A 52,618-nucleotide genomic window follows, 5' to 3' on the forward strand; every position below is an offset into this window, starting at 1 on the left:
CGTCGATGCGGTTGACGGTGACGCCATCCCCGTACCAGTCTTCACCGATCACTCCGTAAACGGTGATGGTGTCGGAGGTGGTCTCCACGGCGGCCCGGAGCGCCGGATTCCATTTTTCGAGCGCGCGAGGGCTCAGCTCGCAGCGGAAGCTGCCAGCCTTGACGTTCAGTTGCATGGATTACTCCTTGGGAGGTTCCGGCTGGTTGAGCCAGTTCTGCAGAGCAGCCCTTGCGGCTTGCCCATCGGTGCTTTGGCCAAGTTGGTCAATCGGCGAAAGGTTGGTTTGGACAGTCAGCACGTCGGCGTTGCCGCCGCGGCGCGGCAGGTTTTCCCTGATGCGGCAATCGTCCCGGGTATAGATACCGTTTTGGACCATCTGCGAGTAAAAGGCCGATCTCGCCGCGCTATCCGCCCGGAGCAGGCCCTCGATGGCGAACTCCGGGTAGATCAGGCGCCTATCGCTGGCAGACAGCAGGCTGCGGCTAATACCCTCTTCAATGCGGCGCATGTAGGAACGCAAGGTGAAGGTGAGGAAGCGCAACAGCTTCTGTTCGAGCCCGGTGCCCCAGTTGGATGCCTTGTCGCTGTATCCGACCAGCGTCGGGTCGACCATGAAAAACCGGCAGATGTCCTCCGCGCTGTATTCGCGTGACTCGAGCAGTTGCGCGTCGACAGGGTTGATGCCGATGGTCTTGGCGCTGACGCCCTTTTCGAGAACCGGCGACACACCCGCGTTCATGGCCCCCGAGATGCGTTGCACGTAATCCCGGAACTCATCGCGCTGCTGTTTGTTCAACGTGGCATCCACCTCGAATGCCACGGTCTGGTGCATGCCATTCTTGAAGGTTGCCCCGGCGACGTCCTCGGCCGACATCGCTGAACCAAAGACATCGGAGCCGTATGCGATGGGAGACAGACCCACCTGCCCATCCAGCGAGAACGCCGGAATGTGCATCATGTTCGTCCGGGCGATTTGCCTTCTTTCGCCCTTGGGTGGCCGGTACCAATAGAGCAGATTGCCTTTGTCGTCCGCGTCCAGCTCAACCCGATGCGGCATGAGAAAGTCAAGTGCAACGATACGGGCACCCATGCGTTGAATCTCAACGAACGCATTGCCACGAAGCAGCATCGACGCAACCACTGCCTCCCAGAACTGCACTGCGGTCATGCGGCTATTCGGGCTGTTTCGCAACAACCAATGTAGGTCGTTCCCACTTTCGGTCTGGCGGCCTCCGTCTTCCATCTTTCGATAGAGACCCAGGGGTAAAGTGGCAATGGTTTCGGATATCAGCCGCACGCACGCCCAGCAGGCCGTAAGGCGCATCGCCTTGTTTACTGTTACGGACTTGCCGCTGGCCGAAGTGCCGAAGTACTGCCCCCAAAACCCTCCGTCAGTCATGCGGATCGTTTTCCCAACCCATTCGGTGAGGGATGCGCGTGGCGCGGTGATGGCTGAGTTCACGACGGAGGTTAGAGATTTACGCATCACTCAGACCTCTTCGAAGGAACGCGGCCGTCACGAAACAACACGTGGCGCCCGCTATGCATGCCCAGCCCAGCCCGGCCAATAAATAAACGCCCGTAACCAGCAAGATGAAGCCGAGTAGCGCACATACGAGGTAAATAATCGTGGGGGCATTCATTGATAAATAGGGTCTCGAATGGCGGCCATGAGCTGGTCAACTCCGCGCTGACCGCCGGGATTTAGTGAGATCAGGGATACGGCGTTGAACAGCGCCATGAGCGGATCGATCTTTGCCGAGCCGCTGGCCTGCTTGGTGATCAGAATCGAGTTCGCGCGGGGCTCGACCCGGGCGTTACCGCAGCACCAAGCCATCATTGGCTGGCCACCGTGGATCATCTCGCCCTCGGCGAGGCGCCGTTCGGCCGTTTTGATCGCCCCGCCCAACTTCCAGCCCTGGGAGATACCCACTATCTTGTCTTCTGGGATGCCGGACTCTTCCAGCGCATCGCGTATCGCGCCGATACCTGCAGGGTCAACACCTATCTGATCGAGCAGGCCTGATTCCTCGACCGAGAACGCCAGCTTGGCAACATCGTCGATGTCGTCGCCAATATGCTCGACCAAAGTGAGGTGGCCATCTCTTGCGAAATCCCTGAAGCGCGGCGCTTCTGCCTTACGACGTTCCAGCACCGATGGGTGCGCCCACGCATGTGTCCAAACCAGCCACCGGCGAGTACCGGACTCACGACCGACGGCCGCAACACCCAGCAAGTCATCCAGGCCGCCGCCATCGATGCCGAGGTCAATCACCTCACAGCGCTTGATCAGATCTTCCAGAGCGGCGCAGAAGCCCACTGCTTGCCGCTCCCAGAATTCAGCGCCCGCCCAACGATCCGACATCAGCGCCAGGCCGATCTCAACGTTCAGGTGTTTGGCGAGGAAGCCGCGGAACGACTCCTCACCATCCAATTGAGCTTGGCTGTATCCCCGCTCTATGAACGCCTCATCCACCGATATGCCCAAGTTCGGGTTGGTGATGTAGGCGTTCGAGGCGTCGCGGTGCAAGCCTGCGTCAAGCATGTGCTTCGGAAACTCATAGAGCACCGGCAAGAATGATTTGTCATCGATCTTGCCGTCACGGACCTGGCGAGCGTACAGGAGCTTCTGCCGAAAGACCCCAGCCGGCGGCGCATCGGACTGGGTAGTTGCCCAGATAATGAAGCCCTCAGGCCGGGATGCCAGCCCGCCAGTAGCTTCGCGCAGCATTGCTTCGGCGTTCGCGCGCTTGCCGAAGACCCAAAGCTCATCGATGAACACACCGATGGCCTTCTTGCCTGACACGGTATCACTGTCGGCCGCTACGACTTTCAGTGTGGCGCCAGTCTGGTAGTGGGTGACGGTGCGAAGGTGATCCTGAACTTTCAGCAGTGCGGATAGCTCTTCATCTGCCCTAACCATGTCCCGAATCGGGATGTAGGAGTTGTCGGCAATTTCCTTGGTTGGCGCCAGAATGATGAATTCGCCAGAGGTGCGCCAATTCAAGACCAAGGCGGTAAGCATGATGCCGGCAGCGATGGTGGATTTCCCGTTTTTCTTGCTGATTAGCAGCATGAACTCGCTGATCAGACGGCGGCCGGTATCGGGATCGTAGGCGCCGAAGATGGCGGCGACGAATTCGTTGACCCAAGGCCGCACCGTCTCGCACATCAGCGGGCTGCCGGTGGCATCCACCATGCGAAGCGCACCGAACACCTCCAGCGCTTCTGCAGCTTGATCCGGGAAGAGCGGCGCGAAGGGGATCAAACTCTGGCGAGCGACAATCCTATGCTCCCAATCGAGGCAAGCCGTCGACCACTTCAAGGTTTACCGCCCGACACGGCTTTCAGATTGGGCGGCTGCCGGGGGCCGAATCTGCCCTGCCCGACCTGCGCTGCTTTCTCCTTCGCCTGCTCCTTCTTGCCGCCCTCCCCTTTGCGCTGGTGTACGAATGGCATCAGCGCTTTGGCGGCATCAACCCGCAGCTTTGGCTCAGTGCCAAGGTCATTCATTACAGCGAGGAGGAAGTCTTTCGGATCGCGGTGTGAGAGCGCCGCGTCCAGATCAAAACCGGCAGGTTCCGCGTCTTCAGGCGCGCTGTCGGTACGATCCTCCGCTTTAACACCCTTAACATCGCTGTTAACAGGCTGTAGGGCGTTCAATTTATGCAGTTCGGCAACCACGTCGGGATCTTTCGCAAGCCGCGAACCGGCTGCAGAAGCCGATTTCTCGGGGCATCCAGCTGCTATGGCTGCGTCTTTGTTGGATGCACCTTCCCTCACCGCCTTGATGAAAGCGCGTTTTTTGGGTGTTAAAGCCATTAACAAAAACCTGTGGAGGGGAAAAAATCTGCGAATGCGGTCGGGCGCGGTGTCCGAGCCAAAAGGCCTTAAGGTTTCAACCCGCCCCCGCCCATGCCGCGCCATCCTGGTGCGATTCCGACGAGCGGTATGAATTTGACGTGCTACAAGGCGGCTCGCCTAACTGCGGCCCTCTACGGACTCCTGAGCAGTCTTGGCCTTGTGGCAAGGGACACATAGCGATTGCAGGTTGGCATCATCATCGCTGCCGCCTTGCGCGACGTTGACTATGTGGTCGACCTCAAGGTCTTGGGTGATCTGTCCGCAGCCTTGGCAGGTGTACTGATCACGAAGTAGGATTCTCTCGCGTATCCGGCGCCATGGGCGGCCGCCACGGCCTGAACCCCACTCAGAGGGCTTACTCACCTTCACCTTGGAGGTGTCGAGCATCTTGATCCTGGGCTTCAGCATCTTGAGCTTGGCCATCAGCGCCGGCCCACCACAGGCGTTCCATCCAGGTAGGTTGTGGGCTCTTGGTCATCACCCTCTCCCTGCTGGTCAGCCAGATAGTCGATCATGTCCCGGTTGCTCTGGGCCAATTCGCTTACCGCCTGGGTCAGCGCCTGCATCGCCTGGGTCTGCTGGTGCAGGGCCGCCAACAATTGTTCGTGCTCGCTCATGGCGACGTCGCCGCGTACTGCCGCGCATCATCAACCAACGTGGTCACGTCGATCTCGACCACTTCGGCATTAGCCACTACTGGCTGGATGATCTGGGGCAGCACGCTGATGGTCGCTTCCCACACACCACCGGCTGCCGCCTTCAGGCTCACAGCAGTAACACCGGCCAACTCACTCCCGTCGCTCAAGATCACCTTGGTTCCCATGGCCAACTGAACGCTGCCGGGGTGCTGGTTGGGCGGCGGCAGTATCGTCACCACCTGCAATGATTTTGCTTGCTCGCTCATATGCGATTCGACTCCACTTGGCCGCCCACTCTCTGGTTCGGGCGCAGGTTGAACAGGCCATCACCAACCTCCGGCTATCTTGGTTCCGATGGCTACTCCGGCCAGGAACACGAACCACACAAGCATCAAACCCATGATTGGGGCGTGATCACCAGTGAACGTTCGCATTGACGGTGGTACTGATGGCGGCTGCCGCCCAGGCGGACGGCCTCGCCATTTGTTCTTTCACTCAATTGTGCAGGTCGGCCACTTGCAGCGCGCGAATGCCAGCGCACCTGCATGGTCGTGGTCGTCCTGCATGATCATGGGGAATGGTGGATAGCCCGGCACTGTGACGAGCCAGGACCTTTTGATTTGATAATTCGCCTGCACCCCAGTCCGAACATACATCTTAAAGCCGGCCCGTCGTCTACGCTTATGTCGTCGCCAATATATTCACTACGACTGGCTCAAGCACTTCTTGGGGGGCCGCCAAATCGCAAGGTGAGGCATCAGATGCGAGCGTCATAAACCACTGCATACACCTGAGGGATCCAACATGAAAAATGACCAACTCGATCAGCTTTCCCAGGACTTCAAATTACTTTCGCGCAAGCTTGCTGAGATGGAGCCAGGCACGGACACAAAGGATCCTGTCCTTAGAAGTGCGCTGCTGGATCTAGCTGAGGCTGCCCGTATTTTAAAAAACAAGCTGGAAGAATTTACACGTGCTCAAGCTGGCCAAAGCTCTTCGACGCAGAAGAAGGCCAGTCTTCGATCAGTAAAACGGAATGACTGACTCACCAGGTCATTTGCTCTTGCTCCGCTGGTCTGAGCATCGACCTGATCAGCGCATGTATCGAGCAGTTGACCGGGGAAGTTTTGCGAAGCTCTTCGAATCGTTCCCGATGCCCGCGGATCTGGAATACCACGACTATACAAAAATGATCGTGCCAGACCCAATTGAAACTCCAGAAGGCGAAAGGCAGCTAGTGGAAGGAACGGAGTTCTTCCGGGCCTCCATCAATTGGCTTGTTGCTAGTGGCTACATAGTTCAGGGCAACCAAAACCTCAATTCCAACACAATCCGGGAATGCGTGCTCACCGCCAAGGCGCTTGCCGTCCTTAAAGCCACTCCAGACAGTCTGTCAGGTGAGAGCATCGGATCTAGACTTCAGGATGCTGCAAAGGGCGGGATGCTAGATGCTGTGAAGTCCCTTACTGGAAAAGCCCTTGGAATCGGAGCGACCATGGGGTACTCAGCAGCCGCGACCTGGATCAACTTTTGATCAAAGCCAGCCCCCCGCATAATGGACGCTCAAGGATACGATGTGCAGTTACGCCGCTTTCTTCGCCAACGCCACCAGATGCTCCCACTCGGCCTCAATGTCGTGGCCCAGGGTGATCAGCAGAGCCTTCAGCTTGTCGGTGTCGATCGCCGTGGTTTCAACAACGGCTGCGGTTTCGGGGACGGCTGTGGTAGATGCGGTATCGGCCATGGTTGGCTCCTCAGTGGTTTTGGTAAAAAACGATTTGATCTTGGTCAGAATGCTCATGAGCAGGCCTTCTCCAGCCACGCGTTGATGATGCTTTGCAATACGGGCTCGGTCAGGACGGAGCTGGGCTTCTGGCCCCGTATTACCGCTTGCAGGAGCAACACCGGGATGACATGCACCCCATCTGCGGCTTCGAGTGCCACGTGCGGCGTGTGATCTGCGAACTCTGTGACATTGCTCATGGGTATCCCTCCAATGGCTCGCGATCCCCACCCCACTGCTCAGGCAGCGCGCAGCGGGTCACCTGCAGGGCATAGAGCTTTTCCGGCAGCGTTCCAGCCAGGGCCTCATAGCCGGGGGCGGCGACGTAGACCCGCACCTCATCGTTCTGACACAGGTAGGTCCGGCCCACATAGCCGATGCCGTTGCCCGTGAGGAATATGATCAGCCCACCGACTGCCCAGCGGGCCAGGCCCTTGGCATATCTCATTCGACCGGCCTCCGAACGCGGCGCTCGGTTCCATCGTCTTCAGCGCGGCGGAATTGTTTGCGCCGCTCACGTCCGTTGATCAACGCACCGATGCGTCGGAAGAAGTAACCAGCGTTGAAAATGGTAAAGCCCACGAAAATGGTGCTGGCCGGCGTGTTTGCCGTCAGCTTCCAGGGTTCGTACATCCATAGGCACACGAACGACATCACGTAGCAGAACGAGGCGGCCATGATGAACGCGACCTCGCAGCTATCGGCTTGACGGTGGTGCCCGGCCTGGACCGCGAACACCGCGCCATGGATGAACACCATCAGGAAGCTGATCAAGGCCAGGATGGACACGATAAGCATCACGGCGGACCTCTTGGGTTGTAGTTCTCAACCCAGCCCTTCACCTTGACTTCGAGTACTGCCAGGACCGGATAGGCGAAAAAGCCGAGCAACATCACGTAGCCAGACTTGTAGGTGTTGGCGTCGGGGATGAATTCGCCGGCCACCTTCCCGACGAAGAACGCCAGGACCAGCTTCGAAATGAACATGCGCGCAGTGAAGCGCGGATCAGTGGAGCCGCTGTAGAAGTAGCTGGCAATGCCGCCAACCACGCCCAGGACGCCGAACTGGGTCCAGGCGATAGGCTGGATCAGGTAATCGGGCACTGGTCGATCCTCTACTTCGCCTCCTAAAGGGGCCGGGCTTGATACGGGGGTTAGGCGGATCGGCCCAGCGCGCCACGGAGTAAAGCCAGGCCGCGTTGCAGATCATTCGATGCAAAACCTTTGGTGTCTTGATCGCACGCCGAGTGGGAACCGACCACTTGGAGCAATTCCTGGGCATGGTTGGATAACTGGCGGATCAAATCTTCGATCCGGGCGTCATGCTCTTTCCTGGCCTCAGCCACTGCTTGCTGGACGTCGGCCAGTTCCAGGCCGGTACCCGAAGCATGTGGATCTTTGGTGAGCCACTGTGCGCCTGTGTACACAATCGCGTAGACCCGCCCATCCCGGTGAAAGAACTCCAGCGGGGTGGAGTAAAATTGCAGGCCAACGGTGCATATTGGCCGGGGCTCCGTAGCCGTACTCAACGCGCTTGCCACCTTTACGAAGGCGTCAGGATCGACGGCGGCCAGTTCCAGCAGCGTCCGCTTCAGACCTTCGGCGTTCCCGCTCACAACGACCTGATTAACGCGCTCAACAGCCTGCTCATAGGCATCGGACATGATGGCTCCGCAAATGATAAAGGCCCGCCGGAATGGCGAGCCTCTGAATTTGTGCTGTCTTCCCAGCTGCCCACCAAATCAACCCCAGGAGTCTTGAGAGCAAGGGCCTTCGGCTGCCGACGTTTTACGCAATCGCCGCACTGATCGGCTAGCGGCGTCCTGGCTCTCCCCGAAGGGTCCACCCAGGCAGTGGCACACCACAAAGTAAAAACCCCGCACTTGGCGGGGTCGGCCTGCATCACTGATACAGGGGCTGTACGTCATCCGTTGATCAACCTGAATGCGCTGCCAAAGCAGGACGTTACATGAAAATGAGGAAAGTTGGGATTGAAGAAACCGTCCCAGGGGATCAGTTAACGATCATCAGCCAGCAAGCATCGATGAATCAATCCTCCAGCCGCACCTCCAAGCAGAGGGACGACCCAGAACACCCAGAGCTGCGAGAGCGCCCAACCTCCCTGAAAAATGGCTACCCCTGTACTGCGGGCTGGGTTTACTGACGTATTAGTCACGGGAATACTGATCAAGTGAATCAAGGTTAGCGCAAGACCGATAGCGAGCGGGGCAAAGCCTGGTGGCGCCTTTTTATCGGTAACCCCGAGGATGACCAACAGGAAAAAAGCCGTCAGGACAAACTCTGTGACGACCGCCGACAGCAGGGAAAATCCACCCGGAGAATGCTCTCCGTAGCCATTGGTAGCAAACCCAGCAGTGACGTCAAAGCCAGCCTTGCCACTGGCAATCAAGTACAGGACAGCACCCGCAGCAATAGCACCAACAACCTGACTCACGACATAGGGAACAACATCTTTGACATTGATCCGCCCACCCGCAAGAAGGCCGATGGTGACCGCTGGATTAAAGTGCCCCCCGGATATATGGCCGACAGCATAAGCCATGGTTAGTACGGTCAAGCCAAATGCTAAAGCGACCCCCACAAAACCAATACCAAGCTCTGGAAATGCTGCAGCAAGAACGGCGCTACCACAACCACCTAACACGAGCCAAAAGGTGCCGAAAAACTCGGCAGCCAAACGCTTAGCCATCACCAATCTCCTTAGATTAATACCAAGGAGAGAAGACTAGCATTGCTTATTGATTGATGGGGTTTTTTACTATGCGGACTGACATAGACGCCCAGTCCTCGACTCGCACCGCTTTATGCCCGCAGAGCAAGGAGCCGGGGCTTTCGCCTTGATTCGCAGAGCGAACCCTTGCTGTATCTGCCGCATGCGTAACTGGTTGCAAGAGATAGATTCGAACCACCGACCTCCGGGTTATGAGCCCGGCGAGGTGACCACTGCGCTACCATGCAATGAAACAAAAAGCCCAGCGCTATGGCTGGGCTCTTATGTCCGGCCGTGTACCTTCTCACGCACCGAACCGCAGGTTAGAAGTTATCGCGGTCACTCGGTCACTGTCAAGCCGCTTCGCTCAAACGTAGGCCATGCTCCGTAAGAATCCCCTCCACCGCCAGGTGGGCCGCGTTTACTTGATCATCGAGCCACCGCTTGGTGATCGCGCGCCAGCGCCGCAGCGTCCGGTCGGGCGTACCGTCTACGTCCCAAGTGTGGATCTCGTAGAACGCTGGCGGTAAGCGATTCCGCCGCTCAGGAACGATCCACGCCATCACACACTTCGTTCGGAACAGGAAATGCGCCGGTGTGACAACGCGGGGCGTCAGGTAGGCCGCAGCATCCCGAACCTCATTGTCGTTGATGCTGAACTTCGCCACCAGCACCTGCCATTGTACCTCGGGCAACAGGCGCTTGAGCATCGCCCGGGTCATCGCGTCCTGGGTGGTGCGTTCCTCGGGTGACATACCGTCGTCGACGACATCCCGATCAAGCTCCGCGAACCCGGCCTTGTACTTGCGCTGCCAAGGCGCCTTGGCGGTACCGTCGTGCATCTCGATCGACATTATCCGCCCAATGCAGTGTCCTGCATCCTTGTAGATGGTCATGCGGCCCTCCGAATGCGCCGGGGTGGTGGGTTGTCGTCAAGACCGAGCATGGAACGCAGCAGCTCCTCAGCCGCCCTGTTCTTGCAATTGCCCTCTGTGACCCAGCGCTTGCAATACTCACCGAACTCAATATCACCGCGGAAGCCGTGCCAACTGGCGACCATATCCAGCAACGCGGCCATGGCCTGAGCGCCGCCGGCGGGCTCACCGATCAAGCCCTCACCAGCACGCTTCAGGAATTGGCGCTCATGCGGCAGCATGTCCTTTCGTGGTACAGCAGATCTAACCTTGCTCATGGCTTCGCACTCCAAACCGTCAAAACTAAATCCTTGGGCAGTCGCTTTCGGGCCTGCACCGATATCGCAGCTAGCCAGGACCAGTAAGCGTTTTCAGGGGTATGCCCGAATCCGCGCCACGGGAGCTGCGCTGACTCGCAGAAATAGCAGCCCTCGAACCGAGTGATTCGTGGCTTCGCTGGCCGGCCGCTGAACCCGACCTTGCTCCGCGCCAGCCAGCCCTCGACGGCCGGCCAGATGATGGCCTGCTCGGGCTTGCTGAATTCGCTCTTGCCGCCATTGGCCCAGACCTCCTTGAGCCCATAGTCTTGATTTGCCACCCACAGCACAAAGCCGGTGGGGAAGTGCTTCAGCTCGTACCCCTTGTGATGCCAGCCCCAGTCCTCTGGGAAGTCCCTGAGGCTATTGGCAATGCGCTCGGCTTCTGGGTAGCGCGGGTCCAGCGGGGCCTTTGGCGGGTCGCTCGGCATCTGCACAGGTGGGTGGCCGCTATTCACGTTCAGGTATTCGCGCTCGGTGGCTGGTGCACGCCGGCGCCAGCTTTTGAGGAAATTCGGCTGCCAGCTCATTTTGAAGCCTCCGCAGTAACAATTTCGCCTACAGCTTCGCATCCCACGGCAGACGCGGCCTGCAAAGGATTTTGCGAATCTTCGTATTGGGTGTATGTCAGGTCGCCAAACGGATTCTTCGAGGCCATTAGGCGTGCCCCATCCTGTGATACTTCGCCGAAAATGGACGACCCATTTCGACTTCTTCGTCGCTGGGCACCGCGCCTTTGAAGTCTACGAACCGGCCGTACTGCCCCTCCTGCTGGAGCAGGCAATCGCCAACCTTCGCGTGCCGGCACTTAGTCATCAGGATCTGCGTGACGCCGTTTTGGCCTTCCTCGGTGTCCATGTCGCGGTGCACCATCAAGATGCAGCTGGCGTCCGCCTCGATCTCGCCGGAGTCGCGCAGGTCGCTGGACTGAGGCTTCTTGCCCACGCGCTTGGTTGAATCGCGGTTGAGTTGCGCCAGCTCGGTCACCGGGATATCCAGCTCTTTGGCCAGCCGGAGCATGGCCTTGCTGATCTGGCCAACCTCTTCGGAGCGGCTGCGGCCGCGGGCGTCACCCTTGACCAGGCCCAGGTAGTCCACGACCACGCCGGCCAGGCCGTGTTCGCGCTGGCACTTGCGAGCTATGGAGCGAATCCGGGAAGGTGTGAGCCCTGGATCGTCGCTGATGTACAGGGGCGCCTCACTTACCCGCGTAGCAACCGCCGTCATGCGCGCCCAGTCGTCATCCGCCAGTTTGGCCGGGTTGTCCAGGCGGCGCAGGTGCACACCGCCAAGCGACGCGATGGTACGCACACCAAGTTCTTCTCCGGGCATTTCCAGGCTGAACACCAACCACGGTTTCCCGGCCTGGACCGCATTGTGCTGGGCGATCTGCAGGCCCAAGGTGGTCTTGCCGCTCCCTGGCAGCCCGGCAATGACCGTCACTTTTTTCGGGCGCAGGCCCTGCATCAACTGATCAAGGTCCGATAGGCCAGTGGTCTGCCACACCGGCGCGCGACCCTCGCGCTTGGCGTCGATGTTGTTCACCGCCGCCAGCACGTAGTGGCTCACCGGCTGGTAGTCCGGCATCTCGCCGTCCAGGTCGCGCAGATCGGCGGTGGCCTGCTGGGCCATGGCAATGATCTCGGCCACCGGCCGGTCATCGTGCGCGCTGTCGCGGATGACGTCGGCGACCGCCACCACCCTGCGCAGCGCCGAGCGCTCGAGCACAACGCGCACGAAGGCGTCAATGTTCGCCGCGCTGGGCGTGTTCTTCGCGATGTCGCCGGCGTAGGCCAGCATGCTGTCGCCATTAGGCAGCGTCGGGTGTTCAATACCGACCGTCACCGCATCCACAGCCAACCCTGCGGCATGAGTCGCCAGAATGGCGTTGTACAGCGCCGCATTCGCCAGGTCGTGAAAGTCACGGGTCTGCACCATGGCCAGCACATCGTCGACGTGCTGCGGGTACTGCATCACCACACCAAGCACCGCGTATTCAGCATCGATGCTGTAAAGCTCGCGACTCATTCGCCACCCCGCTTGGACTCACCGCGCAGCAGCCCGACAATGCCGCCACGATCACGCAGACGGTCGACGGCACGGTCACCCATACACTGGCGAAGGTCGACGACGCCGAGGTTGCTCACAACGATCGTAGGCAGGACACGCTCATAGCGCCCGTTGATCACCTCGAACAGCACCTGCCGCTCGAAGTCCGTGCCGTGCTGGGCGCCAATCTCGTCGATTACCAACAGGGTGGGTTCCATCAGGCCGGAATACACCTGCGCCTCGGTTTTGCCCTGGCCACCGAATGTTTCCTTGATCGACCGGATTACATCGCCGGCCGAAATGTACAGGCCGGTGGCGCCCTGGGCGGCGAAATTGCGAATAACCGCCTGCAGGATCCCGCAGGCCAGGTGCGTTTTTCCGGTGCCGACGGTGCCCAAGAGCATCACGCCGCGGCCGGCTTCGAAGTTCTCGGCGAAAGTCTCGACGTAACCGGAGGCCATGCTCCAGGTCTGGGCCTTAGCAACATCACTGTATGCATGCCAGGTATCCAGAGACTCGAGCTGAAAGCGTAGCGGGATCTGAGCATCAAGCAGCCGCTCGTTCAGCAGCCGCTGGCTATGATCCAAAGCGCCAGCAGAGCGGACCGTAATGTCCGCAGCGTGGCGGCGGTCGAAGTGGCAGCGCGGGCAGCCGTACCAGGCTGGTGCTGCGCCGAATTGCTCTACCAGCGCATCACCGTATTGGCCATGATCAGCGCAATCGCCGGCGCGGGCTTCGATTGTGTAGCGTGGTCGTGTGGTCATTGGCCAGCCCCTGCTATCCGGTAATTGCCATCGGCGCCCAGCTCAAGGCCGGCGGTATGGTCTATCAGGTGCAAGTCTGTATGCCGGGATGGCTTGTCAGTCCCAGCGCCAGCAGGAGGCCCCACGTCATCGTTCCACTTCTCACCATTGAGCCAGGTCGACGCCAGCGGCACGTATTGGCCATCGCTCTTGGTCCAGTCGTGCTGGAGGCGTTGTCTGCCGAGAGCAGTTATCAGGGTTTGGCGTAACTCTGCGTCCGGCTTCAGCTTCGCCCAGGCCTTCTTGGCGTCTTTGAGCGATCGCTTTTTCGGGTACAGCTTCCAGAACTGATCGAACCCTTCCATGGGGTCTGGTTTGCACAAAGGTGTAGGTTCATTGACTGGTTCAAAAGAGTGACTGGTTCTGGGGGCAGCTGCCGCCCTACCCCCTGGGTTTTCTGACGCCCCAGGTGGGTTTTCTGACGCCCCACCCCGGGCATCTGCCGCCCCATTCTCAAGGGTCAGATGAAAGACGTTTGATTGGTTCAGCTCACCGTTGCGACGAAACTCACGACGTAGCAACCCGGCCTTTTCCAACTCTCGAATATGAACCTTCACTGTCGAGCGGCTTATCTCGCATTGGTCGGCAATGTGCTGGTATGACGGCCAGCACTCGCCCTGGTCGCTGGCATTGTCTGCAAGCTTGATCAGCACCAACTTGCGCAGCGGATTGCCGACTTGTGTTTTCATAGCCTTGACCATCAATTCCATACTCATTGCAGCGTCACCCCACGGGCATTCACACGGCGCACCGCCTTCAACTGCGGGCGCTTGGCTGGCGCTTCGTCAGGCACGGCAAAACTGGCGCCGGTGAGGATCATCAACCGGCGTATTGCCAAATCCAGCCGGCGCTTGGCGCTGTAGCGCCGTTGCTTGGCCTTGCAGAGCCGTCCATAGGCTTCGTCGGTGAACGCCACGACACCGGCATAGCGCTCGTCGTGCGGCTTGATGCCGCGGAACCCCGGCTCCACCTCTCCGTGAATGGCGAAGTAACGCTCGTACTCGTGATTCAGCTCGCCACGGCGGCGTTTCACCACCAGGTGGGCTTGGGCGTGCAGGATGGAAAGCTCAATGATCAGCGACTGGAGCTGGGCCTTGATGTGCCTCGGTTTCATAGCGAACGCTCCAGACGCTGAATCAGCGTGCGCATCTTGCGTTTGGTATTGGTGGTCAGATAGCGGGCTGCCAACCAGCGGCTAAACGCAGCATCCGTGAAGCGCAGAACGCCACTGAACGCGGGGTCTTCCGGGTCGATGCGTTTGCGTGGCTCCTCGGGGTACGGGCGCCCGTATGCGGCGAAGTAAGTCGCGTACAGGGCATTCAATTCGCGGCGCAGGGAGTTGCGCTGAGTCTCAGCCTGCTGATATTTCACAGCGGCTTCGGCGATCTGCCCCATGATTTCTTCGTGGGTAAATTTCTTGCTCATAGGGGCGTCTCCGGATTGAATTTTTCGTAAAAGAACTGACCGTCCCAGGTCTTTTTCATGGGCAGTTTTTCGGCGATGTAGAGGTCAAAAAGCTTCTTGGTGCCTTCCTCAAGCATCACTGGGGCGTACTTAATGAAGGATTTGATTCCCTCGCCACTCACCGTGACCGGCTTCTCTGTGAGCCAATGCTTTTCGCGCGCGATGTAGTACACGCGATACTTGATTGATCGCTCAGGGTCGCGCTCAGCGTTGAAAATCCATTTGTTCTCAAGCAGGAAGGTGAGCATCAGTTGGGAGTTGACGCCGTTCAGACGTTTGGCGAACTGAGGAACCGTCTCGCCAGGCATGAACAGGTGCTCAAGCGCCTCGATCTTCTTGGCCTGCTGTTGGTTCTCCAGCGCCAGCGCAGCCTTCTGCTCGGCAAGATCGGCGGCGAGGCGGAGCGCACCGGGGAGGTCTTCGGGCAACATGACGCGGGGGCGGCCTTCCAGTTCTTGCCAGCGGTCGACCAGCGCGCCGGTGAACTCTGGACTGAGCTGAGCGACCACGACGAAGCTATCGCGCTTGCCCTTTTCGCCTGAGAAAACGTACTGCTCTACCGTCTGACCAAGGTGGTTTTTAACTTCCACCAATGGTGGGAGTTGAATCGCACCTTTCTCGGACAGTCGCTCAATGGTCCTCTTAACGCTGTCGTGACGAGCGTTAACCAGATCGGCGATTTCCTGCGACGACATCGTCAGGGCTTTGGTGGTGATCAAGTTCATCGGCCACCTCCGACGAGTACTGCGTTGTGTGCAGCACCTGAGTGACGGTGTGGCCAAAGGAAGTTACGGCTGGCAAAGGTGACCGCTTCCAAACGGCTTTCGATTTCCGTAGCCATCGGGTTGGTCCAGCCGCCAAGCGCGGGAACGACCTGAGACAGTAGGATCGATCGCAGTTCGTTAAACACAGATCGGGCCTCGTTCATGCGAGCCATTTCTTCGGTGCTAACGACTACATCGCTGAGAATTTCGCCCTCGATGATTTCGTGCGCGCCACGATTCGATGACATCGCATTTCGCGGCGCGCGCTTTCCTTGAATTACTGCAGGAGACAGATTCATGCGAAGGCCCTCGACCGGGTGTCGCGGCGATAAACGCGGCGGCGGGTACGGGCACGCTCAACCAATCCCGCGGCTACGCCGGGGCCGACGTATGCCAGATGCGCGTTTGTCATGAGCATGCTTTTGGGCACCCATGCGTACTGGCCAGCGGGCAATGCGCGAGGCGCGCGACGGGTACGCGGGATGTGCAGGTCCAGCAGTGCCATGGATTCGGCTGCTTCTTCCTGAAGCCGTTTGCCGTTCTCGCAAAGCGGGACCGGCTCGCCTGGACGGATCTGATTCCAAGCAAAACGATCTGCCAGGATCTCGTTGACGAAAGAGAGGACCCGATAACACTTGTCGTGAACTTCCGGGTCCTTAATGGCCCACAAGTCGAAACCGAAGTGGTTGTCGACCTTGTGTCCAATCTCGTGCTGAACGATGAATGGATAGATTTCATCGTCGCGGAGCTGGGACCAGTCGATCTCTGGACGCTGGACAGCGCGGAGCCGGCCTGCATCTACACTGGCCGCGAGTTGGATGACTATCCTCTCCTGCAGGTGTGGCGTATCGACAGAGGCGTCTTCGTGCACGGCAAGGCCGAAGGGGTTAAACATTCCCCAAGCGCCGCCTAATTGTTCGAAGGTCGAAAGGCCAAGACAGCAGCCCGCCTGCTTAGCGAGTTCAGCGAGTTGACGGTATTGAATGCGGCCCAGCCGCAGGGTGGTGTCGGTCCTCATTGCGCCGACTCCTTTTTAAAGCTGTGTTGCATCCGGCGTGAACCGGTGGTATTTTCTGGCTGCGACATTATTTCGTCCTCCTAAGACGAATGCAGTGCTAAGCTCTTGCTCTAACAAGTGCTATTGAAAACCCGCCCCTATAGCGGGTTTTCTGCTTTCTGGGATTCAGAAAGTCAGAATGGGGGTGGTCGCGCTAAGGCGGTCCTGTGATTCGAATGTTCGTGCAGTTATCGATATTCAAAATTTCATCCTTTCAAAAACACTGTTCGTGCAGCCAGTGGTTTAAAGATATCTGTAGTATCACAGCAAACGTGCGCCAGAGAGCGACCAGCCCTACCGAAACACCCTAGCGGCCAGGAAACTTGCTTAATTCCACGGCTTTAACTGAACCGTCTTCCGCCTGTTCCACAAAAATGGTCCTACCCGCTCTCAGCGCATTCGCCAGCGCCGGGCCAGTGCATCCCATCAGCTTCGCAGTGGGAAGGCGGCCGTTCTCGGCTATGAATTCCGAAAGCGGGAATACGCGCACCGGCGGCATAGTCATCACACCCCTCCAGAAACACTGGATGCCTAAACAGCGGAACCAACCACCTGAACTGATCGTGATGATCGGCGTATCGTTTGATTCATGGTCGCAGCGAGCTGCGCCGACTCCCTCGGCTTCTGCTTCCTGGAAACGCTCCACGGAAGGTCAGGACGAACGTCAAACCGAGTTACGGCTCCGCCGGTCGCCTCCTCAATCGCCAGCGCTCGTTCCGCAGTTATTGATCGATCACCAGCGAGTAGCCGCGACAGATACGACGCGCTGATCCCCAGTTGAATGGCTAAACGCTTTCTGCCACCTCGGGGAAGCTCGTCTACGTAGTTCGAGAGCTCCATTGATGTTTACCTATTGGAATACTTGGTACGTAGATTAACCAGTTTACTTACCAAATCAAGGTAATTTCCCTCATGGGAAACAAAAGGTATAGTTTTGGTATGGACATCAAAGAAATACGCAAGCTACGGCTCAAACAGCTGATCAACCTGAAATTCGGCGGGGTCATGGCTCGCCTCGCTGAGGCGATCGGGCGGCAGTCGTCATATGTCGCGAGGATTCTTTCGGACAATCCCGATCACGGTAGGAATATCGGGGAAAAGCTTGCTCGCCAGATTGAAGAAGCTTGTGATTTGCCCTACAGATATCTCGATGCGCCTTTTGACGCTGAATTCTTTCCTGACGGAAATGGGTGGTCGGTGACGGGCGCGACGGACCAAAACACCCACGCACATCTCGATACGAATACCCCCGAGGCTGCCGATGCATCGCTCCTAATCCCTAAGATGGATGTCAGGATGGACATGAGCGAGTGGGAGCAGCGGCCCAATTTCGACAGGATGATCAGTTCAATTGGCCTTCATAAGAACTGGATTCGGATGAATCTGCAGGTTTCGGACCCAGGAAACCTCCGGGTAATAACGGCTACAGGCAATAGCATGGAGCCCATGATCATGCACGGGGATCTCCTCCTCATTGATATCGGGGTTCGGTCGTTCAAGCAGGACGGCGTCTACGTGCTGGGCATCGACGGGCAGAGAATGGTGAAGCGGGTTCAAAAGGTGCTGGACGGCTTGCGCATCCTTTCTGACAACCGCATCTATCCGGAAATGATTATTCCAGAGGGTCGTCGGGACGAGATTGAGTTCTATGGCCGGGCTGTTTACACATGGACCGGAACGAACCTTTAGCAGTCCTGATTACTTTCCTGACAAAAATCCCGCTTCGGCGGTTTTTTTTTGCGTGGCACTTTTCCAAAAGGTATTGACGTAAGTTTTCCATTTGGTACTCTCTGCTCCATCGCATTCACGCATGGAGCTTCAAGCATGAACCTCACCACCATCACCGCAGGCGCCTGGACTGGGTTTCTCGGGAAAGGTCTTGCCCCTCGCGAACTGGAGGCTACTGCCTACGCAGCCAGCGATCTAACCGCAAAGGAAATCGCACGCCTGATGGGGATCACTCCGAAATCAGTTTCGAAGCGACTGGATGATGCGCGTTTCAAACTCGGCGCCCGAACTGTTCGTGGCTTGGTCATGGAAGCCTTCAAGAGCGGACTTATAGCGGCGGTTTCCTGCGCGGCGCCAGCAGATCCTGACCCACAACAGGACCGTGATCAGGACCATCAGGGCGTGTTCCTCGCCTGAATGCCAAGGCAGCGGCGAGCCCTTTCGCGGAGAGGGTTGTCCGGTGCTAAGCACCATAGGGCCAGGATTGGTTGGGCGGGGCCAGGCTGGGTTCGGCCAGGCAAGGCAAGGGCTGTTTACAGCGGTCTGCCCGTTCGATGAGCCGGCTTTCCGGTGGCGATAGCTGCCATGAGGCGGGTCGAGGTCCGGCTGGGCTTGGCGTGGCGGGACAAGGCGAGGCGTGGCAAGGGCTGTAATCAGCGTTCAGCCACTTCTCGCGAGGTGGTTGAGCGGTGCGGAAGCACTACGCGGCAGTGTCCGGCGCGGTCGGCTAGGGCTCGGCGCGGTAGGGCATGGTGTGGCACGGCAGTGTTTGGCCGGGCAAGGGCTGATATCAGCGTAATGCCCCTTCGCAGAGGGGGTATTGCGGTGCGAAAGCAACATCCCGACGAGTCTCGGCAAGGCTGGGCGTGGTTCGGCAAGCGGGGTATGGCCGGGTCCGGCGTGCCAAGGGCTGCAAAGCAGCGTTGAGCCGCTTCTCTGAGGCGGTTCAGCGGTGACAGCGGTCATCATTGGGCTAGGTGAGGCGGGGCTTGGCACGGCAAGGCATGGGCTACAGCGTAGCGGCCAGCACCTTCGTAGAGGGTGCTTTCCGGTACTGAGTACCTTGGCGCGCAGAGGCGAGCAGAGGCTAGGCAAGGCGGTGCCAGGTTAGGCAAGGGCTGAAACAGCGTAATGCTCATTCCCAGAGTGGGCATTACGGTGCGAAGGCGCCATTTCGAGAGGCTATGTTGGGCTCGGTAGTGCTCGGCCAGGCAAGGCAAGGCAAGGCAAGGCAAGGTTAGGCAAGGGCTGGATGTTCCAGCGCACTGTCCACCAATCCGTGGGCAGTGCAGTAAAACAACCATCAGTGGAGACATCGCAGTGCAAACCATCAAACTGAAACTCATTGGGCAATCGCCCCTTCTGATGCACTCTGATCGCTTCAGCAATCCGCTGGATAAAGCGACCAAGGAACACAAGGTTCTCACCAGCAAGCGCAAAAAACTTGATGAAGACCACGAACTGATTGCCAAGTCAGAATGGATGGGTTCGCTGTATCACGATGCCGAACTGGGTCCTTTCGTGCCCGGCCAGAACATCAAGTCCGCCTTGGTCGGTGCTGCCAAAATCCAACGGCTCGGTGCAAGTTTCAAGCGCGCGGTACTGGTGCTCGACGACCGTTGCAAGTTGGATTACTTTGGCCCCAAAGATCCCGAAGGAATGTTCGCTAATCCTCGGTTCGTGGACTCACGCAGTGTAGTGGTGGGCACTTCTCGATTGATCCGCTATCGCCCTAAGTTCCAAGACTGGTCGACAACCGTCGATGTGATGTTTTCGCCTGAAATGATCGAGCGCGACGATGTTATCCGGGCCGCCGAGAACGCAGGTCTGTTCGTGGGGCTTTGCGATTATCGTCCCGAGAAAGGCGGCTCCTTTGGCCGCTTCAGCGTCGAGGTGATCGAATGAGCCGTCCTACCCTACTGCCGGAGTGGCGCCAGGCCGCCAACGATATTGCCGAGGGCTTCAAGTACGGCGATCTGATCACGCTCGATTGGTTGCGGGAAGCCTTCCACCTGGATGAGCCGAAGACGATCGAAGGGTTTCGCGCATTCCAGTTTGCGTTCCTCAGCAACATGGATTCTCTGCGCCAGGAACTGCTTCAAGAACACCGCCTGCTATTGACCAGTGTTCGCGGCGTTGGATATGAGCTGATCGAGCCGAACGAACAAGTTGAAACAGCCTGGCAATCAACCTTCGTCAAAGTGAAGCGGGAACTTACCAAACTGGCCGGCGCCATTCGCCATATTCGTTATGACGAACTGAGCGATGACAAGCGACGCGAACATGCAGATGCACAAGCAAAACTTTCGGGCATTCATGCTTTTGTTCAGCGCGAAGGCAAACGCAAGCAGAGCCTACTGAAAATTAGCTGATGTAGTAACCAAATTTATTGGACTGCCAAGTTATCCGGCCGGGCGGAGCCTTGCCTAAAGGATGGAGGTGTACATGCTTCTTTTAACACGTCGCCCAGGCGAGAAAGTTGTTATCGGTGGTGAAATCACCGTAGTCGTGGCCGGGGTGAATGGGCATCAAGTACGACTGGGTATCCAGGCGCCGGCGGGAGCGACCGTCGACCGTGAAGAGATTCATCTGCGCCGCACGGCCTCATTGGTTCCGCTTGAACCGGTGCCAGCCAGCCAGGCCGAAGACTTCGATATCGACGAGCACATACGCCTTGCTGCCGATGCCCGCCGGTACCGCTGGCTTCGTGACGTGGCCTGGGATACCACTCGCCAGGATCTGGCGCTGCGCGACCGGCATCAAAACATGCTGATCGAGGATGAACTCGACGCCGAGATCGACCGCGCAATGGCGGCCTACCCTGGCGAATCCGTGGGGGTGGCGAATGCCTAACAGCACCTATAACTCCCGCTCGGCGGACAAATTTGTCGTTCGGCTACCAGACGGCTTGCGTGAGCAAGTCGAGCATCTGGCGCGCGAGGATGCCACCAGCATGAACACGCTGTTCATCCAGGCCACCAAGCTGCTGGTCAGCGGGCGAGCACGCCAGGCCCTACTGCTTGACGCACTCGAGCAAGCGGTCATGTCCGGCAAAGATCCCGTCAAGGCGTATATCCAAGCCAATCCAGAAGGCTACCCGGCAGAACTTCTAGCCCGGGGCCGCGGCACCTTCGTGGATGAAGGTGTGCGGGCATCGTATCTGGTGTTCTTAAGCGGTTTCCGGGCAGCCCAGGGGATCGAGCCATGACCCTCGCCCAACGCCTGCTTGCCCTATGGGCCGCCCTGCAACGCCGGGAAACGACCTTCACCCAGGTCATGGCCATGGCGGCCGAATGTGGCATCGATGGCCGGCAGGTGCTGGTCGACCACTTCCTGCGCCAGCCTGATCTTTCGCTGGCCGGTCTGGAGGCCTGACCCATGTCCATCATCTTCCCGCAGGGCGCCACCATCATGCTCAAAAAAACCGACGTCGAAATCCTGGACGAGCGCTTCGTAGAGCTTGGCCAGGCCCTGCAATCGAATGCCACCATCGGCGAACTGACGAAGCTGGCCATGGCCTGCGGCCTTCGCCTGCAAGTGCGTATCGTGCCAGAAGGAGGCGCCGATGATGAGCAAGAATAATTCCGTGACGCCCAGCCGTGACACCAAACCGAGCGGCATGGTCGTGCTGCCATTGGCCCTAGTCGTGCGCTGGCGCGCCGGAAATTTGACCGCCACCGACAGCGCCGTGATCGGCAAGGCGATTGATGATCCGCTTGCTCCCCTGCCCCTCATGTCCGACCTGAACGTCGAGCTCGAGGAGGAAGTGGAGCGGCTGCATCAAGACCTTGGCCGACTGCGCGAGCAGGCAACGAATCTGGACGCGGTACCCGCCCATCTGGCCCTGTATGCCCAGGACATGTTCGACCTGCTTCGCCTGATCAACGTCAAGTGCGGCGGGCTGGCTGCTGTCGTCTCCCACGGCGGCGAACCCTCAGACCAAATGTGGGCTGAGCATGACGATGCCCTGGATGCGATCTGGCCTTTGATGGCGAAGGTGCGCAAGGCCGAGAAGGCCGCCGGCGGGAGCGTACGGCCATGAGCGACGACAAAGCCCACTTTGCCGGCCCCTGGTTTTGGATCTGCGTGCGCGAGTCCATCGAGGCCGGGCTCATTCAGGAATGGCTGCGCTTGACCGGGCACCGCCTGGCGCGCAGCGATATCGAGCGCATGGTCGATGAAGCCACCGGCTACGCCGATGATGTGGCCCGCGAATACTTGGCGCACGTAAAGCAGGTGATTTACGACATCGTGCCGCATCCGGCGGCGCCAGGGGTGACGCCATGAAAACGCACACTGCCCACACCAACATCACGACCTACACCGCCACGGTGTCCGAAGCGGATGTCACGCGCGCCTTGTGCGGCCTGCTGGCCCAACTGCACGGGTTGAACTTGGACGAGCCAGGCGTGCGTATCCGTGGCTATCACAGCTCGGAAGATACCTCGACTGGCTACAAGCACTTCTGGAAGATCGAGGTGATCGTGGACCATTCTCTGGAGGCACGCCCACATGCAGATGAAGCCTAAGCATGCCGAACGGTTGCAAGAGATCGCTGCGCTTCCCCACTTGAGCCCACGAAGCCAACTGATCATTGCTCGGCGGATGGCCAGGGTGTACGTGGCCGAAACAGAGTGGGGCAGCAGCCTGCTTAACGCCGCCCTGAGGAAGGCAAAAGCTGGGTTGCCATTCACCGAGAAGCGAGTGGCGCACCTCAAAGAAATGCGCGAAGAGCTGCGTGACGACTATGGGAGCAGCATGGTCGACCTGGCCGACTGGCTGTATTCGGTCGACCGCGACATCACAGCCCTTTATGGTTTCGATGGGATATGCGACCTATTGGAGGTGAACCCTGTACACCGGGCGGAAGTGCTCGAGTACGCCGAGGACAAATCCAGGGCGATATCGGCGATTGCCTTCGTTTCCGGCCTTGAGGAAAGCGCCAGCAGGCAGTCGGGCCGTCATCCCGCTGATTGGAAGGATGGCCCACTGTTCAACCTCTTCATGCGCAAATTCCAGCAACTGATGCTGGATGAGACCAACGCGCTCCCCGACCCATTCGCGCCCGGCGGGCCGTTCTACGGCGTGCCGACCTATCACCAGCACCCGGACGGCACCATGGTACGCGCTACGCCAGCACTGACAGTGCATGACGGTGCCGACAGCAAGGTGGTGGCCAGCAGGTCGGGGCGGCGAAGCAAGTCAGAATCGGGCGCTGGCGCGACAGTTTCTAGCATCAACCACAACCTGACGCGTCAGGACTGAGGTTCACCATGGCAAAAGTGATCGCCGAAATTACCATGCGCCTACCTCGGCTGATGGAGGTCAGCGAGTACCGCAAGCTCCGGTACGCCGGCGGAAAGCCCAGTGTTCAGCAGATCAAGAAGTGGATTGATGAAGGCGAGCTGGTTGGCGAGGTCCGGGGCGGGATGTACTTTGTTGATCTTCACGCGGCCTGCCTCGGCTCCAACGACCCACTACTGGCCCAGATGCTGGATATAGGTTGATATGTCACCGCGCCCACGCAAACCGACCAATCGGAAGCTGCCGCCGAACCTGTACCCGAACGGCAAGTATTTCCGGTACAAGAACCCCATCACGGGGAAGATGACGAGCATCAACGAGTCGCTGGACCGCGCCATTCACTTGGCCAAGGCCGCCAACGCCAAGCTGGCCCCACTAATGACTGACAACGGGGCCATGCTGGAGACGATCACGGGCGACCGCCTGCCGAACATGAAGCTACTTATTGACCGGTTCGAGGTTGAATGGCTGCCTGAGCGGGGTTATGCGAAGGGCACGCTCGGTGAGATCGGCTACAAGATCGAGCGGTATCGCAAGGACCTGGGCGACCGGCTAGTGGGCCAGATCGATGTAATGGAGGTGGCCAAGTATCTGGATCAGTTCAGCAACAACGCCTACACCAAGCATCGCGGCTTGCTGGTGAACGTCTTCGCCTTCGCGGTAGCAAAAGGTATGGCCGAGCGGAACGTGGCCGAGCTTACCTTAGTGAAGAAGGAAGGCGAGAAGAAGCGCCAGCGGCACACCATGGAGGGGGTTCAAAAGATCCTCGATGCCGAAACCACGCCCGAATGGCTCAAGCGCGCGATCAAGCTGGGTCTGACCAGCCTCCAGCGCCGTGAAGATATCGTGACCTGGAAGAAGTCTGCGGTGGATCTGGAGGCGAACACTATCAAGGTGTCGCCCGGGAAGACTGAAGCCTACGGAAACCCCGTACACCTAAAGATCACCATGGGTAAGGCGCTGCGCGAAGTAGTGATGGAGTGCATGAAGTCTCCGATCCTGTCGCCCTACCTGATCCACTATCGGCCCCGGGCGCGGCGGAAGGAACAGGTGGACGCGAAAGAGCACTGGACGGCTGTCACCCCCGACTATCTATCGAAAGGCTTCCGAAAAGCCAGGGATGAGGCACATGCCTACGACTACCTGCCAGCCCACGAACGACCAACTTTTCACGAGATACGGGCGTTGGGTTCCTGGCTCTATGAGCAGCAGAAATTCTCTACCGACTATGTTCAGGCGCTCATGGGGCACGCAACTCCCGAAATGACCGAGAGGTACCAGGACGGGCACGTAGTGAAGGAAATCCGGTACGTCGAGGTGAAGGCAGATCTGGCAATCTGACGGGCGGTAGGAGACGCGTTGACAGCGTCTGCGCGGTGGGGGTTTTGCAAAAGTTTTGCAAAAGTTTTGCAAAAACAAAAGGGCGACCAGTTGGGATCGCCCTTCAATCGCCCGGAAACCGGGGCTTTAAGCTGGTAGGCACAATTGGACTCGAACCAACGACCCCCACCATGTCAAGGTGGTGCTCTAACCAACTGAGCTATGTGCCTGCTGTGGCGCGGCATTCTACGGCTTTTTCGGGCGCTGTCAACGAGCAGTTGCGCCAGGGGGCTATTGGGTGTGCTGGGCGTTCAGTGAACTGAACAACACCTCGCCCCCTTCGCTGCTGTAACCGGTGTTGTCCTGGGTATACACACCAGCCTTGAAGTACAGCGCTTCACTTTTCCAAGTTGAATTAAGGCGCGTACGGTAGGCCTCGCCATGTGCTCCCACAGACAAATCGCCGGCAGTGCCGAGGTGGATCATGTACTGGAAACGGCTGTTCATCGGTACGTCGTCAGCGACGGTAATTACCTGCGCTTCCGACTGGCTGGGCGAGCGCCGCAGTTTGGCGACGACTTTGCCGGTCTGGCGGCTGTCGCTGTATTGGTACTCGAGCTTTAGCAGCGGCTTGGTGCTTTCATAACAGTGGATTTGCCCGATCACCACCCTGCCCGAAGACGGCACTTTACTCACTTTCACGGTGGCGCGTAGCAGGTTGTTGGCCTGAGTGAATTTCCAGTTGCGCAGGGAGCCATCTTCGAAGGTTTCGCGTAATTCGGTGCGCGGGTATATGGCATTGGCCGTTTTGCTCCCAGTGACGGGTGCCCAGAAAAACAGTTTGCCTTCTTTCGAGTTGAAGTATTTATCGCTGTAACCCGACACCAACCGGGACGTGGCGATCGTTTTCGGAGGGCTGCCAACTGGGATGCTGAGGTTCCAAACCGCGAGGTCGATCATGGGTGAGCGATGCCTTGTATAAGAGCTGTATAAGGTATCCCTTTAAAATGGGGGCGGTCATCCAGATCAAACGAGACAGGTTTTATAGAAGCTGGGCTCAAAATTTAAAAACTATTTTTCATCTCCGAGTAAAAGCCTTTTGCCACCCTGGCAAAAGGCTTTTACGCTCCAGGCCTCTGGCCATCGCGCTTTGCTGGGCAAATACCGTTCGTCGGCAATGCGGTGAGGTTTTCTGAACGGGCACACACATGCCGGGCTAGAGCGCTTTTTTGCGAAGCGTTCACCCCTGCGCCGGGCCACGTATACAGGCCAAGCCGGTAATGAACAGCGATACCAGGCGGTGGGCGCAACTGAGTCGCAGCCATTGGGCAGGCCATAGCCGTGGCGAGGTTGCCCCCGGGGCGTCAGCCGAAAAGCCAATACCCCACAAGGGTGAACACCAGCACGGCCAGCACCGGGCGGGCGATGCGATACCCCTTGGGGTACTTGCGCTTGAACTGCTTGACATGGCCGCTGATGCGGTCGCTGGAGCGCTTGCTCCAAGCGTAGGCCTGGTTGATGCCACCCACGCGCTCGTCGTCGAGGTTCTGCGGGGCCGTGGCACGGCCAAGAAACGCGCTGACGCGGCGGTTGAGGCGGGTTATCAGGCGGTTCGACAACGGCCGCTCGATGTCACAGAACAAAATCACGCGGGTGTGCTCGGTTTCGTTCTTTACCCAATGCACGAACGTCTCGTCGAACATGACGTCTTCACCGTCGCGCCAGGCATAGGCCTGGCCGTCCACATAGATACGGCAGGCATCTGAGTTCGGTGTGCTCAGGCCCAGGTGGTAGCGCAACGAACCGGCGAATGGGTCGCGATGTGGGTTCAGGTGGCTGCCACCGGGCAACAAGGCGAACATCGCGCCCTTCACATTGGGAATCGAGTTCACCAGCTCGACGGTTTTCGGGCATAGGGCCTCGGCGGAAGGCAGCGCCTTGTCATACCACTTCAGGTAAAAACGCTTCCATCCCTTCTTGAAAAACGAACCGAAACCAGCATCGTTGTTTTTTTCCGCGGCGCGAATATAGCCTTCGTCGAACAAATGCATGGCTTCTTCACGAATCACTTGCCAGTTGTTCTTGAGCACGTCGAGTTCGGGAAAGCGCGCGCGGTCCAGGTAAGGCTTGGATGGCACCCCGGAAAACACATACATCAGGGTGTTATAAGGCGCGAACAACGCCGAATGGTTGACGAATTGACGCAAAACCGGCAAGCGTGCCTTACCGCGCAAGTGCACGTACAGGATGCTGCCGACGAACAGCAACAGCACCAGGGCCTTGGCGGCGAACGAGAGGGTCATGCGGGGCTCCTCCAAATGGGCAGTGCGGCATCATAAACCTGAAACGCCCTCGCCAAAACCTGCCATTGAGCACTGCAATTGCTCCAGCTCATGGTTTTTCCTCTTCTTGGTCCAAAGCCGCGCCCCCTGGCCCGCCAAGGTACCAGCCCAGCACTGCCCAAAGGGCGGCGCACCCAGCACCGATCAATGCCACCAGCCAGGCGCCCTCGCCAAGCGAGTCGAGTAGCGTCTTGGCCCAACCGCTGAGCGCATCGCCGGCGCGGTATACCACGGTATCGATGAAGTTCTTGGCCTTGTATTTGGTCTGTGCATTCAACGGCGCGAAGAGCATTTCCCGCCCCGGGCGGATGAACGCATACTCGCCGATGCGGCGCACGATCATCAAGCCGGCCAGCATGCCGAACGTGGGCAGCAGCGCAAGGCCGATAAAACCTACGCACATCACCACGGGCACCCCTGCCAGCAATATCCGCGGCCCCAGCCGCTGGGCGAGGCGGCCAGTGAGGAACAACTGCGAGAGCAGCGCACCGGCCTGCACGATCACATCGAGCACACCGAACACACGCACTTGTTGGTCACGGCTGGCGAAGCGCTCGGCGACCACCCTGGCCTGCTCGAAATACAAGAACGTGCTTACGCTGGCCAGCAACACCACGAACGCGCACATCGCCAGCAAATACGGCGAAGCCAACACGGTGGCCACACCACTGAACGGGTTGCCTGCCACCGGCTGCCGGGGGCTCTGCGCCGGCGCAGCGCCAGGCCGCCCTGCCCCGCCGGTTTCGCGCCAGCGCATCAGATACTGTTTAAGCCACAACGCCAACCCCAATAGCACGGCACTGCCCAGCGCCAGCCCGCTGGCATCGAGCAGGCCCACCAGCGCTGTGCTCAAGGCCGGCCCGCACAAACCGCCCACACTGGCGCCGGCGGCGATGAAGGCAAACAACCGGCGGGCCTGGGCGGCGTCGAACACATCGGCCATCAAGCTCCAGGCCACCGACACCACGAACAGGTTGTACACCGAAACCCATACGTAAAATGTGCGCGCCAACGTCACATCGCCGCCACGCCAGGCGAATAGGGCGGCGAACCCCACCAGGTTCAGGCAGAAGAACCCGTAGGCCCAGTCGATGAAGCGCAAGCGCGGCACCACCGAATTGAGCCAAGCGAACAGCGGCACCGCCACCAGCATGGCGACGAAAGTGGCGGTGAACAGCCACTGCAGGTTCTGCACCCCCGCCTGCACGCCCATGGCCTCGCGAACCGGGCGCAGCATGAAGTACCCGCTGAACAGGCAGAAAAACAACGTGAAGCCGGCCAGTGCCGGGGTGAGCTCTTCGCTGCGGGCGCCCATCGCACGCGCCAGGCGAGTAGCAATAACCGCCATGGCCGGGCCCCTCAGGCGAACACCTGGACGATGCGCGCACGCTGGGCGGCATCGGGCAACGCCCCCTGCCCAGCCAGCAGGTTGTCGAGCATGTAGCGAGGGTTCGAAGTGGCCGGAATCACTACCGTCACCGCCGGGTTAGCCAGCACGAACTTAAGCATCAACTGGGCCCACGAACTGGCTTGCAGCTCAACCTGGGCCCACGCGGGCACCGGCTGGCCCTGCACCTTAGGGAACAGGCGCCCGGCGCCGAACGGGCGGTTGGCGAGCACGGCGATGCCTTTGTCGGCGCACAACGGCAACAGGCGCTTCTCGGCATTGCGCTCGCTCACCGAGTAATTGAACTGCACGAAATCCACCGGCTCCTGGCGCAGCAGCTCGGCCAGCCTGTCCTGGGCCGACTCCAGGTAATGGGTGACGCCGATGTATCGGACCCGCCCCGCGGCCTTCAACGCACGCAAGGTCGCCAGGTGGGTTGCCGTATCGACAAGGTTGTGCACTTGGACCAGGTCGATGCGCTCGGTTTGCAGCGCCTCGAAGCTAGCCTCGATTTGCCTCGCGCCAGCCTCCTGCCCACTGGCGGACACTTTGGTCGCTAGGAATACCCGGTCGCGCAGCCCAGCGCTGTGCACCAATTCGCCGCTGGCCGCTTCGGCCTGGCCGTAGCTGGGGGCGGTGTCGATCAGCCGCGCGCCACCACCGACGAAGGCTTGCATCACCTCCCGCAGCGGTGCCATGGCCGGGCCATCGTTGGGGTTCACATCGAAGGTTCGCGAAGTACCCAGGCCGATGATCGGCAGGCGCTCGCCGCTGGTCGGTATCGGCCGCTGGATCAATTCGGCCCCCCAAGCCGCGCGCGATAACAAAGGGTGGAGGGCGGCCGTGGCGGTAGCCATCTGGATAAGCTGGCGGCGGGTGGGCATCACGGGCCTCGCGGGGTCAATTCAGGGCTGAAGCTCCTGCTCGGTGAACAGGTCGGCGAATAGCATACTGCTCAGGTAACGCTCGCCGGAATCCGGCAGGATCACCACCAGGGTCTTGCCCTGCATCTCAGGTTTTTCCGCCAGGCGCACCGCGGCGGCCATGGCCGCGCCGCAGGAGATGCCGCATAGAATGCCCTCTTCGCGCATCAACCGCAGGGCCATGCTCTTCGCATCCTCATCAGTCACTTGCTCGACACGGTCGACCAGCGACAAGTCGAGGTTTTTCGGTACGAAGCCGGCCCCGATGCCCTGGATTTTATGTGGGGCGGGCTTGACCTCAAGCCCCGCCAAGGTTTGGCTGATCACCGGCGAGCCCACCGGTTCCACCGCCACCGACACGATCGACTTGCCGCAGGTGTGCTTGATATAGCGCGACACCCCAGTGATCGTGCCGCCGGTGCCGACACCGGCGACCAGCACATCCACCGCGCCGTCGGTGTCCCGCCAGATTTCCGGGCCCGTGGTTTTCTCGTGGATGGCCGGGTTGGCCGGGTTGTCGAATTGGCCCGGCAAGAAGTACCGCTCGCTGTCACGGGCCAACTCCTCGGCCTTTTCGATCGCGCCCTTCATGCCCTTGGCAGGCTCGGTCAGCACCAACTCCGCACCCAACGCCTTGAGCACCTGGCGCCGCTCCAGGCTCATCGAAGCGGGCATGGTCAGCACCAGTTTATAACCACGGGCGGCAGCTACGAACGCCAAGCCAATGCCGGTGTTGCCCGAAGTGGGCTCGACGATGGTCATGCCAGGCTTGAGGCGGCCGCTGCTTTCGGCGTCCCAGATCATGTTCGCGCCGATCCGGCACTTGACCGAATACCCAGGGTTACGCCCCTCTATCTTGGCCAGAATGGTGACGCCACGTGGCGCGATGCGGTTGATCTGCACCAATGGGGTATTGCCGATGGAGTGGGCGTTGTCGGCATAGATGCGGCTCATGAAGAGGTCCTTGTGCGTTGTGCGGTTCGTTGCAAAAGGGTAAGCCCGCGCCGAGCCGGGCGTCCAGTGGTCGAACGTCTGACACGCCGCGTAGTCCATCTATCCATATAACCTGGAAGCTCGCCGATGAAACGTCGCTATAGCTGGCCGTTGTGGACCCTCGCCCTGATCGTCGTGTTACTGGTCGTGCTGCACCTGACATTGCCTATACTGGTGCGTAACTATCTCAACGATAAACTCGCCGACATGGGCGCCTACTCCGGCCATGTCACCGACGTAGACCTCGCGCTGTGGCGTGGGGCCTACCGCATCAATGGGCTGAAGATCGTCAAGCGCGACGGCCAGGTACCCGTGCCGCTGCTCGATGTGCCGATGATCGACCTTTCGGTAAGCTGGCACTCGCTGTGGTACGACCATGCCGTGGTGGCGGAAGTCACCTTCGCCAGCCCGGTGCTGAATTTCGTCGACGGCGGCAAGAACAACGAAAAGGACAGCCAAACCGGTGAAGGCACCGACTGGCGGGCGCAGATGGACAAGCTGGTGCCCTTTACCCTCAACGAGGTTCGGGTGAACAACGGCACCATCGCCTTTCGTAACTTTCACTCCAAACCGCCGGTGGACCTGAAAGCCACCGAGATCAACGCCAGCCTGTTCAACCTGACCAACGTGGAGAACCCCAAAGGCTCGCGCGATGCGCGCTTCGAAGGCAACGCGAAGTTGTTCGGGCCCGCAGCCTTGGATGCCCGCGCCACCTTCGACCCGATGAATAATTTCGAAGACTTCGACTTCCGCCTGCGTGTCACCGGTGTCGAGTTGCGCCGGCTCAACGATTTCGCCAGCGCCTATGGCAAATTCGACTTCAACGCAGGCTCCGGCGATGTGGTGGTCGAAGCCCAGGCGCGCAAGGGCATGCTCACCGGTTACATCAAGCCCCTGTTGCACGATGTGGACGTATTCAACTGGCAGCAAGACGTCGAGGACCGTGACAAAAGCTGGTTCCGCTCGGTTTGGGAAGCGTTGGTCGGCGGCTCGGAAACCCTGCTGAAAAACCAGCGCAAAAACCAGTTCGCCACCCGCGTAGACCTGTCTGGCAGCGTGCACCAGCAAAACATCAGTGCGTTCGAAGCGGTTCTACAAATATTGCGCAATGGTTTTGTCCAAGCCTTCAATGCACGCTACGAGCAGGCACCGCCGCAACCGTGACGGGCGTGCAGCTTGGCCAGGCCACCAGGCGGCGCTGAAATCCCCCCCGGCAGGGGTTATCATCGCAGCCATTACCGGTACCGCATGAGGACGAGCAATGAAATTCGAAGGCACCCCAGCCTACGTCGCCACCGATGATCTGAAGCTTGCGGTAAACGCGGCCATCACTTTGCAACGGCCGCTGTTGGTCAAGGGTGAACCGGGCACCGGCAAAACCCTGTTGGCCGAGCAGTTGGCCCAGGCCCTTGGCACCCGGCTGATCACATGGCACATCAAATCAACCACTAAGGCCCACCAGGGCCTGTACGAGTACGACGCGGTAAGCCGCCTGCGTGACTCGCAGCTGGGCATAGAGCGCGTGCACGACGTGCGCAACTACCTCAAAAAAGGCAAGCTGTGGGAAGCATTCGAAGCCCCAGAGCGCGTGGTGCTGTTGATCGATGAGATCGACAAGGCCGATATCGAATTCCCCAACGACCTGTTGCAGGAGCTCGACCGCATGGAGTTCTACGTCTACGAAACCGACGAGACCGTGCGCGCGCGCCACCGGCCGATCATCATCATTACCTCGAACAACGAGAAGGAACTACCGGACGCATTCCTGCGCCGGTGTTTTTTCCATTACATCGCGTTCCCCGACCGCAGCACCCTGCAAAAAATCGTCGACGTGCATTTTCCGGGCATCAAGGCCACGCTGGTCAGCGAGGCGCTGGACGTATTCTTTGACGTGCGCAAGGTGCCGGGGCTCAAGAAAAAGCCTTCCACCTCCGAACTGGTGGATTGGCTCAAGCTGCTGATGGCCGATGACATCGGCGAGGCCGTGTTGCGCGAACGCGACCCAACCAAAGCCATTCCCCCGCTGGCAGGTGCCCTGGTGAAGAACGAGCAGGATGTACAGTTGCTCGAACGCTTGGCCTTCATGAGCCGGCGTGGCAACCGCTGAGGGTGTGCCCATGTTGCTGACCCTGTTCAACGAAATGCGCGTGGCCAAGGTGCCCGTATCCCTGCGCGAGCTGCTCGATTTGGTCGAAGCCCTGCAGCAGCATGTAACATTCGCCGACATGGACGAATTCTACTACCTGGCCCGGGCCATTCTGGTCAAGGACGAGCGCCACTTCGACAAGTTCGACCGCGCCTTCGGCGCCTACTTCGACGGCCTCGAACAACTCGATGAGCACCTCCAGGCGCTGATCCCCGAAGACTGGCTACGCCAGGAGTTCGAACGTGCCCTCAGCGCTGAAGAGCGGGCACGCATTCAAACCCTCGGTGGCCTCGAGGCACTTATCGACGTGTTCAAACAACGCCTGCAAGAGCAAAAAGGCCGCCATGCCGGTGGCAACAAGTGGATTGGCACCGGCGGCACCAGCCCATTCGGCTCCGGCGGCTTCAACCCAGAAGGCATGCGCCTGGGCGATGCCGGTAAACGCCAGGGCAAGGCCGTGAAGGTGTGGGAGCAACGCGACTACAAGAACCTTGACGATCACGTTGAGCTGGGCACGCGCAACATGAAAATCGCCTTGCGTCGCCTGCGCAAGTTCGCCCGCCAAGGGGCAGCCGACGAGTTCGACATCGACGGCACCATCGACCACACCGCCCGTGATGGGGGCCTGCTTAATATCCAAATGCGCCCCGAGCGGCGCAACCGGGTCAAATTGCTGCTATTGCTCGATATCGGCGGCTCGATGGACGCCCACGTAAAAGTCTGTGAGGAATTGTTCTCGGCGTGCAAAACCGAGTTCAAGCACCTGGAATACTTTTACTTTCACAATTTCATCTATGAGTCGGTGTGGACCAACAATTTACGCCGCAGCACTGAGCGCACGGCGACCTTCGACGTGCTGCGCACCTATGGCGATGACTACAAGGTGGTATTCGTCGGCGACGCGGCCATGGCGCCTTACGAAATCACCCACCCCGGCGGCAGCGTCGAACACTGGAACGAGGAATCCGGCTACGTGTGGATGCAGCGCTTCATGGGCAAGTTCCGCAAGCTTATCTGGATCAACCCCTACCCCAAGGACGCCTGGCACTATACGGCGTCTACCGGGTTGGTCAGGGAATTGGTGGGTAACAACATGTACCCGCTCAGCGTGGCCGGGCTTGAGGAAGGGATGAAGTACCTGGCGCGGGCGTAACGGCCCAGCCGCACCGGGCTGGGCTTCGAGCTACGGTGAGGCTGGCGGTCAGTCCTCGCCGAGTTCGTCCCCTTCCCCGCCCTGGCGGCTCATGCCATATTTGCGCATTTTTTCCACCAAGGTGGTGCGGCGGATGCGCAAGCGTTCGGCGGCGCGGGCCACCACGCCATTGGCATCGTCCAACGCCTGTTGGATCAAGCCTTGTTCCAGGCCGCCCAGGTAATCTTTGAGGTCCAGCCCCTCGGGCGGCAACATTGCGCTGGAGGCGAAATCTGGCGCATGGCCGTTGATCGCCACGCGCTCTTCCAGGTCGCTGCGCAGGCTGTCGACCAGTTGCTCGTCTTCGTCGTCTACATAGCGGAATTTCTTCGGCAACTCCGACACGCCAATCACCCCATAGGGGTGCATGATCGCCATACGCTCAACCAGGTTGGCCAGCTCACGCACGTTGCCGGGCCAGCCGTGGCGACACAGGGACATGATCGCCGCGGAGTTGAAGCGGATCGAACCGCGCTTCTCGTGCTCCATCCTCGAGATGAGTTCGTTCATCAGCAGGGGGATGTCTTCGACGCGTTCGCGCAGCGGCGCCATCTCGATGGGGAACACATTCAAGCGATAGTAGAGGTCTTCGCGAAAGGTCCCGACTTCGATCATGCTTTCAAGGTTTTTGTGGGTCGCGGCGATGATGCGCACATCGATGCTCTGGGTTTTGTTGCTACCCACCCGCTCGAAGGTACGCTCCTGCAGCACACGCAGCAATTTGACCTGCATCGGCAACGGCATGTCGCCGATTTCATCGAGAAACAGGGTGCCGCCATTGGCCAGTTCGAAACGCCCGGCACGGCTGGTGATCGCCCCGGTGAAGGCGCCTTTCTCATGGCCGAACAGCTCGCTTTCGAGCAATTCGGCAGGTATCGCCCCGCAGTTGACCGGCACGAACGGTGCCTCGCGGCGCTTGGAATGATAATGCAGATTACGCGCGACCACCTCTTTGCCGGTACCGGATTCACCCAGAATCAGCACGCTGGCGTCGGTGTCGGCCACCTGTTGCATCATCTGCCGTATATGCTGGATGGCGCGGCTGGTGCCGACCAGGCTGCGGAACAGGTTGGGCTCACGTTGGCGGCCCCGCTCCCGGGCTTGGTCGTACATTTCGCGGTACACCTGGGCACGGTGCAACGAATCGAGCAGCTTGCTATAGCTGGGCGGCATCTCAAGGTTCGACAATACACGCCGGCGCAAGTCGTCAGGCAGGTCAGGCAGGCTGGTATCACCCAACAGCAGCACCGGCAGGTATTGATCCCAGGCCGACAAGGTTTTCAGCAAACCCAGCAGATGGCCTGGTGTGTTCACAGTGCCGACCAACACGCAAAGGACTTCACGGCTGGAGGCCAGCGAATCGACCACGGCCTGCCAATCGGCGCTGGCACAGGGTAGGTTGTCCTCACCGAGGAAATTCAGGATGACCGCCAAGTCACGGCGGCGCACGCTATCGTCATCGATCAGCAGAATCTTGGTTTCACGCCACATGCAATAGCAACTTCCCTAGTCAACCAGATGCCCTTCGGGCGCGTGAGAGATGAAGTGGTATTGTATCGCCATCCCTGCGCCGAATGTGAACTTCGTCACTAGTAAAGTCAAAAATACCGCTACAGTCAAATTTATGGCGCAACATTTCTATCACCGCTTGCAGCTTCGGCCGTTAGCGGAAAAGCCGGTAAACCTTGGCGGCGTTGCTGGCTTGTTTGACGTGGCGGATCTCGCTGGCGGTGTCGTCGCGCACCTGGCGGGTGGCGCTGAGCAACTGCCGGTAAACACCCATCAGCGCTTCAAGGTTTTCGCGCAGGCCGGCGTGGTCGGCGCTGGTCTCAACGAGTACCGACTCGACGCAGGCGCGGCATTCCAGGTCGAGCCGGCCGATGGCGTCCCAGTCTTGCAAGGCCAACGCATCCACCAGCGCATAGCGTGTGGCTTCGATTTTCTGCAATGCGCTCATGGTGCCCTCCACGGGCGGCGATACGGGCGAATGGTACATGGCGACCTCGTTGGAAAACGTTATGGCGTCTTGGCCAGGGCTTGGGCGGCCAACTGCGGATCGATGCTGTCCCAACCTTGCTTGAGGGTGCCGAGCAAGCGGCTGGTTTCATCAAGGATGCGCACATCGTTGCTACGGTTGGCTTCGACCAGGCGGCGGCTGATGTAGTCGTACAGCCGGGCGTAGTTCTGCGCGATATCACCGCCCCGCTGGAAATCCAACCCTTCGCGCAGCCCACTGATGATCGCCACGGCCTTGCCGATCAGCACACCCTTGTCAGCCAACTCCCCACGCTCCATCTTGCCGCGGGCCTGGGCGATACGGTTGAGGCCACCGTCCATCAGCATTTGAATCAAACGGTGGGGCGATGCATCCTCAAGGGCTGCTTGGGTGTTCACGTTTCGGTATTGGCGAAGCGCGGCCATGCGATTCATCGAAGGCTTTCCTCATCAGTGGTCAGCGGCTGCTGTTACCTTTATATCGGCGCGCAGCGCTGTTCCTTTAACGCCCCGCGCACCGGCGCAGGTCAATCGTCCGAGCTGTTGTTGAGGGCGTCGAGCGTCGTCAATACGCTGCTGCTGGTCGCGTTCAACTGTGCCACCAAGGTATCCATCGCGTTGTATTTGGCATACAAGGTGGTTTCCAGTTTATCCATACGCCGGTCAAGGGTGTCTTGCTGGTCCGAGAGGCTCGACAAGGTATCGTTGAGCGTATCTTCGCGCTGGTCGAGCAGGCCGTTGGTTTGGGTATAGATGTCCATCGAATCGGACATGCGGGTAAGCAAGCTGCCGGTACCGGTGAAAAAGCCGGCCACCGATGAGGCATTGGTTTCCAAGGCCGTCGTAAGCTTGTCATCATCGACCGCCAAGGTGCCGTCGCTCTGGGTAGACACACCCAATTGGGACAGAATGGAGATCGTGCCACCATTGGTGGACGAACTCACCAGTTGGTTGCGCAGCGTCGACAGAATCGTGCGGGTGGTGGCATCACTGGTCAACGCCGCAGCCGTGGTCGTGGTGGCACCGTCATCATCGGTGCTGCTGGTAACCGAGGTCAGCGATTTGATTGATGTAACCAACGTGTTGTAGGCGTCGACGAAGCTTTGCACCGAAGTTTTCAGGCCGTCGGTGTTGGTATCGACGGTCAGGGTCGATTTGCCCGTATCGACCAGCGTAAACGAAACGCCTTCGATCGCGCTGTCGATGGTATTGCTGGCACTGCTCATGGTCAGGCCGTCGATCGTGTAGGACGCATTGGCCGACTGGATAACGTAACCACCCGTGGTGGACGTGGCCGCGGCGCTCGGGTCGATGCTGAGCTTGGCCAGGTCCGAATCCGTCAGCGACGAACCGCTGTTGCCGTCGCTGTCGGTCACCGTCATGGTGATGTCGTTGCCCGAGCCGGTGGTGGTCGACGACAGCACCAGGCGCTGGCCGGAGTCGTCCGAGATGATCGAGGCCGTGACGCCGCTGTCTTTGAGCGCGGTATTGAGGCTGTCCTTGATGGTCGACAGGCTGGCGCCGGCCGCCACGCTAACGCTCACCGGCGTGCCGCTGCCCACGCTGACCTTCAACGTGCTGGCCGAAAACGTGGTGCCGGAGGTGATGTACGCCGAAGACACTTTGGAGGCAGCCGCCAGGCTGGTGGTGTTGATCGTATAGGTGCCACTGGTCGCACCGGTGCCCAGCGTGGTGGTGAGTTTGGTCGTGTCCGACGAACTGGCGGCCAAGCCGGTGAAAGAATCGCTGGTATTGAGGTCGGCCAGGGCAGTTTGGAACGTATCCAGCGCGCTTTTGAGGGTACCGATGGCCGAGAGCTTGGTGGTCGCCTCGGTCTTGGCGGTATCAATTTGGTTTTGCTTTGGCGTTTTCGAGGCCGAAACCATGGAAGACACGATTGAGTCGATGTCGATGCCCGACCCGACGCCATTAACCGATGTAGACATGCAGTGTCACTCCCACAAAATTCTGGCGCGGTGCGCCACCCAATGGCGAATGCGGACCTTACTTGCAACGTCCGCGCCATCAATTAGGCCCAATCGTTGAATAGCAAGCTGTCGCCGTCTTTCAGGCTTTGGGCAAGCTTCAGCGCCACTTCCGACGGCATCTGCCGAACCACTTCGCCGGTTTGCGTGGCGATCACCTTGACCACCGTTTCACCGGTGCCCTCGTCGACCGAGAACTCAAGGTTGCGTTGGTTGGCGGCCACATAAGCCTGCAGGCTACCGATCGCTTCATCCAGGGAAGGGTCACGGCTGTCGTTATCGGCCTTTTTCCGGGCCGACAGCTCGGAGGTCACCGCCTGCTGGGTAACGGTCGTGCCTGCCGTGCTGGCCTGGGCCGTGGCGACGGCGGCTTGCATCACATTGAGATTGATATCCATCGTTCAAACCTCTTTTGCGAACGCAAGAAAGGGCGCGGGGCGCCCTTTCTTTACGGTAGGCCGTCAGGCCCCTCTTATTGCAGCAGCTTCAGTACAGCCGAAGGCAACTGGTTGGCTTGGGCCAGTACAGCAGTGGCCGCCGATTGCAGGGTTTGCTGCTTGGTCATCTCGGCCGTTTCCGCCGCGAAGTCCACATCCTGAATGGTCGAACGTGCCGCGGTGGCGCTTTCGGAAACGTTCTGCAGGTTCGAGATGGTGCTGTCCAGACGGTTCTGGATGGCGCCGAGCGACGAGCGCTGAGTATCGATTTGCTTGAGCGCGGCATCGATAACCTGGGTGGCCTTCTGTGCAGACGTGGCGTCGGAGACGTTCAGGTCTTGAACGGTGAAGGAAGAGCTGACTATGACGGTCGAATCCGCACCGCCGGACAGATCACCCGTACCGGTAACGGCTTTTATGTCGCTGCCGGACGTCAGCACGATACCAGTGCCTGCACTGTTCAGGGTAGCCGTTACACCGCTTACTTGGGTGTTGATCGCGCTGACCATGTCAGAAGCGGTAGAACCTGAAGCCAGGGTGATAGTGGTACCGGCGATCGTCAGGCTCGACGAAGCCAGAGCAGCACCGGCACTTGCGCCGCCGGTGCTAATGCTGACACTGGCCAAACCTGCCGTACCCTTGAGCGCGGTAGCGCCCATGTCGCTGAGGCTGAAGCTCACGGTTTCGTTGGCGTTTGCACCCACTTGGAAGGTCAGGGTGCCCTTGTTGCCAGCGGTGCCGTCGAGCAACTTGATACCCGAAGTACCACCACCGAAGGTGGTGGTATCGGAGATACGGGTCAGTTCGGCGGTCAGCGATTTGAATTCTTGGTTCAGCGAGCTCTGGTCTTCAGAGCTGTTGCTACCGTTGGCCGACTGCAGGGACAGTTCACGCATACGCTGCAGGATGTTGGTGGACTCTTGCAGCGCGCCTTCAGCGGCGGTCGCGATGGAGTTGGCATCCTGGGCGTTCTTCACAGCCACATCCAAGCCGTTGACCTGACTGGTCAGGCGGTTGGAGATCTGCGAGCCGGCGGCGTCATCTTTGGCGCTGTTGATACGCAGGCCAGTCGACAGGCGAGTCATCGAGGTGGTGAGCGCGTCGGAAGATTTCGTCAGGTTCTTTTGAACCGACAGGGAGGCGATGTTGGTGTTGACGGTAAGAGCCATGACAAGATCCTTGCATTAGGGCTAGACGGTGTAGTGGGTTCTGCGGCCCAGCGTGGCGGCTTTAGTGGCCGTGCAGAACCGTCATAAGGGTTATCGTCGCAGGGCGCTTCCGCTTGAATTTTTTTTCGAATATTTTTCATGCGCCTTGGCATTGTGAGGCCGCGTGGCTGGGCGATGGCCCTCTTCTTGCACCCTGGCAGTACATCGTCAATTCGACGTCACTCTTTAACGGACGTGCTTCATGCATAAGCAGAGCCCTCAGGTTGACATCCAGCGGATCGCCACAGCGCTAGCGCAAGCTGAAAAAACCGGAAACACCGAGGCGCAGATTCGCCTGTATGAAAAGCTCACCGCGTTGGTACCCGACACGGCGTTAGCCCACGCTCAGCTCGCTCACTTGTACTTTGACCAGAACGACGTGGCCAATGCCGGCGGCCACGCCCGCCAGGCGCTGGCCTTGCCGCAAGAGGACAAGGTCGACGCCTTGCTGTTCGATCACTTGTGCACGGTGCCAGCATTCATCGACGACCTCGCCCAAGCCCGCCAATGGTACCGGCAGGCGCCGAACCTATGGCGCTTCAAGCTGCTGCACGAGGCCCTGGAAAAAGTCGAAGCGTACGATGAAATGGAAAGTACCCTGCATAGCCTGCTTGGGACCACTTCCCAACGAGATTACCGCTCACAGTTGCTGACCGTACTGGCCCAGGTGTATTACGCCATGGGGCGCTTTCATGATGCGATTGCCTGCTACCAGTTAGGGTTGGAAATCACCCCGCAGGATCGTAAACAACTGTTCAATATTGGCGCCGCGCTCGAGCACGTAGGCCGCTACCAAGACGCTTATGGCTACTATCAGCGGGTGTTAGAGGTAGACCCCCAGCACGCGGGGGTCCATAACAATATTGCATTGCTCATGTTGCGCCTCGGTGAGTTCGAAAGCGGCTGGCAGCATTACGAGTGGCGCTGGCAAGCCACACAGAAAGAACACGAGCAGCATTTCAATATCCCACGTTGGTCAGGCGACCCGCTGGCCGGGCGAACATTGCTGGTGTGGGGCGAGCAAGGGATCGGCGACCACATCATGTTCGCCAGCCAACTGAATGAACTGATGGCGCTTGACGGCGCACTCCATTACGAAATCTACGCGCGCCTCGACCGTCTGTTCGAGCGCAGCTTTCCAGCCGTGAGCTTCATTCGACGCGAACAAAGCGGTGCAGTCGCAAGCCCTGAGGACGTGGTATTCAAACAAACTTGGCCGCAGGCCGACGTGCAGATTCCGGCTGGTAGCCTGCCGGCTTTGTTACGCAAAAGCCGAGAAGCGTTCGGCGCCGGCGCCGCCTATTTGAAGGCAGATGCAAACGCGGTAGCGGCTTACCGAACAAAATATCGTGAACAGTTCCCGGGCAAGAAACTGATTGGCCTGTCTTGGCGGGGCGGTGCCAGCATTCGCACCGAACGCCAAAGCCGGCGCCTGTCGCAAGCCGACCTGCTACACCTGCGCGCCTTGCAAAACGTGCAATTCATAGACCTTCAATACAACAGCACGCCTGAAGAATTAGCGGAATTACGTGCCAAAGGCCTGGATATTTTCCATGACGATAGCGTGAATGCGATGGAAGACATGGACCCTTTGGCCACCCAACTGTGTGCGTTGGATGCCGTGCTGAGTGTCGATAACACCAATGTCCACCTGGCCGGCGCGCTCGGCGTTCGCACCTATGCGCTCATTCAGCTCAACCCTAATTGGCGCTGGGGCCTGAATGAAGGGCCCAGCTATTGGTACAACAGCGTCCGGCTATTTCGTAACCGCGAACTGAGTGACTGGAAGGTAGTGTTGGAGCGGGTCATGGCCGCCATGAAAGACGATGGCGTCGCCTAGTCAAAACCATTGAAAATATCAACGCGCTAGGGAACTCATGTGAACATCAACATCGCCCACATCGGCAACAACGACTGGTTCGACTTCAAGGCCGATATTCTCTATGGCCTGTACCATACGCTCACGGCGTTGGGCCATCACGTCAGCATGAGCCACAACCAGTTTTTCAGCGGTTATCACAACCTGGTGGTCGGCGCCGATTGGCTGGTGGAGGAAGCGCACCTGCAGCACATCAAAACCACCCATATCGAATATTCCATCTTTGATGTAGAGAGTTTCGACGGCAAGACGATCAACCAACGCGCAGGCTTCAAGATAGACAACTATCTAGAGCTGCTGAACCGCAGCACGATGATCATCACCCCTTACAAGTACAACTTCAGGGCCTATGCCAACTGCGGCCTAGCGGAGAAGGCCGTGTATGCGCCTTGGGGGTACTTTGAGCAATTGGTCGACCCGAACATCAACCGCCAGGCCGCTACGCACTTCGACGCGGTCTTCTTCGGGCTCGTCAAAGGCGTGCGCAAGCAAAAGATCGACCAGCTTGCCGATATCGCGGGAATGCGCTTGAAAACGGTCAGCACGCAAGACCCACACCTGAGCCGTGCCTATTACCTGTCAGCCAGCCGCTTTGGTTTGTCGCTGGGCGCAGGCCCCGAAGAACAGTTCGTCAACCCGTTCCGCATCTACCTGATGACCGCCAACGGTATTCCGGTATTGGCCGATAACGCTAACGATGAAGACGGTTATCTCAAATACACCGCACGCGGCAGCCTGGACGACATTCACGCGTTTTTCAGCGACCCTCATGCTGAGTTCACCCTGAGCGGCGCATTAGCGGATGGCCACCGGCTAACGGCCAGTTTTGCTTCCGTGTTCTGAATGCAGAGGGCCGCACGCGGCCTATGGGTTCGAAGGCGCACGCCCTTATAGCAGCACGCTCATGCTCGCTCGATCAACGCTGAACCCCACGATAACCCTACCCCGAACCCACTGATCGCCACCCGCTTCCACTTCGGGTCGTTCAGGTGTTTTTCCAGCAGCAGCGGCACGCTGGAAGACACCGTATTGCCGGTTTCGAGCATGTCTTTGACGAACTTGTGCGCCGAGGCGCCCTCTTCGAAACGCCGTGCCACGGCGTCGACGATGGCGGCGCTACCTTGGTGGATGCAGAAGGCATCGACCTCGGCCGTGGTCAGGCCGGCATCCTCGAGCAACTCGTTCAGGTGCGCCGGCACCTTGACCAAAGCGAAGTTGAACACCTGGCGGCCATTCATGAAAAAGCTACCGTTGGTGACCTTCAGGTGCTCGGCACCGGCACCGTCGGTGCCGAACTTGGCCTTGCCCAACTGCCACAAGGGGCCCTCGCCCATCCAGGTGGCGGTGGCCGCATCGCCGAACAACATGGTGGTGTTACGGTCTTGCGGGTCGACGATCTTCGAGTAAGGGTCAGCGGTGATCAACAAGCCGTTCTTCAGCCCCGCCGCTTCCATGAAGCCCTTGATGGCATACAGGCCATACACGTAGCCTGAGCAACCCAGCGACACGTCGAACGCGGCCACGTGAGTGCCCAGCCCAAGCTTGTGCTGCACAATGGCAGCAGTGTGCGGCAGGCCTTCTTCGTCGCCGTTCTGGGTCACGACGATCAGGGCATCGATGTGCCCACGTTGCAACTCTGGGTGGGCGCCGAACAGCGCGTTGGCCGCTTCTACGCACAGGTCGGAGGTTTCCTGGGTATCGGCCTTGCGAGGCAAAAAGGCCGAACCGATCTTGCCGAGGATGAAGTTTTCGTCTTTACCGAAGCGGGCGCCTTGGGCGTAGTTGTCGACGCCGGCGCTAGGCACGTAGCTGGCGATGCTTTTGATGCCAATCATTCTGGCTTCCCAATCTGTATACGCTTTGAACGGGCTGCGCCGTGCAGGCCAGGGCGGCGGAGCGCCTCAGGCGCCATTGTGGCCCGTTATGACAATAGAATGAAGATGCGCGTTTCGACCCAGAGGTCACATTAAGACTGCAAGCAGGCAAAAAAACCAGCGTGGTGTTTCACAGGTTGGCTGCACACTATTGGCGGTGCCTTTGGCCACCTAACGCCAGTCATCCAGCACCCAGCATTCCGGCCTGTCGTAACTGCCGCTGCCGCGGTGCAGCGTGATGCCGAGTATTCGAATGGCAAAACCCCGGTTCAGTAACCGTGCATACGCCGGCTGGCGGGCGGTATTCACCCCAAGCATCAGGCGCCGTTGCCCCGTTGTGCGGGCCACGCCTTCACAGGCTTCGATCAGCCGGTCGAAACGGACCTCTACCCCTTCACCACCGCGTACCGCCCCGAACTTCACGTAACACACCTCGGCGCCTGCTTCGCTACGGGGGCCGAAATGGCACGCGGCAAAACTATCAAGCTGGCCGCCTTCGCCATAGAGCAGCAGGTTACTGCCCAGGCCGAGCACCTCCACGGCTTGTAGTTCACCACGAACGTCCAGCCCCTCGGCCAGCCCGCCGGTGAGCACGGCACAGTCTGCCAATGCTTGCTCGCTCAAGGCGGGCAGGCCATGTGGTTCATCGAGGGGCGCCGAGCCAGGCACCACCTCACGGTCCAACACGGCGGTCAGCGCCCGAGGCCAGAAACCAAAGCGTTGGTACAAGCCTATATGGCGTGGGCTGTCCGGGAAGGTGAACAACCCGGCGTGGCGCACCCCCCAGGCATCGAGCTGGGCAACGATGCGGCCCATCAATGCTTTGGCCAGTTTACGGTCCCAATACGCCGGAAGCACCGCCACAGGCCCTACCACGGCATGGCTGCCCCAGCGCGCAACGCCGGCAACCGCGGCAATACGCCCCTGTTGAACAATCTTGAACCAGGCGGTATGCGGCGCTCGCCAGCGGCCCTCCACGTAGTCGCGGTCTGCCCAGAACTCGCCTGGCGCCGGTACGCCCATAAAAGTGGCGAAGGCAATGCGTACCACTTCGCGGGCTTCGGGCAGGTCCGCCTCGCCTAGGTCTTCGATGGGAAATTCCAGCATTTACGTTCTCCTTAACCCGGATAGGACCGCAACGTGACCGCCGACGGCGGCTCCGGAGGCGAGTGTGTGTGGTGTTTCAGAAGTTGGCTGCACCATTTTAACGGTGCCTTTTACTGCTGCTGGGCGGCGTTGCCGCTCCTCGCCATAGCCGTCTGTGACAGGTCACGGCGCCGTGCCGAACTACAACATTCACGCGTCCATTGCTGTGCGAACTTCTGAAACACCACACTAGGCTTCCCGCCCGCTCAAGCAAAGGGCCCTTACGGTTATTGCAGCAAACGCCTACTGCTGGAGATCAAGGGGACGTTTGCGGGTGGGTGTGATGAAAAAAGCCCGGCACAAAGCCGGGCGCTAAAAGTAAAGCGACCTACCCGTCAAATTTTGTCGAACAGGCTCAATTGCGAGATTTTCGCGAACGCCAACTGCGATGCTTCCAGCATGGTTTGTTGCAAGGTCAACTGCGCCGTGGCGCTGGCCAGGTCCGTATCGCCAATGGCCGACTGGGTCGCATCGTTGGCCAGGCTCAAGCTGCTGTTCTCCGACGACTGCACGTCGATGGCGTTTTCACGCGCACCGATGGAGCCCCGTGTGGTGTCGATCTGCTGCATGGACGAATCGATGTTGCCGATGGCCGAAGCCACGGCATTTTTCACGTTCACCGAAGTTTCGGTGTCGGTGACCGGCGTGTTCAGTGCGGTACGAAGGTCCGCCAAGGTTTGCAGGATGTTCTGCGAGTTATTGGTGTTGCTGCTGACACTGAACTGGTCACCGGCCTCTGGGCTACCGGAGATGTCGAAGGTGACCCCCGCGGCGGTGAGGGTGCTGCCGCTGAGCGTGCCGCTGGCGATAGCCTTGCTGGTCGAACTGTAAGGCTGTGCGTACACCTGATACTCAGTGGCACTGGTGAACGTGATCAGCGCCCCAGTGCTGGGGAAGGTGCTGGTGTAGGCCGTGCTGTCGCTGATGCTGGCGGAGGTGATCTGCGCCGTGGAGGTATTCGACGCGGTACGCGAGGTGCTGATGCTGTCTGGCTTGGACGACAGCGTGAAGCTGTGGCCGGCCACCAGCGCATCGGCGTCGCTGCTTTCGTCGTCGCTCACGCTTACGTCGACGTTGAACGCCACGCCGTACAAGCTGATCGATGAGCTGTCGTCGTCGCTGGTGTCGATGGTGCCGTTGCCAGCGCTCTGCGCGGTCACGTCGTTGCCGTCCTTGTCGGTGAGGGTGTATTGCGTGCTGCTGGTGAAGGTCAGCGTATAGGGTTCGCCGGCGGTGAAACTTTTGTTGTACGACGTCGATGAGGTCATCTCGCCGCTGGACACATACACCCGACCATCGTCGGTCGCGGGCGAGATCAGCGTGCTCTGGGTACGGCTGACGTTGGCAGCCGAGTCGAAAATGCTGTAGCCGGTATCATTGCTAGCCAGGCTAAGGGTGTCGGACACCTGCAGGCTCAGCTGGGTCTGGTCACCCTGGTAGGTGTAGGAACCGTCGCTGTTGCGCACATAGGGCTGCACGTCGCTCTTGGCTCCGGCGAAGATGTAATTGCCGCTGGAGTCTTTGGAGTTCATCAAGCCATACACGGTGTCTTCGATTTCACCCAGTTCACTGGCAATGGATTGCCGGTCGGCGTCGCTCAACCCGCCGTTACCGGCCTCGATGGTCAGCTCGCGGGCACGTTGCAAGGAATCGTTCACGCTCGAAAGAATGCTTTCTTCGTTATTGAGCGAGTTGGTGATGCTGGTCATGTTGTTGCTGTACTGGGTCAGCAACGATTTCTGCTGATCGAGCTTGAGCAGCTTAGAGGCGCCGACGGGGTCATCGGCGGCAGTTTGGATGCGTTCGCCGGAGCTGATTTGCTCTTGGGTCTTGGCGGTATCGGCAAAGCCCTTGGCGTACGTCGACACACTATTGGCGTAGTATTGGCTAGTGGAAATACGCATGGTCAAAGGCTCCTTTTACAGCGCGTTGAGCAGGGCGGAAAACACTTCCTGCGCTGTTTTGATGATCTGCGAAGAGGCTGTGTAGTACTGCTGGAACTTGACCAGATCGGCGGCTTCTTCATCCAGGTTTACACCGGCCACCGAGTCACGGCTGGTGGTGGCCGAATCCAGCACCGTGGCGGTGGCAGTCGCATCGCTGGAGGCTTGCGCGGCGGTAGCGCCCACCCCTTCCACCAATTTGGCATAGGCGTCGGTCAGGCTGATGCCGTTACCACTGCTGCTACCGACCGTTTTCGCGGTCTGCAGGGTGAGCAGGCTGCTGGCATTTCGGTTGTCGGTCGCGCCATCGCTGTTGAAGGCTACCGACAGGGTGTCGTTGGCCTGCGGCGAGCCGCTGACGGACATTTCGAACGTCGCGTTCATGGCGTTACCGTCAGCGTCGTACAGGGCCGCGCCGTCGCTGTCGAGCATCGGCACGCTGATGCTCAGGGTATTTTCCTGCCCGGGCACGATGGTGCCGGTGCCGATGCTGTTGCCCTGGGCACCGTAAACGGTGTAACCCTGACTACCGCTGCTGGCCGAGCCGAATACCAGCTTGACCGGCATGGCGTTCTCGATGCCTTCCTGGCTGGTGGCAAGGTCGCTGCCACTGTAAATATCCAGTTCGCTGGTCAGGGTGGCCTGGGAGCTGATACTCAGGGTGCCGCTATTGCTTGAGCCGAGCGTACCGGTCAATGCGCCGGCAAATGCCAACTTGTCGACGTCGGTCAGCGTGGTGCTGATCGCCTGCGCGCCGTTGCGGGTGGGCGTGATGGTAAACGAATCGCCGGCGGCCACGGCGTTACCGTCGAGCGACAGGCTAAAGCCGTCGAAACTGGTGGCCGGGTCGTCGCTGAGCTTGGCACTGCCCAACACCGTGCCGTCGGAGCGGGTGACGGTGTAAGTGTCGGCGTCGGTAAACTTGACCGTGTAGTTGTAAGTGGTCAGGGCATTGGCGTCGTCGATGGTCACATCGAGGTTGCCAGAGCCGTCACTGTTGCGCGACGACGCCAAGCTGCGCGAGGCGATCGCACTGTCGCTGTTGATGCTGGAGAACAGATTGCTGCCAAAATCGCCGTTAGCGTCCAGGCCCTGGCCCAATTGGCTGTTGATGCTGTCACTGACCACCATGGCCATGCGCCCCAGCTCGTTCTCTGCCGGCTGTAGCACGTCGGTGCGATAGCTGAGCAGGCCACCGATCTGGCCACCGGTCACCACCGAGGTGACATCGGTGCTGTAGTTCGCATAGTTGACCGTGAGGCTGTACTGGGTGGGGTCGGTGCCGCTCGGTTGCGCACTCAGGGTGTTGGCGTTATTGCCGGTCACCAATGCCTGGCCGCTACCGAGGTACACATCATAGTTGCCGTCACGCTCTTGCACCGTCACGCCCACCAAGCCGTTAAGCTCGACCACAGCTTGGTCGCGGGCGTCGAGCAGGCTGTTGGGCGAGGTGCCGTTGGCGCTGAGGGCTACGATCTGCTGGTTGAGGCTGGCGATCGACTGGCTCAGGGTGTTGACCTGGTCAGACAACGATGACAACTCGCTGTTGATGTCGCTGTTTTGTTGGTCCATCTGGGAATAGATGGAGTTGAAGCGGCTGCTCAGGGTTTGCGCGCTGGTCACCAACAGTTGCCGCGCCGAGGTGTCGTCCGGCGACGCGGCGGACGTCTGCAGTGCCGAGAAAAAGTCCGAGAGCACCGTGGTAACCCCCGTGGTGCTGTCTGACAACAGCGAATCGAGCGAGGCCACCTGGTCGGAATAGGTGCTGGCCTGAGAATCGAGCGCGGTGCTGCTGCTCACTTGGTTTTGCAGGTATGAGCTGTAGATACGGCGCACCTCAGCCAGCGTGGTCCCGGTACCCACATACCCTGCCCCGCCGATGCTCTGCAAGGCCCCGGCGTTGCTGATGGTCGACTGGCGCGAGTAGCCGGCGGTGGATACGTTGGTGATGTTGTTACTGGTCGTAGCCAACGCAGTCTGGGTGGCAGCCAGCCCGGACAGCCCGATGTTGATCAGATTCGCCATGGTTCAAACCTTACAAAGTCGAAGTGGTGGCACTGCTGGCCGCGTAGTTCTGGTAGTTTTGCAGTTGCTTGGCGATCGCCGTGATCTTGCTGGCGTAGTTCGGATCGGTCGCGTACCCAGCCTTTTGCAACTCTTTTACAAACTGTTCAGGGTTATCGGCCGACTTGAGCACACCTTGATAACGATCGTTGTTTTGCAGCAGGTTGACCAAGTCGTGGAAGCTGTCGGCGTAGGAACCGTAAGCGCGGAACTGCGCCGTTTCCTTGACCATCTGGCCTCCTTCGTACTCGCTGGTGACCGCCCGTGCCGATTGGCCTTGCCAACTGCCACTGGCCTTGATGTTGAACAGGTTGAAGCTGCTCGAACCGTCGTCCTGGCGCAGGATCGATTTACCCCAGCCGGTTTCCAGCGCGGCCTGGGCCACCAACACGCTTGGGCTAACGCCAATGCGTGCAGCGGCATCCTGGGCCATGGGCAGCATGGTCGCGACGAACTCATCCGGCGAGCTGAACGCTGCCTTGTTCGGCGCCAGTGGCACCTGCGAATAGCTACGGCCAGCCTGTTGCGCCTCGCCGGTGCTGCCGAAGCCTTCGGTCCAGTCGCCGTAGCTGCCGTCGCTGCCCGGCGTGGCTTGGCCTTGGGCAGTGGCACTCGCCACCGCGGCGGCTACTCCCGATGGTGCGCTGCCAGGGACGCTGATGCGGTGGCCGGCGGTGCTGGGGTGCAACTGGGTGTATTGGGCAACGGTGGTGCCGTCACGGGCGAGCTTGGACGCATCGGCAGCGGGCACGATGCCGGCCAGCAGGCGGTCGGCCGCCTTACTGGGCAGCGAAAGCCGGCGCTGGTTGAGTTTGGCCATGTCGTTGTGCGCGAGGGTACCGTCGCTGTCGGCGGCGGCGTTGCGCTGTGCGCCCAGGGCGTGCTGGCCAGTGTCAACGCTGCGGTTGAACGGGTTATGGCCATCGCCCACGCTGTGGCCGGCGGTTTTCGAAAGCTGGCGCATCAGTACACTTTGCAGGCCAATGCCGTTGCCTTGGTGCGACAGGCTCACGGCCAACTGCTGGTCGTACATGTCTTGGTATTGCTTGACCGTCGAGCTGTTCATGGGGTCGTCCTTGCCCAGCACGTCGTTGGCCGAGCGCATGGACTTAAGCATTTCGCCGACGAACACCGACTCGAACTCTTGGGCTACCTTGCGCAGGTTGGCCTCGCTGTCGCGATCACCGTACTTCAGCGAGCTCAAGCGGTTAAGGTCGGTGTAGGCACCGGAGTCGGTGCCGGATGAAACGCCGCCGTTAGGCATGTCCATGCTGCTGCCCCTTTAGATAACGATCAGGTCGGCTTGCAACGCGCCAGCCTGTTTCAAAGCTTCAAGGATGGCCATCAGGTCACTGGGCGCGGCCCCCACTTGGTTGACCGCACGCACAATCTCATCAAGCGTGGTTCCCGGGCCAAACTTGAACATCGGCTTGGCTTCCTGCTCGGCGTTGACCTTCGACCGCGGCACCACGGCTGTCTGCCCATTGGAGAATGGGCCGGGTTGGCTGACGATCGGGTCTTCGGTGATGGTCACCGTCAGGCTGCCGTGGGTGACCGCCGCGGGCGACACCTTGACGTTCTGGCCGATCACGATGGTGCCGGTGCGAGAGTTGATAATGACCTTGGCGATGGCTTGGCCAGGGTCTACCTCAAGGTTTTCCAGGATCGACAGGTAGTCGACGCGCTGGTTCGGGTCCAACGGCGCGGTAACGCGCACCGAGCCGCCGTCCAAGGCCATCGCAACACCTGGGCCAAGCAGTTCGTTCACTTTGTCCACGATGTGCTTGGCGGTAGTGAAGTCCGGCCGGTTGAGGTTCAGCGTCAGGTAATTGCCTTGGTCGAAGCCACTGGGCACCGAACGCTCGACCGTCGCGCCGCCGGGAATGCGCCCAGCCGATGGTACGTTGACGGTGATCTTCGAACCATCACGGCCTTCGGCGTCAAAACCACCCACCACCAGGTTACCCTGGGCAATCGCATACACGTTGCCGTCGATACCCTTGAGCGGAGTCATCAGCAAGCTGCCGCCGCGCAAGCTCTTGGAGTTACCGATCGACGACACGGTGATATCGATGGTCTGGCCCGGCTTGGAGAACGGGGGCAAATCCGCATGGATCGACACCGCCGCCACGTTCTTGAGCTGGGTGGTACTGGTGCTGGCCGGCACCTTTATGCCGAACTGCGCCAACATGTTGTTGAAGGTTTGCAGGGTGAACGGCGTCTGGGTGGTCTGGTCGCCCGTGCCGTCCAACCCCACCACCAGGCCGTACCCGATCAATTGGTTGCTACGTACGCCCTGGACGCTGGCGATGTCCTTAAGGCGCTCGGCCTGGGCTACCCCGCCTACCCCCATGAACAAGCAAGCCGCGACCATCAACTGTTTGAATTTCGACATGTTCGTGCGCACTCAGAAGGGGTAGTACGGGCTGGAGAAGAACCGATCCAACCAGCCGGGCTGGCTTGCCTCGGCGAACGACCCGGTACCGGAGTAGGTAATCCGAGCGTCGGCCACACGGGTCGACGACACGGTATTGTCGGTTGCGATGTCATCGGCACGGATCAGGCCGGCGATGCGCACCAGTTCCTCGCCGGTATTAAGGGTCATCCACTTCTCGCCACGCACGGCGATGATGCCGTTGGGTAGCACATCGGCTACGGTGACGGTGATCGACCCCGTTAAACTGTTGGCTTGGTCACCTTTTGCCTGGCCGTCGGTGGCGCGATTACCGGTGTACCCCACACCCAAGCTCGCCTTGCCACCGGTGATCGGGTTGGTGCCCGACACGCCGCCGCCGAACAGCGAGGTCAGCCCCATGCTGTTGCTGCTGTCTTTGCTGACCTTGGAGTTAGCACTCTTGGATGCCGACATTTTCTCGTTGAGGGTCACGGTGATGATGTCGCCTACACGGAATGCCTTGCGGTCGGTGTACAGGTTCTGGTCGAAGCCGGCCTGGTAGATTGACCCGTTGGTGGCCGCGGCAGGCAGCGGGGTACGCGGCAGCACCGGCGAATAATACGGGTCGTTGGGCTTGGGCGGCGGCGCCATGCAGCCCCCCAGAACGGTGGCCGCGGCCAGCGACAGTGCGATAGGCAGACGTTTCATCACAGCTTCGACCTCACGGAGTAACTGATCCTTCAGCCAATTGAAAACAGGGTTAAAGGTTTTGCGTCACAAAGCCCAACATCGCGTCGGCGGTGGAGATGACCTTGGAGTTCATCTCGTAGGCGCGCTGGGTGGTGATCATGTTCACCAGCTCTTCCACAGTGCTGACGTTGGAGTTTTCCAGGGTGTTCTGCAGCACCGTGCCAAAGCCGTTCAGGCCCGGCGTACCCACGTTCGGCGCACCGCTGGCGGCGGTTTCCAGAAACAGGTTGCTGCCGATCGCCTGCAACCCGGTCGAGTTCACGAAGTCGGCGGTCTGGATGTTGCCGATCACTTGAGAAGCGGCGTTGCCCGCGGTAGTGATCGACACGGTGCCGTCAGTGCCCACGGTGAACGTCTGGGCTTCGGCCGGCACCACAATCGCGGGCTGCAGCGCCAAGCCTTGGCTGGTCACGATCTGGCCGTCGGAGTTCAGGTGGAAAGTCCCGTCACGGGTATAGGCGATGGTGCCGTCCGGCTGGGTGATCTGAAAGAAACCATGGCCATTGACCGCCATGTCGAGCGGCTGGTCGGTGGTCTGCAGGCTACCTTCGGTGAAATTCTTTTGGGTGCCGACGATACGCACACCGGTACCGAGCTGCAGGCCCGACGGCAATTGGCTGTCCTGGGTCGACTGCGCACCGGGCTGGCGACGGGTTTGGTACAGCAGGTCCTGGAATTCGGCGCGGTCTTTTTTGAAACCGGTGGTCGAGACGTTGGCCAGGTTGTTCGAAATGGTGGTCAGGTTCATGTCCTGAGCCGCCAGGCCGGTTTTACTGACCCAAAGAGCTGGAAGCATCGTGTTCTCCTAGGCCGCCGCATGCGGCGCCCATACTGTCAATAAAGCGGTGGTTTATCAGCTCATTTGCAGGACGCGTGCCATCGACTCATCGTCTTCCTTGGCAGTGGTCATCATCTTGATCTGCATTTCGAACTGCTTGGAAAGCGCCATCACGTCGGTCATCTCTTCAACGGCATTGACGTTGCTGCCCTGCAAGAACCCGGAGGTGACTTGCACATTGGCATCCGCCGCCGCGGGCTGGCCGCTCTTGGTGTGGATCAGCCCGTCGCTGCCCTTGGTCAAGTCGGTATCCTTGGCGCTCACCAACTTCAACCGGTCGACCACCGCCATCACCGCTGGGCTCTGGCCCAACGAGCGAATGGTGACGGTGCCGTCCTGGCCGATTTCGATTTTTTCATCCGGCGGCACGGCAATTTGCCCGCCAT

The 52,618-nt window shown here is 59.6% G+C and carries 67 protein-coding genes, 1 tRNA gene and 1 pseudogene (1 of these 69 cut by a window edge); 21 read left to right on the forward strand and 48 right to left on the reverse strand.

Annotation, left to right across the window (positions count from 1 at the left end):
- Nucleotides 1-178: 178 nt before the first annotated feature.
- The 6 genes from HAQ05_RS07675 to HAQ05_RS07700 all read right to left on the reverse strand — a co-directional run bounded on the left by HAQ05_RS07675 (nt 179) and on the right by HAQ05_RS07700 (nt 4,768).
- The gene (locus tag HAQ05_RS07675) at nt 179-1,486 is read right to left on the reverse strand and encodes a phage portal protein (RefSeq protein ID WP_190419068.1); all 1,308 of its coding nucleotides are present in this window, start codon (nt 1,484-1,486) and stop codon (nt 179-181) included.
- Between the two features lie 153 nt (nt 1,487-1,639).
- On the reverse strand, nt 1,640-3,325 hold the full coding sequence (locus HAQ05_RS07680; protein WP_190419070.1) for a terminase large subunit: 1,686 nt from the start codon (nt 3,323-3,325) through the stop codon (nt 1,640-1,642).
- Nucleotides 3,322-3,822, reverse strand: a complete 501-nt coding sequence (locus tag HAQ05_RS07685; protein ID WP_190419072.1) for a terminase small subunit — start codon at nt 3,820-3,822, stop codon at nt 3,322-3,324. Before HAQ05_RS07685 ends, HAQ05_RS07680 begins: the two co-directional genes overlap by 4 nt.
- A 159-nt stretch (nt 3,823-3,981) precedes the next feature.
- Nucleotides 3,982-4,287: an HNH endonuclease gene (locus HAQ05_RS07690; RefSeq protein WP_190419074.1), complete on the reverse strand. Its 306-nt coding sequence runs from the start codon at nt 4,285-4,287 to the stop codon at nt 3,982-3,984.
- Nucleotides 4,287-4,481 (reverse strand): hypothetical protein, encoded by a 195-nt coding sequence (locus HAQ05_RS07695; RefSeq protein ID WP_190419076.1) that lies wholly within the window; start codon nt 4,479-4,481, stop codon nt 4,287-4,289. The genes HAQ05_RS07690 and HAQ05_RS07695 overlap by 1 nt, the downstream gene beginning before the upstream one ends.
- The gene (locus HAQ05_RS07700) at nt 4,478-4,768 is read right to left on the reverse strand and encodes a hypothetical protein (protein ID WP_190419078.1); all 291 of its coding nucleotides are present in this window, start codon (nt 4,766-4,768) and stop codon (nt 4,478-4,480) included. The genes HAQ05_RS07695 and HAQ05_RS07700 overlap by 4 nt, the downstream gene beginning before the upstream one ends.
- 538 nt (nt 4,769-5,306) lie before the next feature.
- On the opposite strand from HAQ05_RS07700, the gene HAQ05_RS07705 reads away from it, so the two are divergent.
- Nucleotides 5,307-5,546 carry a hypothetical protein gene (locus tag HAQ05_RS07705; protein ID WP_190419081.1) on the forward strand — a complete coding sequence of 80 codons (240 nt, stop codon included), beginning with the start codon at nt 5,307-5,309 and terminating at the stop codon, nt 5,544-5,546.
- A complete protein-coding gene (locus tag HAQ05_RS07710; protein ID WP_190419084.1) occupies nt 5,539-6,036 on the forward strand; it encodes a hypothetical protein in 498 nt (165 codons plus the stop codon). The genes HAQ05_RS07705 and HAQ05_RS07710 overlap by 8 nt, the downstream gene beginning before the upstream one ends.
- Before the next feature lie 48 nt (nt 6,037-6,084).
- Here the strand turns inward: HAQ05_RS07710 and HAQ05_RS07715 are convergent, their stop codons facing one another.
- The 20 genes from HAQ05_RS07715 to HAQ05_RS07810 all read right to left on the reverse strand — a co-directional run bounded on the left by HAQ05_RS07715 (nt 6,085) and on the right by HAQ05_RS07810 (nt 17,223).
- On the reverse strand, nt 6,085-6,303 hold the full coding sequence (locus HAQ05_RS07715; RefSeq protein WP_190419086.1) for a hypothetical protein: 219 nt from the start codon (nt 6,301-6,303) through the stop codon (nt 6,085-6,087).
- Nucleotides 6,300-6,485 (reverse strand): hypothetical protein, encoded by a 186-nt coding sequence (locus HAQ05_RS07720; protein WP_190419088.1) that lies wholly within the window; start codon nt 6,483-6,485, stop codon nt 6,300-6,302. The genes HAQ05_RS07715 and HAQ05_RS07720 overlap by 4 nt, the downstream gene beginning before the upstream one ends.
- Entirely contained in the window at nt 6,482-6,733 is a 252-nt protein-coding gene (locus HAQ05_RS07725) for a hypothetical protein (protein ID WP_190419090.1), read from the reverse strand. The genes HAQ05_RS07720 and HAQ05_RS07725 overlap by 4 nt, the downstream gene beginning before the upstream one ends.
- Entirely contained in the window at nt 6,730-7,083 is a 354-nt protein-coding gene (locus HAQ05_RS07730; RefSeq protein ID WP_190419091.1) for a hypothetical protein, read from the reverse strand. Before HAQ05_RS07730 ends, HAQ05_RS07725 begins: the two co-directional genes overlap by 4 nt.
- Entirely contained in the window at nt 7,083-7,388 is a 306-nt protein-coding gene (locus HAQ05_RS07735) for a hypothetical protein (RefSeq protein WP_190419093.1), read from the reverse strand. Before HAQ05_RS07735 ends, HAQ05_RS07730 begins: the two co-directional genes overlap by 1 nt.
- Nucleotides 7,389-7,438: 50 nt before the next feature.
- The gene (locus HAQ05_RS07740) at nt 7,439-7,948 is read right to left on the reverse strand and encodes a hypothetical protein (protein WP_190419096.1); all 510 of its coding nucleotides are present in this window, start codon (nt 7,946-7,948) and stop codon (nt 7,439-7,441) included.
- Nucleotides 7,949-8,301: 353 nt separating this feature from the next.
- Nucleotides 8,302-8,994 (reverse strand): aquaporin Z, encoded by a 693-nt coding sequence (gene aqpZ, locus HAQ05_RS07745; RefSeq protein WP_190419098.1) that lies wholly within the window; start codon nt 8,992-8,994, stop codon nt 8,302-8,304.
- A 374-nt stretch (nt 8,995-9,368) separates the two neighbouring features.
- Nucleotides 9,369-9,911, reverse strand: a complete 543-nt coding sequence (locus HAQ05_RS07750; RefSeq protein WP_190419100.1) for a hypothetical protein — start codon at nt 9,909-9,911, stop codon at nt 9,369-9,371.
- Nucleotides 9,908-10,207 (reverse strand): hypothetical protein, encoded by a 300-nt coding sequence (locus HAQ05_RS07755; protein ID WP_190419102.1) that lies wholly within the window; start codon nt 10,205-10,207, stop codon nt 9,908-9,910. The genes HAQ05_RS07750 and HAQ05_RS07755 overlap by 4 nt, the downstream gene beginning before the upstream one ends.
- Entirely contained in the window at nt 10,204-10,776 is a 573-nt protein-coding gene (locus HAQ05_RS07760; protein WP_238935083.1) for a hypothetical protein, read from the reverse strand. The genes HAQ05_RS07755 and HAQ05_RS07760 overlap by 4 nt, the downstream gene beginning before the upstream one ends.
- A gap of 127 nt (nt 10,777-10,903) precedes the next feature.
- On the reverse strand, nt 10,904-12,274 hold the full coding sequence (locus HAQ05_RS07765) for a replicative DNA helicase (protein WP_190419104.1): 1,371 nt from the start codon (nt 12,272-12,274) through the stop codon (nt 10,904-10,906).
- Nucleotides 12,271-13,059 (reverse strand): ATP-binding protein, encoded by a 789-nt coding sequence (locus HAQ05_RS07770; RefSeq protein WP_190419106.1) that lies wholly within the window; start codon nt 13,057-13,059, stop codon nt 12,271-12,273. The genes HAQ05_RS07765 and HAQ05_RS07770 overlap by 4 nt, the downstream gene beginning before the upstream one ends.
- Entirely contained in the window at nt 13,056-13,814 is a 759-nt protein-coding gene (locus tag HAQ05_RS07775; RefSeq protein ID WP_190419108.1) for a helix-turn-helix domain-containing protein, read from the reverse strand. Before HAQ05_RS07775 ends, HAQ05_RS07770 begins: the two co-directional genes overlap by 4 nt.
- A complete protein-coding gene (locus HAQ05_RS07780) occupies nt 13,811-14,212 on the reverse strand; it encodes a hypothetical protein (protein WP_190419110.1) in 402 nt (133 codons plus the stop codon). The genes HAQ05_RS07775 and HAQ05_RS07780 overlap by 4 nt, the downstream gene beginning before the upstream one ends.
- On the reverse strand, nt 14,209-14,523 hold the full coding sequence (locus tag HAQ05_RS07785; RefSeq protein ID WP_190419112.1) for a hypothetical protein: 315 nt from the start codon (nt 14,521-14,523) through the stop codon (nt 14,209-14,211). The genes HAQ05_RS07780 and HAQ05_RS07785 overlap by 4 nt, the downstream gene beginning before the upstream one ends.
- Nucleotides 14,520-15,287, reverse strand: coding sequence for a Rha family transcriptional regulator (locus HAQ05_RS07790; RefSeq protein WP_190419114.1), 768 nt, complete (start codon nt 15,285-15,287; stop codon nt 14,520-14,522). Before HAQ05_RS07790 ends, HAQ05_RS07785 begins: the two co-directional genes overlap by 4 nt.
- Nucleotides 15,284-15,625 carry a hypothetical protein gene (locus tag HAQ05_RS07795; RefSeq protein ID WP_238935084.1) on the reverse strand — a complete coding sequence of 114 codons (342 nt, stop codon included), beginning with the start codon at nt 15,623-15,625 and terminating at the stop codon, nt 15,284-15,286. Before HAQ05_RS07795 ends, HAQ05_RS07790 begins: the two co-directional genes overlap by 4 nt.
- Nucleotides 15,622-16,344 carry a hypothetical protein gene (locus HAQ05_RS07800; protein ID WP_190419116.1) on the reverse strand — a complete coding sequence of 241 codons (723 nt, stop codon included), beginning with the start codon at nt 16,342-16,344 and terminating at the stop codon, nt 15,622-15,624. Before HAQ05_RS07800 ends, HAQ05_RS07795 begins: the two co-directional genes overlap by 4 nt.
- Before the next feature lie 346 nt (nt 16,345-16,690).
- Entirely contained in the window at nt 16,691-16,888 is a 198-nt protein-coding gene (locus tag HAQ05_RS29045; protein ID WP_338050151.1) for a Cro/CI family transcriptional regulator, read from the reverse strand.
- A 26-nt stretch (nt 16,889-16,914) separates the two neighbouring features.
- Nucleotides 16,915-17,223 (reverse strand): transcriptional regulator, encoded by a 309-nt coding sequence (locus HAQ05_RS07810; RefSeq protein WP_190419118.1) that lies wholly within the window; start codon nt 17,221-17,223, stop codon nt 16,915-16,917.
- Between the two features lie 99 nt (nt 17,224-17,322).
- Between HAQ05_RS07810 and HAQ05_RS07815 the strand changes: the two genes are divergently transcribed.
- From HAQ05_RS07815 to HAQ05_RS07880, 14 genes are all read left to right on the forward strand, one after another.
- Nucleotides 17,323-18,072, forward strand: coding sequence for a S24 family peptidase (locus HAQ05_RS07815; protein ID WP_190419120.1), 750 nt, complete (start codon nt 17,323-17,325; stop codon nt 18,070-18,072).
- A gap of 135 nt (nt 18,073-18,207) precedes the next feature.
- Nucleotides 18,208-18,528: a response regulator transcription factor gene (locus HAQ05_RS07820; RefSeq protein ID WP_190419122.1), complete on the forward strand. Its 321-nt coding sequence runs from the start codon at nt 18,208-18,210 to the stop codon at nt 18,526-18,528.
- A gap of 903 nt (nt 18,529-19,431) precedes the next feature.
- Nucleotides 19,432-20,016: a hypothetical protein gene (locus HAQ05_RS07825; RefSeq protein WP_190419124.1), complete on the forward strand. Its 585-nt coding sequence runs from the start codon at nt 19,432-19,434 to the stop codon at nt 20,014-20,016.
- Nucleotides 20,013-20,483, forward strand: a complete 471-nt coding sequence (locus HAQ05_RS07830) for a hypothetical protein (protein ID WP_190419126.1) — start codon at nt 20,013-20,015, stop codon at nt 20,481-20,483. Before HAQ05_RS07825 ends, HAQ05_RS07830 begins: the two co-directional genes overlap by 4 nt.
- A gap of 73 nt (nt 20,484-20,556) precedes the next feature.
- Complete coding sequence (locus HAQ05_RS29050; RefSeq protein ID WP_190419128.1) at nt 20,557-20,964, forward strand: carbon storage regulator; 408 nt, start codon at nt 20,557-20,559, stop codon at nt 20,962-20,964.
- On the forward strand, nt 20,957-21,319 hold the full coding sequence (locus tag HAQ05_RS29055) for an Arc family DNA-binding protein (RefSeq protein ID WP_190419130.1): 363 nt from the start codon (nt 20,957-20,959) through the stop codon (nt 21,317-21,319). Before HAQ05_RS29050 ends, HAQ05_RS29055 begins: the two co-directional genes overlap by 8 nt.
- Nucleotides 21,316-21,486 (forward strand): hypothetical protein, encoded by a 171-nt coding sequence (locus HAQ05_RS07845; protein WP_190419132.1) that lies wholly within the window; start codon nt 21,316-21,318, stop codon nt 21,484-21,486. The genes HAQ05_RS29055 and HAQ05_RS07845 overlap by 4 nt, the downstream gene beginning before the upstream one ends.
- Nucleotides 21,487-21,489: 3 nt before the next feature.
- A complete protein-coding gene (locus HAQ05_RS07850; RefSeq protein ID WP_190419134.1) occupies nt 21,490-21,693 on the forward strand; it encodes a hypothetical protein in 204 nt (67 codons plus the stop codon).
- A complete protein-coding gene (locus HAQ05_RS07855) occupies nt 21,677-22,153 on the forward strand; it encodes a hypothetical protein (protein WP_190419136.1) in 477 nt (158 codons plus the stop codon). Before HAQ05_RS07850 ends, HAQ05_RS07855 begins: the two co-directional genes overlap by 17 nt.
- Nucleotides 22,150-22,398 (forward strand): hypothetical protein, encoded by a 249-nt coding sequence (locus HAQ05_RS07860; protein ID WP_190419138.1) that lies wholly within the window; start codon nt 22,150-22,152, stop codon nt 22,396-22,398. Before HAQ05_RS07855 ends, HAQ05_RS07860 begins: the two co-directional genes overlap by 4 nt.
- A complete protein-coding gene (locus HAQ05_RS07865; RefSeq protein ID WP_190419139.1) occupies nt 22,395-22,640 on the forward strand; it encodes a hypothetical protein in 246 nt (81 codons plus the stop codon). Before HAQ05_RS07860 ends, HAQ05_RS07865 begins: the two co-directional genes overlap by 4 nt.
- Complete coding sequence (locus HAQ05_RS07870) at nt 22,624-23,376, forward strand: hypothetical protein (protein ID WP_190419141.1); 753 nt, start codon at nt 22,624-22,626, stop codon at nt 23,374-23,376. The genes HAQ05_RS07865 and HAQ05_RS07870 overlap by 17 nt, the downstream gene beginning before the upstream one ends.
- 8 nt (nt 23,377-23,384) lie before the next feature.
- Nucleotides 23,385-23,618: a hypothetical protein gene (locus HAQ05_RS07875; protein ID WP_190419143.1), complete on the forward strand. Its 234-nt coding sequence runs from the start codon at nt 23,385-23,387 to the stop codon at nt 23,616-23,618.
- Between the two features lies 1 nt (nt 23,619).
- Nucleotides 23,620-24,756 (forward strand): tyrosine-type recombinase/integrase, encoded by a 1,137-nt coding sequence (locus HAQ05_RS07880; RefSeq protein ID WP_190419146.1) that lies wholly within the window; start codon nt 23,620-23,622, stop codon nt 24,754-24,756.
- A gap of 132 nt (nt 24,757-24,888) precedes the next feature.
- On the opposite strand, the gene HAQ05_RS07885 is transcribed toward HAQ05_RS07880, so the two are convergent.
- The 6 genes from HAQ05_RS07885 to cysK form a co-directional block, all read right to left on the reverse strand.
- Nucleotides 24,889-24,965 (reverse strand) — tRNA-Val (locus HAQ05_RS07885).
- A gap of 61 nt (nt 24,966-25,026) precedes the next feature.
- A complete protein-coding gene (locus HAQ05_RS07890) occupies nt 25,027-25,695 on the reverse strand; it encodes a polysaccharide lyase family 7 protein (RefSeq protein WP_190419148.1) in 669 nt (222 codons plus the stop codon).
- 404 nt (nt 25,696-26,099) lie between these two features.
- Nucleotides 26,100-27,038 (reverse strand): aspartyl/asparaginyl beta-hydroxylase domain-containing protein, encoded by a 939-nt coding sequence (locus tag HAQ05_RS07895; RefSeq protein WP_190419150.1) that lies wholly within the window; start codon nt 27,036-27,038, stop codon nt 26,100-26,102.
- 88 nt (nt 27,039-27,126) lie between these two features.
- A complete protein-coding gene (locus tag HAQ05_RS07900; RefSeq protein ID WP_190419152.1) occupies nt 27,127-28,425 on the reverse strand; it encodes an NTP/NDP exchange transporter in 1,299 nt (432 codons plus the stop codon).
- Between the two features lie 11 nt (nt 28,426-28,436).
- Complete coding sequence (locus HAQ05_RS07905) at nt 28,437-29,348, reverse strand: aldo/keto reductase (protein WP_190419154.1); 912 nt, start codon at nt 29,346-29,348, stop codon at nt 28,437-28,439.
- A 21-nt stretch (nt 29,349-29,369) separates the two neighbouring features.
- Entirely contained in the window at nt 29,370-30,341 is a 972-nt protein-coding gene (gene cysK / locus HAQ05_RS07910; RefSeq protein ID WP_190419156.1) for a cysteine synthase A, read from the reverse strand.
- Nucleotides 30,342-30,467: 126 nt separating this feature from the next.
- Here cysK and HAQ05_RS07915 point away from each other — a divergent pair, with 126 nt between their 5' ends.
- The 3 genes from HAQ05_RS07915 to HAQ05_RS07925 all read left to right on the forward strand — a co-directional run bounded on the left by HAQ05_RS07915 (nt 30,468) and on the right by HAQ05_RS07925 (nt 33,679).
- Nucleotides 30,468-31,544, forward strand: coding sequence for a DUF748 domain-containing protein (locus HAQ05_RS07915; protein WP_190419158.1), 1,077 nt, complete (start codon nt 30,468-30,470; stop codon nt 31,542-31,544).
- A gap of 97 nt (nt 31,545-31,641) precedes the next feature.
- A complete protein-coding gene (locus tag HAQ05_RS07920; RefSeq protein WP_190419160.1) occupies nt 31,642-32,487 on the forward strand; it encodes an AAA family ATPase in 846 nt (281 codons plus the stop codon).
- A 10-nt stretch (nt 32,488-32,497) separates the two neighbouring features.
- Nucleotides 32,498-33,679: a vWA domain-containing protein gene (locus HAQ05_RS07925; protein ID WP_190419162.1), complete on the forward strand. Its 1,182-nt coding sequence runs from the start codon at nt 32,498-32,500 to the stop codon at nt 33,677-33,679.
- 48 nt (nt 33,680-33,727) lie between these two features.
- Here the strand turns inward: HAQ05_RS07925 and HAQ05_RS07930 are convergent, their stop codons facing one another.
- The 6 genes from HAQ05_RS07930 to HAQ05_RS07955 all read right to left on the reverse strand — a co-directional run bounded on the left by HAQ05_RS07930 (nt 33,728) and on the right by HAQ05_RS07955 (nt 39,304).
- A complete protein-coding gene (locus tag HAQ05_RS07930) occupies nt 33,728-35,209 on the reverse strand; it encodes a sigma-54 dependent transcriptional regulator (RefSeq protein ID WP_190419164.1) in 1,482 nt (493 codons plus the stop codon).
- Nucleotides 35,210-35,381: 172 nt separating this feature from the next.
- Nucleotides 35,382-35,675: a flagellar protein FliT gene (gene fliT, locus HAQ05_RS07935; protein WP_190419166.1), complete on the reverse strand. Its 294-nt coding sequence runs from the start codon at nt 35,673-35,675 to the stop codon at nt 35,382-35,384.
- Nucleotides 35,676-35,734: 59 nt separating this feature from the next.
- A complete protein-coding gene (gene fliS / locus HAQ05_RS07940) occupies nt 35,735-36,148 on the reverse strand; it encodes a flagellar export chaperone FliS (RefSeq protein WP_190419168.1) in 414 nt (137 codons plus the stop codon).
- A 92-nt stretch (nt 36,149-36,240) separates the two neighbouring features.
- The gene (gene fliD / locus HAQ05_RS07945) at nt 36,241-37,659 is read right to left on the reverse strand and encodes a flagellar filament capping protein FliD (RefSeq protein ID WP_190419170.1); all 1,419 of its coding nucleotides are present in this window, start codon (nt 37,657-37,659) and stop codon (nt 36,241-36,243) included.
- Nucleotides 37,660-37,742: 83 nt separating this feature from the next.
- Complete coding sequence (locus tag HAQ05_RS07950; protein WP_190419171.1) at nt 37,743-38,096, reverse strand: flagellar protein FlaG; 354 nt, start codon at nt 38,094-38,096, stop codon at nt 37,743-37,745.
- Between the two features lie 74 nt (nt 38,097-38,170).
- Entirely contained in the window at nt 38,171-39,304 is a 1,134-nt protein-coding gene (locus tag HAQ05_RS07955) for a flagellin N-terminal helical domain-containing protein (protein WP_190419173.1), read from the reverse strand.
- 241 nt (nt 39,305-39,545) lie between these two features.
- Between HAQ05_RS07955 and HAQ05_RS07960 the strand changes: the two genes are divergently transcribed.
- A complete protein-coding gene (locus HAQ05_RS07960; protein WP_190419175.1) occupies nt 39,546-41,183 on the forward strand; it encodes a tetratricopeptide repeat protein in 1,638 nt (545 codons plus the stop codon).
- A gap of 39 nt (nt 41,184-41,222) precedes the next feature.
- Nucleotides 41,223-42,065 (forward strand): hypothetical protein, encoded by an 843-nt coding sequence (locus HAQ05_RS07965; protein WP_190419177.1) that lies wholly within the window; start codon nt 41,223-41,225, stop codon nt 42,063-42,065.
- Between the two features lie 59 nt (nt 42,066-42,124).
- Here the strand turns inward: HAQ05_RS07965 and HAQ05_RS07970 are convergent, their stop codons facing one another.
- The 10 genes and pseudogenes from HAQ05_RS07970 to HAQ05_RS08010 all read right to left on the reverse strand — a co-directional run.
- Nucleotides 42,125-43,057 carry a ketoacyl-ACP synthase III gene (locus HAQ05_RS07970; RefSeq protein ID WP_190419179.1) on the reverse strand — a complete coding sequence of 311 codons (933 nt, stop codon included), beginning with the start codon at nt 43,055-43,057 and terminating at the stop codon, nt 42,125-42,127.
- Between the two features lie 210 nt (nt 43,058-43,267).
- Nucleotides 43,268-44,203: a GNAT family N-acetyltransferase gene (locus HAQ05_RS07975; protein ID WP_190419181.1), complete on the reverse strand. Its 936-nt coding sequence runs from the start codon at nt 44,201-44,203 to the stop codon at nt 43,268-43,270.
- 374 nt (nt 44,204-44,577) lie between these two features.
- The gene (locus HAQ05_RS07980) at nt 44,578-46,146 is read right to left on the reverse strand and encodes a flagellar hook-associated protein 3 (RefSeq protein WP_190419183.1); all 1,569 of its coding nucleotides are present in this window, start codon (nt 46,144-46,146) and stop codon (nt 44,578-44,580) included.
- Between the two features lie 15 nt (nt 46,147-46,161).
- Entirely contained in the window at nt 46,162-48,210 is a 2,049-nt protein-coding gene (gene flgK, locus HAQ05_RS07985) for a flagellar hook-associated protein FlgK (protein ID WP_190419185.1), read from the reverse strand.
- A 10-nt stretch (nt 48,211-48,220) separates the two neighbouring features.
- Nucleotides 48,221-49,000: a flagellar assembly peptidoglycan hydrolase FlgJ gene (gene flgJ / locus HAQ05_RS29400; RefSeq protein ID WP_420825758.1), complete on the reverse strand. Its 780-nt coding sequence runs from the start codon at nt 48,998-49,000 to the stop codon at nt 48,221-48,223.
- Nucleotides 48,989-49,519, reverse strand: a pseudogene (locus tag HAQ05_RS29405) (rod-binding protein); the annotation flags it as partial. The gene flgJ and the pseudogene HAQ05_RS29405, both read right to left, overlap by 12 nt.
- A 12-nt stretch (nt 49,520-49,531) precedes the next feature.
- Complete coding sequence (locus tag HAQ05_RS07995) at nt 49,532-50,644, reverse strand: flagellar basal body P-ring protein FlgI (RefSeq protein WP_190419189.1); 1,113 nt, start codon at nt 50,642-50,644, stop codon at nt 49,532-49,534.
- Nucleotides 50,645-50,656: 12 nt separating this feature from the next.
- On the reverse strand, nt 50,657-51,352 hold the full coding sequence (gene flgH, locus HAQ05_RS08000; RefSeq protein ID WP_190419190.1) for a flagellar basal body L-ring protein FlgH: 696 nt from the start codon (nt 51,350-51,352) through the stop codon (nt 50,657-50,659).
- A 52-nt stretch (nt 51,353-51,404) separates the two neighbouring features.
- Nucleotides 51,405-52,190, reverse strand: a complete 786-nt coding sequence (flgG, locus tag HAQ05_RS08005; RefSeq protein ID WP_190419192.1) for a flagellar basal-body rod protein FlgG — start codon at nt 52,188-52,190, stop codon at nt 51,405-51,407.
- A gap of 57 nt (nt 52,191-52,247) precedes the next feature.
- Nucleotides 52,248-52,618, reverse strand: partial view of a flagellar basal body rod protein FlgF gene (locus HAQ05_RS08010; protein ID WP_190419194.1) — the 3' portion only. It continues 370 nt past the right edge of the window; the window shows 371 of its 741 coding nt (coding positions 371-741); its start codon lies off the right edge, out of view; its stop codon occupies nt 52,248-52,250.

Origin of the sequence: Pseudomonas typographi, assembly GCF_014694385.1 — a bacterium.
In the GTDB taxonomy this organism is placed as follows: domain Bacteria; phylum Pseudomonadota; class Gammaproteobacteria; order Pseudomonadales; family Pseudomonadaceae; genus Aquipseudomonas; species Aquipseudomonas typographi.

Excerpts from the sequence above, each read along its gene's own strand:
- HAQ05_RS07815 (WP_190419120.1), top strand. The coding sequence starts at position 17,323 with ATGGACATCAAAGAAATACGCAAGCTACGGCTCAAACAGCTGATCAAC.
- HAQ05_RS07830 (WP_190419126.1), top strand. The coding sequence starts at position 20,013 with ATGAGCCGTCCTACCCTACTGCCGGAGTGGCGCCAGGCCGCCAACGAT.
- HAQ05_RS07695 (WP_190419076.1), bottom strand. The coding sequence starts at position 4,481 with ATGAGCGAGCACGAACAATTGTTGGCGGCCCTGCACCAGCAGACCCAG.
- HAQ05_RS07795 (WP_238935084.1), bottom strand. The coding sequence starts at position 15,625 with ATGAATCTGTCTCCTGCAGTAATTCAAGGAAAGCGCGCGCCGCGAAAT.
- HAQ05_RS07855 (WP_190419136.1), top strand. The coding sequence starts at position 21,677 with ATGATGAGCAAGAATAATTCCGTGACGCCCAGCCGTGACACCAAACCG.
- HAQ05_RS07785 (WP_190419112.1), bottom strand. The coding sequence starts at position 14,523 with ATGAGCAAGAAATTTACCCACGAAGAAATCATGGGGCAGATCGCCGAA.
- fliT (WP_190419166.1), bottom strand. The coding sequence starts at position 35,675 with ATGAGCGCATTGCAGAAAATCGAAGCCACACGCTATGCGCTGGTGGAT.
- HAQ05_RS07930 (WP_190419164.1), bottom strand. The coding sequence starts at position 35,209 with ATGTGGCGTGAAACCAAGATTCTGCTGATCGATGACGATAGCGTGCGC.
- HAQ05_RS29050 (WP_190419128.1), top strand. The coding sequence starts at position 20,557 with ATGCTTCTTTTAACACGTCGCCCAGGCGAGAAAGTTGTTATCGGTGGT.
- HAQ05_RS07810 (WP_190419118.1), bottom strand. The coding sequence starts at position 17,223 with ATGGAGCTCTCGAACTACGTAGACGAGCTTCCCCGAGGTGGCAGAAAG.
- HAQ05_RS07685 (WP_190419072.1), bottom strand. The coding sequence starts at position 3,822 with ATGGCTTTAACACCCAAAAAACGCGCTTTCATCAAGGCGGTGAGGGAA.
- HAQ05_RS07760 (WP_238935083.1), bottom strand. The coding sequence starts at position 10,776 with ATGAGCTGGCAGCCGAATTTCCTCAAAAGCTGGCGCCGGCGTGCACCA.
- HAQ05_RS07700 (WP_190419078.1), bottom strand. The coding sequence starts at position 4,768 with ATGAGCGAGCAAGCAAAATCATTGCAGGTGGTGACGATACTGCCGCCG.
- HAQ05_RS07765 (WP_190419104.1), bottom strand. The coding sequence starts at position 12,274 with ATGAGTCGCGAGCTTTACAGCATCGATGCTGAATACGCGGTGCTTGGT.
- HAQ05_RS07905 (WP_190419154.1), bottom strand. The coding sequence starts at position 29,348 with ATGCCCACCCGCCGCCAGCTTATCCAGATGGCTACCGCCACGGCCGCC.
- HAQ05_RS07860 (WP_190419138.1), top strand. The coding sequence starts at position 22,150 with ATGAGCGACGACAAAGCCCACTTTGCCGGCCCCTGGTTTTGGATCTGC.
- HAQ05_RS07960 (WP_190419175.1), top strand. The coding sequence starts at position 39,546 with ATGCATAAGCAGAGCCCTCAGGTTGACATCCAGCGGATCGCCACAGCG.
- HAQ05_RS07770 (WP_190419106.1), bottom strand. The coding sequence starts at position 13,059 with ATGACCACACGACCACGCTACACAATCGAAGCCCGCGCCGGCGATTGC.
- HAQ05_RS07775 (WP_190419108.1), bottom strand. The coding sequence starts at position 13,814 with ATGAGTATGGAATTGATGGTCAAGGCTATGAAAACACAAGTCGGCAAT.
- HAQ05_RS07875 (WP_190419143.1), top strand. The coding sequence starts at position 23,385 with ATGGCAAAAGTGATCGCCGAAATTACCATGCGCCTACCTCGGCTGATG.
- HAQ05_RS07995 (WP_190419189.1), bottom strand. The coding sequence starts at position 50,644 with ATGTCGAAATTCAAACAGTTGATGGTCGCGGCTTGCTTGTTCATGGGG.
- HAQ05_RS07895 (WP_190419150.1), bottom strand. The coding sequence starts at position 27,038 with ATGACCCTCTCGTTCGCCGCCAAGGCCCTGGTGCTGTTGCTGTTCGTC.
- HAQ05_RS07720 (WP_190419088.1), bottom strand. The coding sequence starts at position 6,485 with ATGAGCAATGTCACAGAGTTCGCAGATCACACGCCGCACGTGGCACTC.
- HAQ05_RS07955 (WP_190419173.1), bottom strand. The coding sequence starts at position 39,304 with ATGGCTCTTACCGTCAACACCAACATCGCCTCCCTGTCGGTTCAAAAG.
- flgH (WP_190419190.1), bottom strand. The coding sequence starts at position 51,352 with ATGAAACGTCTGCCTATCGCACTGTCGCTGGCCGCGGCCACCGTTCTG.
- HAQ05_RS07725 (WP_190419090.1), bottom strand. The coding sequence starts at position 6,733 with ATGAGATATGCCAAGGGCCTGGCCCGCTGGGCAGTCGGTGGGCTGATC.
- HAQ05_RS29045 (WP_338050151.1), bottom strand. The coding sequence starts at position 16,888 with ATGACTATGCCGCCGGTGCGCGTATTCCCGCTTTCGGAATTCATAGCC.
- HAQ05_RS07730 (WP_190419091.1), bottom strand. The coding sequence starts at position 7,083 with ATGCTTATCGTGTCCATCCTGGCCTTGATCAGCTTCCTGATGGTGTTC.
- HAQ05_RS07915 (WP_190419158.1), top strand. The coding sequence starts at position 30,468 with ATGAAACGTCGCTATAGCTGGCCGTTGTGGACCCTCGCCCTGATCGTC.
- HAQ05_RS07900 (WP_190419152.1), bottom strand. The coding sequence starts at position 28,425 with ATGGCGGTTATTGCTACTCGCCTGGCGCGTGCGATGGGCGCCCGCAGC.
- fliS (WP_190419168.1), bottom strand. The coding sequence starts at position 36,148 with ATGAATCGCATGGCCGCGCTTCGCCAATACCGAAACGTGAACACCCAA.
- HAQ05_RS07850 (WP_190419134.1), top strand. The coding sequence starts at position 21,490 with ATGTCCATCATCTTCCCGCAGGGCGCCACCATCATGCTCAAAAAAACC.
- flgG (WP_190419192.1), bottom strand. The coding sequence starts at position 52,190 with ATGCTTCCAGCTCTTTGGGTCAGTAAAACCGGCCTGGCGGCTCAGGAC.
- HAQ05_RS07865 (WP_190419139.1), top strand. The coding sequence starts at position 22,395 with ATGAAAACGCACACTGCCCACACCAACATCACGACCTACACCGCCACG.
- HAQ05_RS07870 (WP_190419141.1), top strand. The coding sequence starts at position 22,624 with ATGCAGATGAAGCCTAAGCATGCCGAACGGTTGCAAGAGATCGCTGCG.
- HAQ05_RS07715 (WP_190419086.1), bottom strand. The coding sequence starts at position 6,303 with ATGAGCATTCTGACCAAGATCAAATCGTTTTTTACCAAAACCACTGAG.
- HAQ05_RS07925 (WP_190419162.1), top strand. The coding sequence starts at position 32,498 with ATGTTGCTGACCCTGTTCAACGAAATGCGCGTGGCCAAGGTGCCCGTA.
- fliD (WP_190419170.1), bottom strand. The coding sequence starts at position 37,659 with ATGTCTACATCGGTTAATGGCGTCGGGTCGGGCATCGACATCGACTCA.
- aqpZ (WP_190419098.1), bottom strand. The coding sequence starts at position 8,994 with ATGGCTAAGCGTTTGGCTGCCGAGTTTTTCGGCACCTTTTGGCTCGTG.
- HAQ05_RS07690 (WP_190419074.1), bottom strand. The coding sequence starts at position 4,287 with ATGGCCAAGCTCAAGATGCTGAAGCCCAGGATCAAGATGCTCGACACC.
- HAQ05_RS07780 (WP_190419110.1), bottom strand. The coding sequence starts at position 14,212 with ATGAAACCGAGGCACATCAAGGCCCAGCTCCAGTCGCTGATCATTGAG.
- cysK (WP_190419156.1), bottom strand. The coding sequence starts at position 30,341 with ATGAGCCGCATCTATGCCGACAACGCCCACTCCATCGGCAATACCCCA.
- HAQ05_RS29055 (WP_190419130.1), top strand. The coding sequence starts at position 20,957 with ATGCCTAACAGCACCTATAACTCCCGCTCGGCGGACAAATTTGTCGTT.
- HAQ05_RS07800 (WP_190419116.1), bottom strand. The coding sequence starts at position 16,344 with ATGAGGACCGACACCACCCTGCGGCTGGGCCGCATTCAATACCGTCAA.
- HAQ05_RS07755 (WP_190419102.1), bottom strand. The coding sequence starts at position 10,207 with ATGAGCAAGGTTAGATCTGCTGTACCACGAAAGGACATGCTGCCGCAT.
- HAQ05_RS07675 (WP_190419068.1), bottom strand. The coding sequence starts at position 1,486 with ATGCGTAAATCTCTAACCTCCGTCGTGAACTCAGCCATCACCGCGCCA.
- HAQ05_RS07980 (WP_190419183.1), bottom strand. The coding sequence starts at position 46,146 with ATGCGTATTTCCACTAGCCAATACTACGCCAATAGTGTGTCGACGTAC.
- HAQ05_RS07820 (WP_190419122.1), top strand. The coding sequence starts at position 18,208 with ATGAACCTCACCACCATCACCGCAGGCGCCTGGACTGGGTTTCTCGGG.
- HAQ05_RS07845 (WP_190419132.1), top strand. The coding sequence starts at position 21,316 with ATGACCCTCGCCCAACGCCTGCTTGCCCTATGGGCCGCCCTGCAACGC.
- HAQ05_RS07710 (WP_190419084.1), top strand. The coding sequence starts at position 5,539 with ATGACTGACTCACCAGGTCATTTGCTCTTGCTCCGCTGGTCTGAGCAT.
- HAQ05_RS07920 (WP_190419160.1), top strand. The coding sequence starts at position 31,642 with ATGAAATTCGAAGGCACCCCAGCCTACGTCGCCACCGATGATCTGAAG.
- HAQ05_RS07705 (WP_190419081.1), top strand. The coding sequence starts at position 5,307 with ATGAAAAATGACCAACTCGATCAGCTTTCCCAGGACTTCAAATTACTT.
- HAQ05_RS07975 (WP_190419181.1), bottom strand. The coding sequence starts at position 44,203 with ATGCTGGAATTTCCCATCGAAGACCTAGGCGAGGCGGACCTGCCCGAA.
- HAQ05_RS07970 (WP_190419179.1), bottom strand. The coding sequence starts at position 43,057 with ATGATTGGCATCAAAAGCATCGCCAGCTACGTGCCTAGCGCCGGCGTC.
- HAQ05_RS07750 (WP_190419100.1), bottom strand. The coding sequence starts at position 9,911 with ATGACCATCTACAAGGATGCAGGACACTGCATTGGGCGGATAATGTCG.
- flgK (WP_190419185.1), bottom strand. The coding sequence starts at position 48,210 with ATGGCGAATCTGATCAACATCGGGCTGTCCGGGCTGGCTGCCACCCAG.
- HAQ05_RS07790 (WP_190419114.1), bottom strand. The coding sequence starts at position 15,287 with ATGAACTTGATCACCACCAAAGCCCTGACGATGTCGTCGCAGGAAATC.
- HAQ05_RS07740 (WP_190419096.1), bottom strand. The coding sequence starts at position 7,948 with ATGTCCGATGCCTATGAGCAGGCTGTTGAGCGCGTTAATCAGGTCGTT.
- HAQ05_RS07880 (WP_190419146.1), top strand. The coding sequence starts at position 23,620 with ATGTCACCGCGCCCACGCAAACCGACCAATCGGAAGCTGCCGCCGAAC.
- HAQ05_RS07950 (WP_190419171.1), bottom strand. The coding sequence starts at position 38,096 with ATGGATATCAATCTCAATGTGATGCAAGCCGCCGTCGCCACGGCCCAG.
- HAQ05_RS07890 (WP_190419148.1), bottom strand. The coding sequence starts at position 25,695 with ATGATCGACCTCGCGGTTTGGAACCTCAGCATCCCAGTTGGCAGCCCT.